A 55,953-nucleotide genomic window follows, 5' to 3' on the forward strand; every position below is an offset into this window, starting at 1 on the left:
CGGGTGGCCTGATCGTTGCTATCAGGCCACTCCAAATCTCGGCCCCTCGGTCGTGGTCTGTGCCACCAGCCTGTTTGTGCTCAGTCAGTTCAAGAAAGCCTGAATCTCGGGTGGCCTGATCGTTGCTGTCAGGCCACTCCCAATCTCGGCCCCCCGGTCGTGGTCTGTGCCACCAGCCTGTTTGTGCTCAGTCAGTTCAAGAAAGCCTGAATCTCGGGTGGCCTGATCGTTGCTATCAGGCCACTCCCAATCTCGGCCCCCCGGTCGTGGTCTGCGCCACCAGCCTGTTTGTGCTCAGTCAGTTCAAGAAAGCCTGAATCTCGGGTGGCCTGATCGTTGCTATCAGGCCACTCCCAATCTCGGCCCCTCGGTCGTGGTCTGTGCCACCAGCCTGTTTGTGCTCAGTCAGTTCAAGAAAGCCTGAATCTCGGGTGGCCTGATCGTTGCTATCAGGCCACTCCCAATCTCGGCCCCTCGGTCGTGGTCTGTGCCACCAGCCGGTTTGTGCTAAATCAGTTCAAGCGAGCATAGAAGGCACGAGGCCGGACAGCGACAATGACCACCGCCATTCCGTCCCATGGCAAAAACCTTCAACAAAACCTGCCTTAGCAGTCAATTACAGTAGTTTAATCTCAACAAAGCAGGACAAACCACCGCTCAAGGTTGACTCATGCTCTGCCGCGTCTCCATCATCAGCCATTGCCGCAACCGGCTGATGGCGGGCTCGTGAGCCCGCGCGCGCTTACAGGTGAAATAGAAGGCATCCCCTGTCACCAGCTGGTGCACCGGCAGCGCCACCAGCTGGGGATCGTCCGGCCGCAGCATGTAATCGTTCACGAACGCCACCCCCTGATCCCAGGCCGCCGCCTCCATCGCCAGCAGCACGTGGCTGAAGTGGTGCATGCGCGCCTCATCCGGGATGACCAGATCACCCGCCTTGGCCCAGCGCTGCCAATCCTCCCCTCGCGCCTTGTAGATGGACTGCACCGACAACAGCGGCAACTGCCAGATGGCCTGGGGCCACTTCCCTTCGACCTGTTGCAGCAGGCGCCGACTGCAGACCGGGAACAGCCGCTCCCGATAGATGAGATCGTGGCTGTAACCGCGCCCGTGAGGGGAGACGGTGATGAAGCAGTCCGCCACCCGATCGGACAGTTCAGGATCTTCCGCCACCATCTCCAGGCTGAGATCCAGCTCGGGGTAGAGCTGGCGCAGGCCCGCCAGGCGCGGGATCAGCCACTTGACCGCAAAGGAGCTGTAGACCGCGAGCCGCAGCCGCATCTCGCCGCCGCCGCGCAACTGCTCGCTGCTCTGGGCAATCTGGCCGAGCCCCGCCGAGATACCCTCGAAGTAGAGCTCCCCCTGCTGGGTCAGTGACAACAGCCGACCCTGGCGCAGCAGCAACCGCTCCCCGAGAAAATCCTCAAGCAGCCGGATCTGGTGGCTGACCGCGCTCTGGCTGACGTTCAGTTCCAGCGCCGCACGGGAGAAGCTGAGCAGACGGGCGACCGCCTCGAAGTATTGAACGGCGCGCAGGGGGGGCAGTTTCATTATCCAAAATTCTCATGGATGGTGATTTTTTATCATTTTACTGGATAACAAGAGGAGGGCTACCCTTCCCTCATCTGAAGCGGGAGGTGGTATGAATGCAGTCGGGATCGGCATCCTTTATCTGGTGCTTGGCAACATGGTGGCGGTCTTTTCCGATGCGCTGGTCAAGGTGCTGGATCCGAGCCAGCCGGTGTTCCAGTTCGTGTTCTTCCGCCAGCTCTCCGCCGCCCTCTTGCTGACCCCCTGGCTGCTCTGGTCCTGGCGTCGCCATCCGCCGGTAGCGCTCAAGTGGCACCTGCTGCGTGCCCACATCTGGGCCATCGGTGTCTGCCTGATGGTGGTCGCCCTCACCCGCCTGCCGCTCGCCACCGCCAACGCCCTGTTTTATGCGGCGCCGTTGCTGATGGTGCCGCTCGCGGTCTGGCTAGCGGGAGAGGCGCTGTCGCGTCAGAAGGTGTTGACGGCGCTGCTCGGCTTCATCGGGGTGCTGATCGTGTTGCGACCGACCGAGGTGAACTGGGCGGCCCTGGCCGCGCTCGGGGTCGCGCTTTCCATGGCGGTCAACAACCTGCTGATCAAGCGGATCCCGCTCAAGCAGCCCATCGCCCAGACCCTGTTCTTCACCAACGTGCTGAGCATGCCCATCATACTGGCGCTGGCCTGGTGGGAAGGGGGGGATTGGCAGTGGCAGATGTGGTGGCCCGCGTTCGGCTCCTCGGCGCTGATCATGGTCTACGCCGGACTCTGCGTGGTGGCCTATCGCAAGGCGGAGGCGAGCAAGATCGCCTCGGCGGAGTACACCGGCCTGTTGATGGCAGTCGCCATCGGGGTCTGGTTGTTCGACGAGCAACCGGGACTGCCGCTGCTGCTGGGGTGCCTGTGCATAGTGCTGCCCCTCGTCGTCATGGCCCGTGGCAAACCAAAACCGGTCGCCGAGCCCGCGACCTGAGTCCGGTAATGAGAGGGTCACCCCAGCAGTGGGGTGACCCTCTGTCTAAGGTGCGGGATGACATCCTGCTCGAACCAGGGATTCTTCTTGAGCCAGAAGGTGTTGCGCGGCGAGGGATGGGGCAGCGGCAACCAGGCGGGGCCATAGTCGGCCCAGTTTCTGACCGTCTCGGTGAGCGTGCCTTTAGCTGCTCGGCCCAGATAATGGTGCTGGGCATATTGGCCGATCAGCAGGGTCAGCTCGATATGGGGCAGCAGCATCAGCACCTTGTCGTGCCAGGTCGGCGCGCACTCGGGGCGCGGCGGCAGATCCCCCGACTTGCCCCGGCCCGGATAGCAAAGCCCCATCGGCATGATGGCGATGCGGGACTCGTCGTAGAAGGTCTCCTTGTCCACCCCGAGCCAGTGACGCAACCGATCGCCGGAAGGGTCGTCCCAGGGGATGCCGCTGGCATGGACCCGGGTGCCCGGCGCCTGACCGATGATCAGCAGGCGAGCACGCTCGCTGCCGCGGATCACCGGCCTGGGCCCCAGCGGCAGGTGGGCCTCGCATAACCGGCAGGCCCGGATCTGTTCAAACAAGCTATCGAGTCGGTTCATGGTGGCCATGGTAACAGAGTTTCCGGCAGGATCCCGCTTGTGGAACCGGCGGCAGATACTTATCATGCCGCCACATTTGTTTAATTTAATAAACGGAATGGGATGAAAAATTGGCTGGGCACCGGCAGTGCGGCCCTCTCCTTCGTGCTCTGGGGTCTGCTACCCCTCTACTACCAGTTCATGCCCGAGGTGAACATGTGGGAGCTGCTCTCCCACCGGGTGCTCTGGTCGGTCGTCCTGCTCGGCGGGATCTTCCTGCTACTCGGTGTATCCGTGCCTTGGGCGCGTCTGCGCGCCGAGCCGCACCAGCTCGGCCTCATCCTGCTGGCGGGCCCCGTCATGTCCATCAGCTGGTGCATGTTCACCTGGTGCCTGACCACGGGCCAGGTGCTGGCCACCAGCCTCGCCTTCTTCATGACGCCGCTGTTCAACATCGTGTTCGCCGTCCTCTTCCTGAAAGAACGGCTGACTCCGCAGAAACGCCTGGCGGTCGCCCTGGCGCTGACAGGGCTGGCCTACATGCTGTTCTCCTATGGCGAGCTGCCCTGGTTCTCCCTCATCATGGGGGCCAACTTCGCCTTCTACGGCCTCATCAAGAAGAAGGTGCGCTACGACGCCGGGGTCAGCCTCTACCTCGAGTCTCTGGTTCAGCTCCCAGTTGCATTGCTCGTCCTCGGCTATCTCAGCGTCCAGGGCACCAGCCTGTTTATGGCCGGAGACTGGAGCGATCGCCTGCTGCTGATGGGCAGCGCCCCCGCCACCCTGCTGCCGGTGGGTCTGTTCTGCTACGCGGTGGCACGCACCCGCATGAGCACCGTAGGGCTGCTGCAATATATCGAGCCCAGCCTCGCCTTCCTGCTCGCCATCTTCTGGTTCGGCGAGACGCCGGATCCGGTCAAATCGGTGGGCTTCGCCTTCGTCTGGGCCGGCCTGCTGGTAAGCCTGCTGCCCCTGCATCTGCTCAGGCGCCGCCGGCTCGAATGGCGCAAGACATGAGCATGGCCACCGTGGCCGATACGCCGCCTTCCCGCTGGTTTATCTATCTGGTGCGCACCGGGGCGAACTCGCTCTACGCGGGTATCAGCACGGATCCGGAGCGTCGTCTGCGTCAGCACCAGAGCGGCAAGGGGGCCCGTGCCCTGCGGGGCAAGGGGCCGCTGACCCTGGTGTGGCGGCAGCAGGTCGAAGACAAGAGCCATGCCCTTCGCCTCGAATATCGGCTCAAGCAGCAGAGCAAGGCCTTCAAGGAGCGACTGGTGCAAGACCCTTCCCTGTGGGATGAGTGGAGTCGACCTTGGCTGGCAGGCATCGAAGCCGAGGCCACCACCGACCCGACGCCATAAAAAAAGCCACCGCGAACGGTGGCCGGGGAAAAGCCAGGGAGGCTTAACGGTAGGTATTTGACTGCTTGCGCCTGTTGCTGATGAACCAGCACACCAGCAGCAGCCCCAACAACCAGGGCGCCAGCTTGATGATGAGGGCAACCATGCCGGCCAGGGCGCCAAACAGCACGAAGACCCCGCTCACCAGCAACATGGCCAGCACGGTAAAACCGGTCAGCGCCATGGTCACCAGCACTAGCATCAAGACGATAAATTCCAGCATGGTTTGCTCCTCACGCATCTCACTTGCCGGCGGAAAGACACGGGGTCAATCCAGCCAGCGCTTCAATTCACGACGGGGTGGCATGGCGAGCACCGCCAACAGATAGATGGCCAGGGCCAGGGGCGGCATCAGGATCAGGGCGAGCAAGGCCACCACCCGCACCGTCACCCTGGAGATACCCAACCCCTTGGCAAGGCCGGCGCAGACCCCGGTCAGCTTGCGATGGGCCAGGTCTTTCGGCCAGGGGGTCATGATTACACCTCGACCTTCTGACCCTTCAGTCGGGCCAGTTCGCGCTCGATTTCGTCATTGAGCTCCAGCTCGCGGAACTGCGCCTCCAGGGAGGGATTCTGCCCCAGAGTCGCCGCCTCCAGCTGGGCTTCCAGCTGATCCACCCGGCCCTGAAAGCCGTCGAAACGGGCCATCAGCTCGTGCATGCGCTGGTTGTCGACCTGGGCACGGGCCCGGATCCGGCTGTGGGCCGTCTGCTCGCGCAGGGTCAGCAGCTTCTGCTTCTCCCGCGCCTCGGTCAGCTTGGCGGCCAGCCGTTCGCTGTCGGCGGTCAGCTGGGCCAGCACCTCGGCCACCCGGGCCTTGTCCTGCTCCAGCTGCTCGCATTTCTTGACCTCCGTCAGCTTCTCGGTGAGGGCGGCACGTGCCAAGTCTTCACGGCCCTTCTGGATGGCGAGCTCGGCCTTGGCCGCCCACTCCAGGATCTGGTGGCGCAGCGCCTGTTGATGGCGCTCCAGTTGCTTCTGCTCGGCGATGACGCGGGCGGCCTGGGTTCTCATCTCGACCTGCACCTGCTCCATCTCCTCGATCATCAGCCGCAGCATCTTCTCCGGATCCTCACTCTTGTCGAGCAGGCTGTGCAGGTTGGCATTGATCACGTCGGTCAGGCGGCTAAATAGGCTCATGGTCTGGCTCCTCGTTGATGGGATGTCACTCTCTTCCCATACCATTACAAGAGCCGTGCCAAGATAATTTATCGTTGTGTTACAACTAGATGGGGATGTATGGCAGAAATTCAACAAGCATGAAGTGGTGAAAAAAACCAACAAGATGGTGATTCTCACCAATAAAAAAGGGAGCCGACGGCTCCCTCAATCATTCAGCGGATCCTGGCTCAGGCGGCCGGCCCATGACCCAGCTGGCTGTCCAGCTCGGCCAGCTTGGCCTCCATCTGGGTGCGGCAGTTGTCGGAGAGTTCGCGGATGCCGGCGGCACCGTGCTCCTTGCTGCACATAGGCGGCAGCATCTCCAGCAGCACCTCGCCGTTGTCCCAGCGGTTCAGGTCGACCTGACCGAAGTAGCTGGAGCAGACGATGGGCACCACGGGCACCTCGGCCTGCACTGCGGTATGGAAGGCGCCAGCCTTGAACGGCAGCAGGCCACGGCCCTGGGAACGGGTCCCTTCCGGGAACATCCAGATGGAGGTGCCATGGTGCTTGATGCGATCCACCACCTGGCCTATGGTGCCGATGGCGCGGGAACGGTTGGATCTGTCGATCAGCACGTTGCCGGAAAGCCAGAAGATCAGGCCGAAGAACGGCAGCCACAGCAGGCTCTTCTTGCCCACCGCCACCACGCCGGGGCGCACGGCGCCAGTCACGGTGAAGATGTCGAAGTTGCTCTGGTGATTGCAGACATAGACAGCTGGGCCGACCGACTTGACCTCGTCCGGGATGATCACCCTGACCTTGAGCCCGATCAGCGGGCAGACGGCATGGTACATGCGGGCAAACACATAGACGTTGTTGGGGTGGCGCGGGCGCACCAGACAGAGCAACAGACCAAACACGAACCAGAAGACGAGCAGCAGGGTTAGCAGCAGCACACGGGCAAGTTTGAGCATCGAACACCTCGGAATTTGACTCGGCGCAGTATACTGGTCCCCCTTTTAGCGAACAAGCGTTCGCCAAACAGAACCGACCATCCCCGGCACCACTTGGGGCACACTCAGCCTTCCCCCCGACTTGCCCCACCCGCCAATGGCCGTTAGGATGTGGCCATCTTGATGAACGGGGCGAGCATGATCCACCAACAACGCATGGCGAAACGACTCCTGCTGCTGGTCTGCCTGTTGCTGCTCAATTGTGCGGCCCAGCCGCTGGCCCGGCTGGCCATGCTCGATCAGGCCCTCAGCTGCCAGGCGCTCCCCCAGCCAGGGGCTGCCGACCATCAGGATAGCGCCAAGTCCAGCAGCCCGCAGCCGAGCAGTTGCCAGCTCAACGGCAAGTGGCTGAGCGCCGCCAGCCTGCTCTGCGTCGAGCAACTGTTCTTCGCGGTCGCACTGGTCATTGCCCTGTTGGCGCCACTCTGGCGCTATACGCCCCCCTTGCCTCCCCCGAGAGTCATCTCGCCGCCCGAGCGGCGTCTTCATCTCACCCTCTGCGTCTGGCGGGAATGAGTTCAGCGGTTTCTGTCATTTACCGTCATTCATTTTTTGCGAGACAACAAGATGTCAAATCTCTTCAAGGCAACCCTGCTACTGGGCTGCTTGCTGTGGCAATCCATCGGCTTGGCCAGCGACACGGGCTGGCTCACCAGCCCCCAGAACGATCACGCCAAGGTGCGGCTGCAGGCCGATCGCAGCGACCCCGATCAGACCCGGATCCTGCTCGACATAGCCCTGGAATCGGGCTGGAAAACCTACTGGCACAGCCCGGGTGAGGGGGGCATAGCACCCCAGATCTTGTGGGATAAACCCGTCGCAGATTTCCAGTGGCACTGGCCCGTGCCCCGCCACTTCGAGGTGGCCGGGCTCAGCACCCAGGGCTACCAACAGAGCGTCAGCTTTCCCCTCAGTCTGCGCCATCCGGCCGATGAGCCACTCAAGGGCACACTGCGCCTCTCCACCTGCAGCAACGTCTGCATCCTGACCGATTATCCCTTCACGCTCGATGCGGGTGGCGCCGTGGCGGCGGGCTTCGACTTCGCCTGGGCCAAGGCCATGAGCGCCCTGCCCCAGTCCCTGCCGGCCGACATCGACATCCAGCTCGGCTATCAACACAACCAGTTGCAGCTCTTGGCGGAACGGGCCGGCGGCTGGCAGGCCCCGGCCCTCTTCATCGATGGGCTGGAAGGGGCCGAGTTTGGCAAACCCGAGGTCGAGGTACAGGGCAATCGCCTGATCGCCCGGGTCCCCGTCAGCGACGGCTGGCAGGGGGATGCGCCGGATCTGCGCGGCAAGACCCTGGGCCTGCTGCTCACCAGCGGGGAACAGGCCTGGCAGACCGAGGCTAGCATAACGGCGGCCCTGGCCCTGCCCGAGCAGCACGAGTCGCTGCTCTGGCTGCTGGGGGCCGCGCTGCTCGGCGGTCTCATCCTCAATCTGATGCCCTGCGTGCTGCCGGTGCTGGCGCTCAAGCTCGGCTCGGTGCTGCAACAGCAAGACAGGCGACAGGCCGAGGTGCGCAAGCAGTTCCTCGCCGCCAGCGCCGGCATCCTCGCCTGCTTCTGGGTGCTGGCCGCCATGAGCAGCCTGCTGCGCGCCACCCAGGGCGCGGTCGGCTGGGGTATCCAGTTTCAGAGCGCCGGCTTCATCGGCTTCATGGTGCTGGTGACGGCGCTGTTTTGCGCCAACCTGCTGGGCTTATTCGAGATCCGCCTGCCGAGCAGTCTCAGCACCCGGCTCGCCACCAGCGGTGGCAATGGCCTGGGGGGCCACTTCCTGCAGGGCAGCTTTGCCACCCTGCTGGCGACCCCCTGCTCCGCCCCCTTCCTCGGCACCGCGGTTGCCTTCGCGCTGGTGGCGCCGCTCGGGGAGCTGTGGCTCATCTTCACCGCGCTTGGGCTTGGCATGAGCCTGCCCTGGCTGCTGGTGGCGGCCCTGCCGCGTCTGGCGCTCTTGCTGCCGAAACCGGGCCGCTGGATGGGGCGGCTGCGCATCCTGCTTGGCCTGATGATGCTGGGCTCCAGCCTCTGGCTGGTCAGTCTGCTCGGCAACCATCTGGGCACCCTCGCCACCCGCTGGCTGATGGCGGGCCTGCTGCTGGCGCTGCTGGTCGGCATCATCTGGCGTTATGGCATCCGCGGCTTCACGCTGGCGCTCTCCCTCTCGGCCCTGATCGGCGGCGCCCTGCTGTTGGGGGGGGCCTTCACCGTCCAGGGCTCGGCCAGCGTCGATCGGGTGACCTGGCAGCCCCTGTCCGAACAGGCTATCACTCAGGCATTGGCGCAGAACAAGCGGGTCTTCGTGGATGTCACCGCCGACTGGTGCGTGACCTGCAAGGCCAACAAATACAACGTCTTGCTGCGTGATGAGGTGCAAGAGGCCCTCTCGGCCCCAGACCTGGTGGCCCTGCGCGGCGACTGGAGCAGGCCGAGCGACGCCATCGCCGCCTTCCTGCGCAAGCGGGGGGCCGCCGCCGTGCCCTTCAACCAGATCTACGGTCCCGGTTTACCGCAGGGAGAGACCCTCTCCCCCCTGCTGGACAAGGCCGACCTGCTCATCGTCTTGAAACAGGCCGGCCTCGCGCCGGACAACAACAGCTTCCAAGGAGAACAACCATGAACCTGCGTACCCTGACCCTGATCGCCTCTTTCTCTGCCGCGCTGCTGGCCCCGGCCCTGCACGCCGCCCCCTTCACCCCGGAGCAGGAGGCGCGCATCAAGGAGCTCATTCGCGAGACGTTGGTACAGAATCCGAAGATCCTCGACGAGGCGGCCGAATCCTGGGAGAAGCAGAACACCGCCGCCCAGGAGGCCCAGCTCGGCAACTTCATCAAGGGCAATCAGGATGTGCTGTTCAACAGCGCCACCAGCCCGCGCCTCGGTGCCAAGAATCCCAAGCTGACCCTGGTGCTGTTTACCGACTACAACTGCCCCTACTGCAAGCAGTTCGATCCCCAGATAGCCAAGCTGCTCAAGGCTTATCCGAACGATCTGGGGCTGGTGATCAAGCTGCTGCCGTTCAAGGGCCAGACCTCCGCCAAGGCGGCCCAGTACAGTCTGACCCTGTGGCAACAGGATCCGGCCCGCTTCCTCCCCCTGCACGACAAGCTGATGAGCAAGCAGGGCATGCTGACCGAGACGGACATCAACAAGGCGTTGGCGGCCACCGACAACCTGACCCTCAAGCCCGATGCCAAGGCCACCGAGGAGCTGCGCAACAGCCTTCGCATCGGCACACTCCTGGGCGTGCAGGGCACACCGGCGACCCTGATCGGCAACCAGCTGGTGCCGGGCGCCCTCCCGTACGAAGAACTGGAACAGCTGGTGAAGACCGAGCTGGCCAAGCGGAGCTAAGCCATGGCGGAAGATGCGGTAGCAAAGGCGCCCCGCTGGCGACGCTGGGGCAAGGAGGCGCTCTGGCTGCTGTTGATGGCGCTGGTCGTCTCCACCCTGCTGGATCTGTGGCGCGGCCCGACCCTGCCGGACGGGGCCATGGAGGCCCCCTTCACCCTGCAAGATGGCACCCATACCAGCCTCGCCGCCCTGAGTCAGGGCAAGCCGCTGCTGGTCTACTACTGGGCCAGCTGGTGCGGGGTCTGCCGCTTCACCACCCCGATGGTGGAGCAACTGTGGCAGGAGGGTGAGAACGTGCTGACGGTGGCCCTGCGCTCCGGCAGCGACGCCCAACTGCAGCAGGGCATGAGCAAGAAGGGCTTGAGCTTTCCCACCCACAACGATGAGCAGGGCAACCTCGCCGCCCAATGGCAGGTGGGAGTGACCCCGACCTTCCTCATCATCGAGGATGGCAAGCTGGTGAGCAGCACCACCGGCTGGAGCAGCCGCTGGGGTCTGAAGCTGCGACTGTTGTGGGCCCGTTGGTAACGACGGCGAAAACCCGAAATGACCAGAGCCCGGTAGCGACACCGGGCTCTTTTTTATGGCATGGCACGCACAGCTCAGGCGCAACCTATTGAGTCGATTCCATCACCCGCTTGTCGAGATGGGCTTTGATGTCGGCCCGCTCCGTCTCGCCGATCACCCCGTCCCCGTTCTTGTCCAGGCGAGAGAAGATGATCTCCTGGCGCTCCATGAACTGCGCCTTGGTGGTGTTACCTTTCGGCTTCAGGCCCTTCATCCGCTCCGGCACGGGCTTGCCCGCCTGCTTCATCAAGGCTTCCATCTTGGTCAGGGCGGCCTCTTTCTCGGCAACCGAGAGCACGCCGTCCCCATTGTGATCCTGCAGGGCGAAGCGCTGCTCGGCGCGCGTCATGAACTGCGTCTTGGTGATGTCCCCCATCATGGGCGTGGCGGGCAACGAATCGACCGCGAAGGTGAAACCGCTGAAGAGCGCGAGGGAGAGAAGACAAGGTTTGAACATGGCGATGATTCCTTATGCTGACCCGGCCTTGCCGGCCCTGGTGATCTGGCGTGAGCCTGGTACCTGAGCCAGCACCCGCCCCTGCCGCCGGGGAGTGGGTGGAGAACAGGCCGCCACCTCGCCCCTACTGCCATTGTAGCCCCCCGGCCGGGAGCCAACCCCACCCCGATCCTGGCCATATCGCTTCCTATTCATGGCGGTGGCGCCTTGTTTCCGTTAAAATGACGGGTTTTTACCGTGCCTGGTTCCCCAAGCCCCATCAGGCGCCAGCATTGTGACTCTGATGATGCAGGATCTGTCATGAACAACTACTTTCGGGTGCTGGGCGTCAAGTCCAACGCCAGCGAAAACGACATCAAGAAAGCCTATCGACGGCTCTCGAACCAGTACCACCCCGACAAGCTGCACGGGGCGAGCGAAGAAGAGAAAGAGCAGGCCGCTGCCTTGCTGCATCAGGTGAAGAAGGCCTACGAGGTCCTCTCCGATCCCAAGGCACGCGCCGCTTTTATCAAAGATTTCAACAATATCATCGTGACCGATCCCGCTGCTGCCATGCAGGAGATGTGGGACCAATTCTACCCCTGAGGGTGCTATGCAAAAAAAATGGGATCAGGCGCGGCTCAAGGCGCTACAGAGTGATGCTGGCGAGAACATCGAATCCTACCGGGATCAGGACCAGCCCAAGGCGCTGGAGCAGTTCACCGGCAAGATGAAGGCCCTGCTGCTGGCGGATATCAGCATGCTGGAATTCATGCCCGAATACCTGCCGCTGGCGCTCTATGGCCGGGTGCAATTCCCCCCCAAGGCCAAGCTGGCCTGGGCCAAGTGGCTCGGCAGCAACGTGCAGCCCGACTGGGACGAGTTCAAGGTGTCGGTGGCGTTCAACAACGCAGACCTGCCCCTGGTCAAGGCGGTGCGGGCCCAGAGCGAGGAGCAGCTCATCGAAGCCTGCGCCGTGGTCTATCTGCTGGACAACCCCCTGCCTCGCGGCGGCCGCCATATGGATGACGACTACGAGCTGCGCGACGAGGATGAGGATGACGGGGAAGATGCCGACGCCGACTATCACGGTGGAGACGGTGAAGAAGACGATCAGGACATGTACGACGAAGTACGTTTCTAATTGGGGCCCGCAGTGGATAAGAGCATGAGCAACAGTCTGATAGAAATTACCGCCATCGAGATCAAAGAGCTGGCCGTGATCGAGCCGAAGCAGGCGAGCGAGAAGTTCGAGCTGATCGCCAAGACCATGTCCGACGAACAGTTGGCCGAAGTCATTGAAAACATTGATATCGTCACCCTGACCCAGATCAATGGCCAACACGACATCTCCTTCCCGTCCATCATCTCCGAGCTGATGACCCCGGAGCGGATCCGCGACATCGTCTGCCAGCAGCCCCTCTACTGGGAAGAGGCCATCAAGAACAACGCCGATGAGTTGCAGCAGCACACCTTCGACTTCCTCAACTACCTGATCCGCACCCAGGACAACGAAGCCAAGCAGCGCGAGATCCTGGAATGCATCGCCGAAGATCCGGCCGGCCTCTTCTACCTCGCCATCCCCTTCATCGAGTTCTATCGTGGCGATCGCTACGAGGACGACGAAGGCTATGGCGACGTGCTGCACGCCGAGGAGGAAGATCTCGAGGAGTCCCTGCGCTACAGCGAGCGCCAGCAGGCCGAGGGCACCCACGACTACTCCCTGGATGACCCCAGAAGCCTGCTGATGCTGATCCGCGAGCAGGCCCCCGAGGTGGAGAAAGCCATCAAGTCCCTGTTGCGGAGCGAAACCTCCTCCTGGGATGGCATCATCAACAAGTTCGCCGCCGAACTGGTGATGCAGGCCAAGGAGAAGAACAAGGTCGAGGAAGACGAGTACGGCGACGTCGACGACATGTTCAGCTTCCTGGATTGAGGTAGATAACCATGCAACTAGTCATCCGCGAGGCCAACGAGGGTCCCTTCCTCAGCCAGGTGCTGCGCTTCGGTCGTGACAACGAGCGCCTGAGCCCCCAGCAACTTGCCGCCATCAAGGGCAAGGCGGTGCTGATGAGCCTGAAGTTTGCCGACAAGTACTACAACAAGTACAAGATGCACCTGCTGGAACAGGCCGCCCACGACGTGATCGGGGTGGTGAGCCTGGGGCTGCAGGAGCTCTCCCAGCGGGATACCGCCAAGGCGCTGGCGCTGTTGCAGGCGCCGGAAGGCCCCATCAAGCCGTTCCAGAAGGGCTGGTCCATGCTCATCTCCGTCAGCCCCAAGCAGACCGGCAACAGCCTCTATGGGGACGTGGATGCACGGCTCCTGGACAAGATCTCGAGCCCACCGGACGTGGAGGAGTGGCAAGGCTGGCAGGAGTATGAAAAAGCGCTGGCCGAGCACAACAAGACCCGGCTGATGGGGCTGCTGGACAGCCACTTCTTCGCCTATGACAATGACCACCCCACCATGGAGGACAAGCTGGCGGAGGCCCTGCTCTATCGCCTGCTCTGCGGTGAAGGTGACGGGGCGGCGAAGATAAAGGTGAAACAGGATCTCAAACGCCGGCTTTCACGGGATATCGCGCTAAAAGATGAGTGGTACAGCAAAGATTATATCGCCGCTCAACTCGAACGCCTGCTCGCCGAGCTGCCCCTCGACATGGCCGCCGCCCTGCGTCAGGAGCTGAGCCCCGGCTTCGTGCCCAACCTGCTGCACAGCCTGAGCTTCGTCCGCCAGTACCAGCAGTTGCAGCGGGAGAACGCCTCGCCGGAGAAGCTCGACAACATGGAGATGCGCGCCGGCCTCAGGCACCCCCTGCTAGGCTGGCCGCTCTACCACGACTTCTGAGGCGCGCTTTAGCCGCCCAATCCGTCGTTATTCAACGCCCGGTTCGCCGGGCGTTGTCATATCCCCCTCCCGGAGGAAAAGAGAACACACCCGCATCGCCACACCATTGCGACCATTCCATATGCCCACAGCCATCCCGCACAGCACCGCCTCCCCCGCCCATCTGGCACACATAAGGGGCCGGGAATGACCGCAGGGGGTAACAAGCGCTGCCCATGACTGCGGCACCCGGCCGCGAGGCGAGGAGCAACGGCAGTGGCATCAGAAAGGCCCCCCTATAAGCGTTAGCGTACAGACAGGCGCGCGGAGCCGGGGGAAGATGGTCGCCATCACAGACAAGCGGCTAGCAAACCGCCCGTCTGGTATGTGGAGCAGCCGTTCGATATGCCGCCAGCTCTGCCGCCGAGCAACCACTATCCGGGCTTACGCGTTGGGGACCGGGTCGGGATCAGTCACAGCCTCATGGTTGATGGCTGAATACACCCTGACGTATTGATCAGTATCAAGAGGTAACCCCATGAAGAAGATCCATGGTTTAGCACGAGGCGCCGTCGCAATGGTCATGCTGTTTGGCTTGGCAGCTTGCTCCGGCATGTCGCAACAAGACAAGAGTACCGCCATCGGAGCCGGTATCGGCGCCGTCGGTGGCTCGGTTCTGACCGGAGGCAGTGCGGTTGGTACCGTGGGTGGGGCCGTCGTCGGTGGCGTAATTGGCCATGAAATCAAGAAATAGGCCTCCCCCTCTCCGTCATAATCCAACGCCCGGTTCGCCGGGCGTTGTGCTATACGCAGCAAGCCGGCCATGGCGGCAACTGCCCCATTATGCAGATATTTATGCATTTCCAGAGCGTGGTTGCATGGATGGCCCCTCCCTTTTGCACCTCGGCCATGGCGGGAATGACGTCACAAAAGTGACAGGGATCTCGCTACCCTGACCAACTTGGAGCCAAACAGCCATCAAGATGCCGAGGATGGCGCCGTTCTCACCAACCAAGGCGTGACCAAGCCGCCACAGCAAAAGAATAAAAAGTCAGAATAAATTGATAAACAGCAATTAATCGTTCGGGATTAAATTTAAGGTCTGGCAATTTGCCTAGGCTGGTCGCTAAATGTCGATCCAGCCTTGAAACCCGCAGGACGCACGACAGGCTAACCGGCAGCAGACCGGTACGCTCTCAGGATGAGTTGTGATTCTTTCCTCTCACAGGAGACAAGCCGTGAGCGCTTCGACCCCAGCTTCTCATCACGCCAGCGTCCCCCCGGGCTCGGGTGCCCTGTTCTTCATCCAGACCTTCGCCACCCTGGGTTTTGCCGTCCTCTACTCCACCCTGGTGCTCTACGCCACCAAGCGCCTCGGCTTCAGCGAATCCCAGGCCAACGCCATGATGGGGATCTTCGGCGCTTTCAACTACGGCCTGCACCTGTTTGGCGGCTACCTCGGCGGGCGCTACCTCAGCAACCGCAACCTGTTCGTCATGGGCATGGTGTTGCAGGTGATCGGCTGTTACCTGATCGCCGAGAGGGGGATCAGCGGCCTCTATTGGGGGCTCGCCATGTTCCTCACCGGCAGCGGCCTCAACGTCACCTGCCTCAACATGATGCTGACCCAGCGCTTCGCCCCCGACGATCACCGCCGCGAGAGCGCCTTCCTGTGGAACTACGCCGGCATGAACCTGGGCTTCTTCATCGGCTTCTCGGTGGCGGGCTACTTCCAGCTGACCGAGGATTACCGCACCCTGTTCCTGTTCGCCACCCTGGGCAACGTGCTGGCCATCATCGCCACCCTCTGCTTCTGGCCCATTCTGGCGGATATCAACACCCCGCTGCGCCACATCAAGGGACGCGGCTTCTACCTGCGCATGCTCGGCGGCCTCGCCATCCTGGCCCTGCTGGTGCCGGCCCTGCGCCTGCTGCTGACCCACGCCAGCTTCAGCGGCAGCTTCGTGCTGCTGCTGGGGGCCATGGTGCTGGTGCTGCTCTGCGTGATAACGGCGCGCCATCGGGATCCGGCCGAGCGCAGCCGCATGGTGGCCTACCTCATTCTGGCCCTCGGCTCCCTCATCTTCTGGTCCCTCTACCAGCTGGCGCCCATGGGGCTGATGCTGTTCTCCGAGCACAACATCAACCTCAATGTGTTCGGCTGGCAAGTCGCCCCCCAGTGGATCCAGAACATCAACACCCTGGTCATCGTCATCGGCGGCCCCCTGATGGCCCTGCTGTTCAAGCGCCTGCGCGAGCAGGGCTGGCGCATCGACATCCCCTCCCAGTTTGCCGCCTCCCTGTTCTGCATGGGGCTGGGGATGCTGGTGCTGCCGGTGGGCATCCATCTGGCGGGGGCGGACGGCCTGGTCGCCTTCAAGTGGATCGCCATCAGCTATGTGCTGCAGAGCCTGGGGGAGCTGCTCATCTCCCCCATCGGCTACGCCATGATCGGCAAATTGGCCCCCGCCAGATTGCAGGGGCTGATGATGGGCTGCTGGATGATGGTGACCGGCGTCGCCTCTGTGCTGGCGGGCTATGTCTCCGCCGCCATGCCGCAAAACAGTGGCAGCACCCCGATCGCCACCAATCCGGGCTACGGCTCGGTGTTCAATATGCTGGGCTGGGGTTCCCTCGCAGGTGGCCTGATCCTGTTGCTGCTGGTGCCCCGTCTGCGCCAGCTGATCGCCGCCAGATTTACCCCGTCGGCGACGCCCGTCACCGCCTGATCGCACTTTGGCTCGGTCATTGCAGCCAATCACGCAGAGGGCAATGCGCCCATGCTTGATGACAGTACAGGAGTGGCTTGCCCCCATGGCGGGTAGCAAATGTGCCCCGGCAGAAGCTGTCACTGCAAGCGCGGCCCATCCCATCCATCCTTATAACGCCCGGTCTGACCGGGCGTATTGCTATCCCGCCATATCGCCTGGCATGGGAAAAGGCGGGCTTGGACGGCGACACAGTTTTTCGGGAGGCGCATAGATGGAGCTGGACGACAAGAAACCCCTGGTGGGCGTGGCTCACGTGGTGCTGCAGACGGATCGCATGGCGGAGTCGGTCCACTTTATGCGGGCCCTCGGCATGAGGCTCCTCTTCGACGGGCCCGAGATCTCCGTTCTGGAGATGCGCGGCGGCACCCACCTGCTACTGATGCACAGCGATAAGGTCGTTGCGGGAGAGGCCCCCTTCGATCTGATGGTCGACGATCTGCACGACAGCCACCGGCGCCTGAGCGCCCTGGGGCTGGCGCCCTCCCCCATAGAGGCACGCCCCGCCATCGCGCACGAGCTCTTCACCCTGCGCGAGCCCGCCGGCCGGCTCATCACCATCTTCTCCAGCCATGCCTCCGGCAAGCCCATATAGAGGAGCCACAGACTGCATCCTCCTGTTTCATTGCCCTCTTCGCCCATAGAGGACTGAGCGCCGCCTCCCTCGTGCGGCATCCGCCCCGCCAGGACCCCTGCCGGCAGATCCACCCACAATGAGCTAACCCCTTGGTATAATTGGCCTACAGACTGTCAGGAATATAATGAATTCTTCCTACAGGCAGCAGGGGCCAGGCGTGAGCAGAAAACCCGACCGTATCACCGCGATGCAGCAGATCATCGATGCCGTGAAGCAAGAATTCCCGCTCTATCAACCGGATACCTTCAAATGCGGGCCGAACAACACCTGCATCGGCTGCCCCAAGAAGCTGATGGAGCTGGTGGATACGGATCTCTGCTACTGGCAATATCAGATCAATCGCGGCATCCCGCCCAGCTTCGACGAGCTCTATCGTTTCGGCAAGATGTGCAAGAACATCCGCCGGGCGCTGGTGAAGAATGGCCGGATCCCCGCCTGAAATTTTATAAACATCTGCCCTGTTGTGATTTCACAGATCGTTTCATCTACCAGGGCGAGGAATACCCGGATTGGGTAAGGCAGAGCCGATAATTTGCAATAAAATAGACGGGTCTCCGGTCCAGGATTAAGGGCCCCTCAAACGGATCAGGCCATTCCCACATCTCAGTTCAGGAGGAAACGTCATGACTCAGGAAAGGATCCAGACCCAGTATCGGCTCGCCGGCCCCTTTGCCACCCAGGCCGAGCTGGAACAGGCGATCGCTCAGGCCATCGCGGCCCACAAACAAGACTTCTTCCCCCTGCTGGAGCGGCTGGTGGATGAGGGCAATCCCGCGGTCAACCTCAGTCAGGAGCACCCGCCGCAGGTGCTGCGCATCGAACTCGCTCAAGACGGCACCCAGGGCCTGGCCCACCTCAGCTACGAATCCAACTTCTTCGAGTGCTGCCTGATCGTCAACGAATATGAGCAGCACCAGACCAGCCTGCCCTTTAGCCTGGAAGGGGATCAGCTGATTTTCGATATCGAGCTGCCCATCAAGTGGAATTTCAATAATTAAGGCTTCGGCGGTGCAATAAGCGCAGCGTATTGCACCGGCAACATAGGTGAAATCGATGGGGCGCCAGTCATGGTGCAGCGGCCGAATGAAATGACGGCCTGGAAGGCAGGTGCTCCGCAATAACAGCTTGATGATTGGCCGTTAAATAAAGAGGCCGACGTGGCCACTCAGGTGCCCCACTTGGTGTAGGGTTGTCTCCATGCCAACTGAATGAACTATCGGGGGTCAGCATGGGTGAGCAGCAATCAGCAGCAATGCCGGAATTGAACGACGGTGATTACTATGGCGTCGAGCGTAGAAGTGCCGGAGACTTCCCCTTTTATCGCCAATCCCCAAATGCCTTGTCTGGCCGCAGCTGGGTGCTGATCCTGCTGGGGGTGGTGCTGGGTTTTGCCGTGCTGACGGCGCACATAGGGTTTTATAAAACCACGGCGGGCGGCTTTGTCCCCGCCATCCTGTTTCCTCTCATCCCCCTGGCCGTGCTCGCCATGGTGGCGGGGAAGGCATGGCGATCGCTGTTTCGAACGCCGACGGGGCGGGATGTCCTCTTGATGCTGGCGATTTCCGGCGTCAACATCCTGGTCTCGGTCGCCGTTGCCTTGGTACTGCAGCACCTGTTCAAGATGAGTGAAAACCCGGTCAACGCCATGCTGGCAGAAGCCTCCAATACGGCGCGCATCCTCTTTTATGTAAAAACGGCGCCCCAGCTCTTCGGCGAGGAGGTGGTCTCCATACTGCCTTTTCTGGCCATCCTCTGGTTTTGTCACACCAAGCTCAGCCTGAGCCGCAAGTCCGCCATCATCACCGCCTGGCTCTGCACCGCCCTTATCTTCGGGGCCATGCACCTGCCCACTTATGACTGGAATTTTCTGCAATGTTTTCTGGTGATCGGCACGGCCCGCATAGTGCTGCTCAGTGGCTACATCATCACCAAAAATATCTGGGTATCGACCGGCGCGCACATCATCAATGACTGGCTGCTGTTTACCATCATGGTGCTGCTGCATGGTGGCCAGGCTGGCATATAAGAGCAGCGGGGCATGATCACAAGAAAGGAGCCCTGACGGCTCCTTTTTCCATTACCCCGTCCACAGAAAAGGCGAGACCCTTGCCTCGCCTTTGCCTGCGTCAGATGGGGATCAGGTGAGATAGTAACGCCACGACCTGCTCGGCTCTGCATAGCCGACCCGGATGCAGAAAGGGGCAAGTTCATGATTGGCCTGCTCCAGGCTGAGGGTCTGGTGGGCATCCTCCCGACACCACTGCACGAACTCGTCGCTGTTGAAGCTGTAGTGATCCCCGTGAAAGGCCCCGTGAGCCTCGATAAGCCCTATGGCTTTCTCCGTTTCCATATTTGACCTCCTGGCACTGTGCTGCTTCCTTTAAGCTTAGCGAGTGGGGGTGACTGGCGGGGCCTGAATGTCAGCGCCGTTGGCACTGTGGCGAAAGGTAAAAAGGGAGAGAAAGGGCTGCCAGTGGGGCTGGTGATAACAGGTACTCACGAATAACGGATTACGTTTCGCTAATCAAATCAACGGCCCTACATTTTTTAGAAATCACCTTTATAAATGCGTAAGCTCATTTAAACTGTCTCCACTCGCTAATTCAATCCCAAGAGCCAACTAGGAAGCCTCATGCAGAATGATATACTGATAAACAATTTGCAAAGCTTGTTTCAATTATTCACGGCAATTTACTTCATTGCAGAATGGGTTAGCGTAGAAAGAATTATAGAATACTATAGGAGAAGGCACTCCAACAAATTCAGATATCGACTTAAAGTTAAAAAGGGATATTCTAAAGATTTGAGTGACCTATTCTCTGGTTATGAGGAAGATGCTTGGTATCCTTTTTCAATTTCTCATCCAATGGGAAAGGTTAATTTTCTTAGAAAGGTTTGCTTGCTTTTTTCTACGGTATGCTTTGTTGGGCTAATATTGTCATCCATGAACACAGGCTGGATGCTTAGCCTGAATTGTTTTATCGCAATAGTGCTCGCTTTGTTAATCCCTTTCTATATTGCTTTATTTAAAGTGATTATCCCATTGGAACGAGACTACAGAAAAATCACATCGTCCATTGATAAGATATTGCATGAGGTTGAAGTCAAAATTGAGCAGTACATGTCAATCCATCCTGAGCCATCTTTGTGGTTCACTCTCGACACTAACAGCTCCGATGATAAAGCAACTCAATTTAAAAGACATATGGAGTCTAGAAGAATGTATTTTTCTGAACTAGAAAAACACATGAGAGAAAATTGAAATAATTTAAAAAAAATCTCATCAATTAAAATATAAGGGAGCGAATAATTCGCTCCCTTATATTTATTACCCTTCCAGATTTTCCCCCGCTGCTGGCTCGGCACCGGCGGCGGGTTCAATCTCGATACGATCGACCCGCTGCAAGCCTCTTGGCAGCTTGGCGCCGCGGCGGCCGCGCTCGCCACGGTAGTAGTCGAGATCCGAGGGCTTGAGGGTCAGCTTTCGCTTGCCGGCAAACAGGGTGACATATTGCCCCTGCGGGATAATGGCGGCCATCACCATAAACTCTTCCCGCGCCTTGACCCGCGCCGACGGAATGCTGATGAGCTTGTTGCCCTTGCCCTTGCCGAGCACCGGCAGTGTGCTGAGCGGGAACAGCAACATGCGCCCCTCGTTGGAGATGGCCATGCAGAGATCGGTCTCTGGCGAACCAATCTTCTGGGGTGCCATCACCAGGCCCCCTTCCGGCACCGTCAGCAGCGCCTTGCCGTTCTTGTTCTTGCCAATCAGGTCGTCATATTTGCAGACGAAGCCGTAACCGGCGTCACTGGCGATGAGGTAAGGCTCGCCCTCATTTCCCATCACCAGATGGCGCACCTCTTCCCCCGCCCCCAGGGCGAAGCGGCCGGTGAGCGGCTCCCCCTGACTGCGGGCGGAAGGCAGGGTGTGCGCCTCCAGGGAATAGGTGCGGCCCAGGCTAGAGAGGAAGACCGCCTGCTGGTTGCTGCGCCCGCAGGCGTGGGCCAGATAGCCATCCCCCGCCTTGTAAGAGAGGCCTTCCACGTCCACGTCATGGCCCTTGGCGGCGCGCACCCAGCCCGCGCCCGACAGGATGACGGTCACCGGCTCGCTCGGGGTCAGCTCCTTCTCGGTCAGGGCCACGGCGGTGGCACGCTCCACCAGCGGGGTGCGGCGATCGTCGCCGTACTTCTCGGCATCCGCCAGCAGCTCTTTCTTGAGCAGGGTATTGAGGCGGCGCTCCGAACCCAGAATGAGTTCGAGTTTGTCCCGCTCCTCGGCCAATTCGTTTTGCTCGGCGCGCAGCTTGAACTCTTCCAGCTTGGCCAGGTGGCGCAGTTTGAGCTCGAGGATGGCCTCGGCCTGAGTCTCGCTGATGTTGAAGCGCTCCACCATCACCTTGCCCGGCTCATCCTCGGTGCGGATGATCTCGATCACCTCGTCGATGTTGAGGTAGGCCACCAGCAAGCCTTCGAGGATGTGCAGGCGGGACAGCACCTTGTCGAGGCGATACTGCAGGCGGCGACGCACCGTCTCACGGCGGAAGACGATCCACTCGGACAGGATCATCTTGAGGGTCTTCACCTGGGGGCGGTTGTCCAGCCCCAGGATGTTGAGGTTGACGCGATAGTTCTTCTCCAGATCCGTGGTGGCGAACAGGTGGGCCATCAGCCCCTCCATATCCACCCGGTTGGAGCGGGGAATGATCACCAGACGGGTCGGATTTTCATGGTCCGACTCATCCCGCAGATCACTGACCATGGGCAGCTTCTTGGCCACCATCTGGGCGGCGATCTGCTCCATGATCTTGGCGCCCGAGGCCTGATGGGGCAGCGCCGTGATGACGATGTCGCCATCCTCCTCGCTCCACACCGCCCGCTGCTTGATGGAGCCCTTGCCGGTCTCGTAGATTTTGCGGATGTCGTCGCGCGGGGTGATGATCTCGGCGCTGGTCGGGTAGTCCGGCCCCTGGATGTGCTGCATTAACGCATCCAGACCGGCGTTTGGATTGTCCAGCAGCTCGGCGCAAGCATAAGCCACTTCCCGCGCGTTGTGGGGCGGGATATCCGTCGCCATGCCCACGGCGATGCCGGTGATGCCGTTGAGCAGTATGTGCGGCAGGCGGGCGGGCAGCACCACCGGCTCCTTCATGGTGCCGTCGAAGTTCGGGGTCCACTCCACTGTGCCCTGGCCGAGCTCGGAGAGCAGCAGCTCGGAGAAGCGCGACAGCCGCGCCTCGGTGTAACGCATGGCGGCGAAGGACTTGGGATCGTCCGGCGCCCCCCAGTTGCCCTGACCGTCCACCAGCGGGTAGCGGTAGGAGAAGGGCTGGGCCATCAGCACCATGGCCTCGTAACAGGCGCTGTCGCCGTGGGGGTGGTACTTACCCAGCACGTCACCCACTGTACGGGCGGACTTCTTGTGCTTGGAGAGCGCCGACAGACCCAGCTCGCTCATGGCGTAGATGATGCGCCGCTGCACGGGTTTGAGGCCATCGCCTATGTGCGGCAGGGCCCGGTCCATGATGACGTACATGGAGTAGTTCAAGTAAGCCTGTTCGGTGAAGGTGCGCATTGGCTGGCGCTCTACCCCATCCAGACTGAGCTCGATAGCATCACTCATGTGATAGTTCTCTTTCGGTTCGGGGGCCGCCACAGGGCGACTCCGGCTAAATGCTTGCTGGCCCGTACAGGGCCAGCCGACGGCTTAGATGATGGCGAGGTTGCCCTTCTCTTCCAGCCACTCGCGGCGATCCGGGGCACGCTTCTTGGCCAGCAGCATGTCCATCAGTTGCAGGGTCTCGTCCCCCTCCTCCAGCTCGCCCATGGTGAGCTGCACCAGGCGGCGGGTATTGGGATCCATGGTGGTTTCCCGCAGCTGTTTCGGGTTCATCTCGCCCAGCCCCTTGAATCGGGTCACCATCACCTTGCCCTTCTTCTTCTCGGCCTCGACCCGCTGCAGCACGCCGTTCTTCTCGTCCTCGTCGAGGGCATAGAAGACCTCCTTGCCGATGTCGATCCGGTAGAGCGGCGGCATGGCCACATAGACATGGCCCTTGTTGACCAGGGTACGGAAGTGCTTCACGAACAGGGCGCACAGCAGGGTGGCGATATGCAGACCGTCCGAGTCCGCATCCGCGAGTATGCACACCTTGCCATAGCGCAGGCCGGAGAGATCCTCCGAGTCCGGATCCAGGCCTATGGCCACAGAGATGTCGTGCACTTCCTGGGAGGCGAGCACCTGACCGGCTTCGACCTCCCAGGTGTTCAGGATCTTGCCGCGCAGGGGCATGATGGCCTGGAATTCACGGTCCCGCGCCTGCTTGGCGCTGCCGCCCGCGGAGTCACCCTCCACCAGGAACAGCTCCCCCTGCATGGGGTCGGCGCAGTTGCAGTCGGTGAGCTTGCCGGGCAGGGCCGGGCCCTGGGTAATCTTCTTGCGCACCACAGTCTTGGCGGCGCGCATCCGGCGCTGGGCGCTGCTGATGCAGATCTCGGCGATCTGCTCCGCCAGCTCGGTGTTGCTGTTTAAGTAAAGGCTGAAGGCATCCTTCACCACCCCCGACACGAAGGCCGAGCTCTGGCGGGACGACAGCCGCTCCTTGGTCTGACCGGCGAACTGGGGATCCTGCATCTTGACCGAGAGGATGTAGGCGCAGCGATCCCAGATGTCTTCCGGAGTCAGCTTGACCCCGCGCGGCAACAGGTTACGGAACTCGCAGAACTCGCGCATGGCGTCCAGCAGGCCCTGGCGCAGGCCGTTGACATGGGTGCCACCGAGCGCAGTGGGGATCAGGTTCACATAGGATTCGGCGAGGCACTCGCCCCCCTCCGGCAACCAGCACAGGGCCCAGTCCACCGCCGATTGATCCGTGCTGAAGGCGCCGACGAAGGGCTGCTCCGGCAGGCAGGTGAACTGCTTGACCGCATCAACGAGGTAATCCTTGAGGCCATCTTCGTAGCACCACTCCAGCTTGATGCCGGTGTTCTTGTCGAGGAACTTGATGGTGAGGCCGGGACAGAGCACGGCCTTGGCCTTGAGCAGGTGTTCCAGCTTGCTGACCGAGAAACGGGGCGAGTCGAAGTAGCGCGCCTCTGGCCAGAAGCGCACCCGGGTGCCGGTGTTGCGGCGGCCGCAGGTGCCGCTGATGGTCAGCTCCTGCACTTTGTCGCCGCGCTCGAAGGCGATGTCATAGACCTGGCCGTCGCGACGCACCGTCACCTCGACCCGATCGGAGAGCGCGTTCACCACAGAGATGCCCACCCCGTGCAGACCGCCGGAGAACTGGTAGTTCTTGTTGGAGAACTTGCCACCCGCGTGCAGCTTGCAGAGGATCAGTTCGACCCCCGAGACCCCCTCCTCCGGGTGAATGTCGACCGGCATGCCACGGCCGTCATCGATCACCTCGAGGGACTGGTCTTCATACAGCGTCACCTCCAGGGTGCGGGCATGGCCCGCCAGCGCCTCGTCGACGCTGTTGTCGATGACCTCCTGGCCGAGGTGATTGGGCCTGGTGGTGTCGGTGTACATGCCGGGGCGGCGACGCACCGGTTCGAGGCCATTGAGGACCTCAATGGCATCCGCATTGTATTGAGTGGACATGGAGGGCCTTGCGAATTGACGTTTGGGGGGAATCTTAACCCTTGGGAGGGATTGCGACAAATACGGCGGCCACAAAGGGTGATCCAGAGGGGATGGCAGGGCGCGCTCCGGGTTCAGGGGGCGTCGGATGTCTCCGGCAGGGCCTGCAACAGCTGGGAGAGGGCGCTTTCGAGTCGCCATACCTGGCCCGCCAGCTCCCGCGCGGCCGGCTCCCGGTGCAGGGCCAGCCCCTGCTCGATGCGCCTGAGTTCGGCCAGGGTGAGGCCGAGGGAGTCGTGTTGCACGCCCCCCTCGGTGAGGATCCCCTTCAGGCAGCGGAGGCAGCCGTCCCGCACCAGATAGAGCGCCGGATCCTTGCCTCGCCACTGGCGCAGCTGCCAGGCGATGTGGCTGCAGTTGAGCAGCACCACGCCCCAGCGCAACACCCAGAGCCGGGCCAGCTGATCCTTACCCTGACTGAGCTGGCTGACCGCGTGGTAGACCCTGGACTCGAATTCGTGCTCGCTCTGGCGTGGGGAGGGCATCAGCTGATCCATGAAGTCCCGCCGCAGGCGGCGGATCAGGCGGCGGCTCTTGCGCCTGTCCGAGCTGGGCCTGAGGATCTGGAATCCCAGCCCGGCCACCATCACCCCCAGCATCTGGCCGAGGCTGCCGTTGATGTAGTCCTGGTAGTCGTAGCTCGGCGGGTTGGTGATGGCGAGGAAGGAGCCGAGCAGCACGATGAGCTGCCCCCACAGGGCCGCCGATGCCGGTCGCTGCTGCTTGAGCAACTGCATGGTCAGCAGGGTCGGCAACAGCAGGATGAGAAAGGGCCAGAGCGCCTCCAGGCGGATCATCAGGCCGAACTTGACCAGGAAGCAGCCGAGGCTGAGCAACACTATGGCCTGCAACATGGTGGTCACGCTCTTGAGCGGCGCGGGCACCGCCGAGTAGAGCACGCAGCTGATGGAGAGCAGAGTCAGCGCCGAGCTGCCCGAGCCCCACTGGGTCTGGAACCAGAAGATGCAGCCAAGCAGCACGCACAGCGCGGTGCGCCCGCCATTGTAGGCCGCCTCATAGCTGTCGGTGTGCATGGCGAGGGATCTCAGCCTGGGGGGTGCCGGCCAGCGCATCGGGAGATCCTCCTGTTGCGCCCCCGCCAACCGATCCAGCCAGCGCTGGGCCTCCAGATAGCACCAGCAGAACTGGCGCAGCCGCTGCCAGAAGGTGCGGGCGCGGTAATCCCCCGAGCGGGCCAGCGGTGCCAGCAGGCGGGCGATGCGCAGCTTGTCGCAGCCGGGGTCGGCGAGGGCCTTGGGCAGCGCCGCGAGCAGCTCGTCCAGTTCCGGCGGGGGAGACTCCCAGTTGTGCAGCAGGCGGCGTACCCCGGAGATGAGACCGATCATGCGCAGCTGGCGATGGAGCAGGTAGTTGAACAGCCGGTTGTGGCGCCTGAACCTGTGGTGGCTCCACATCGCCTGGATGCGCAACACGTTCATGGTGAGGATCTGGCTGATGAGACCCTGGTGGGCGTGGCGGACCTCGACGCCGGCCTGCTGCTGCCAGAGCAGCTGGGCGTGCTCCAGCAGGCGGCTCTGGGTCGTGCGCAACGAGCCGAGCAGGGTCTCCCCGTCCCCCGCGCTCGGCAGCAGCATCATCATGAAGGCGCCGCAGAGAATGCCGGTGATCACCTCGCTGACCCGGGCCTGGGCGATGTCGAAGATGTGCTGGGGATCGTCCACGTTGACGCAGCCGAAGGCGATGATGGCCGCCGTGTAGCCCGCCAGGGCGAAGGCGTAGGAGACGTTGTTCTGGTAGTGGTTGGAGGCGTAGGTACAAAACCCGAGCCAGAGCGCGATGAGGACGCTGAACAGCCAGGGATCGCTGAGCCCCAGCCCCGCTATCACCACCGCAGCCAGGGCGCCGGTGAGGCTGCCCAGCACCCGCCCCAGGCTCTTGCTGATGACGCCGCCAACGGTGGGAAAGCTCACCACGGCGGCGGAGGTCATGGCCCAATAGGGGGAGTCCAGTTGTAGTACGAAGGCCAGCCAGAGGGACAGGCACATGGCCAGCGCGTTGCGCAAGGCGTAGCGCCACTGGCCTGTGCTGGCCTGCCCCCAGGGGGTGCGGCGCCAGAGCGACACCCTCATCTCACTCCCCCAGGGTGATGGTGCAAGTCGTGCCCGCGATCAGGGCGAGCTCGGGCGGCACCTCCAACAGGCGGATCCGCACCGGCACGCGCTGGGCCAGCCGGACCCAGGGCACGTTCGGTTTGACGTCCAGCAACAGGCTGTCGCTACCCTCCAGGCTCTGATCGTGAATGGCGCGCCCCAGGCTCTCCACCTCCCCCTTGAGCACCTGATCCGTGCTGTAGAGCATCACCTCAGCCGGTCTCCCCACCTGGATATGCCTGAGCTTGGTCTCCTCGAAATAACCCTGCACATAGAAGGAGTGGATATCCACCAAGGCCACCAGCGGCACCCCGGCGCTGGCGTAGTTGCCGACCCTGGCCTGCAGGTTGGTGATATAGCCATCCCCCGCCGCCTTGATCGTCGTCTTGGTGAGCGACCACTTGGCCTGCTCCAGATTGGCCTCGGCCACCTGATAGGCCGCCTTCATGGCCTGGGCGTTGAGGCGCGCCTCGTCGACGGCCTCGGCGGAGATGACGGTGCGGGAGAGACTCTGACGCCGGTTCGCCTCGTGCTCGGCCTTGTCCAGATCCGATTTGGCCTTGGCCAGGGTGGCGGTGGCGTTGTCCAGGGCGATCCGGTAGGGCTCGGGATCCAGAGTGAACAGCACCTCCCCCGTCTTCACCAGCTGGTTGTCCCGCACCGGAATGGCCACTATCTTGCCCGAGACCTCGGGGGTGATGCTGATCAACTCGGCCCGCACCTTGCCATCCCGGGTCCAGGGCCCCTGCATGTAGTAGTTCCACAGCCACCAGGCCGCCGCCAGCGCCAGGGCGCACACCAGCAGGGTGGAGAGATATTTGAGGGTCGCGAGGAAGGATTTAACCATGAACCAGAATCCATAAGATGCCATCAAGGATGGGCGTGAGGGGTGATTTAACCATGCATCAAGATCCATAAGGCGCCGCTGACGGCGAGGATGAAGAGGGAGAGATCCATCAGCAAGGGGTGCCACACCTCCCCGCCGTAGAGCCAGTCACGCAGCAGATGGTGCACCGGCAACCAGCCCAGCAGACCGAGTAACACGGCCTTGAACAGCGGCGGAAAGTAGAGCGAGGCACCCAGGATCAGATCGGGCAGCACTGAAGGGGTCGGCAATGGCGTGCTCCCTATGGTAGAGGAAGACAAAGGATCGGCGATGGCCTGCCAGGGAGCAGGCTTGCCAAGGTTAACACAGCCATTGGGCGTGCCACAGAAGCAGATGGCACCCGTTCGCTCAGGACGACCGGTCCGCCGGGTGGTTTATCCCGTCCCGCAGCGGCACCTCGCCGAGTTCGAACGGGTTGACCCCCTCGAGGCAGGCCAGGTTGTAGCCATACTCGGCCGGGTTGGAGCGGCGTTGGTGATGGGTGTAGATGCCGCAGACACCGCAGAAGTAATGCTTGGCGGTACGGGTGTTGAACTGGTAACAGCGCAGCACTTCCTCTCCCTGCAGGATGCGGATGCCGGAGAGCGGCACCGAGGCGACTATGGCCCCCCGCCGCCGGCAGAGGGAGCAGTCGCAGCGGCGGGGATCCACCACACCATCCGGCAGACTGAGCTCCAGCACCAGTGCGCCGCAATGACAGCTGGCTCTGTGTTTCGCCTGAATGGGGGTATTGCCGATGCGCTTGATCATGTGGCCTCCTGCCGCCGGGCTCAGCGTCCCGGGTGTGTCAGTCAAACAGGGTATGACGCAGCCCCTGCCGCACATGGTCGTGAAGGCTGCGCAATTGGGACTCCACCACCCGGTGGCGGGAGAGCGGAGGCAGGGCGTCGATGGGGAAATAGGCCGCGCCTAGGGTCTCGTCAGTCTCGGTGAGCAACGCTCCGCCCGTCACCTCGCACAGGAAGAAGGCCTTGTGGGCATGGGGCAGTTGCGGGGGATGGGGGTGTTTGAGCTTGTCGAACAGGGCCAGCAGTTGCACGGCGCGGCACTCAAGGCCCGTCTCTTCAACCAGCTCGCGCACCACTGCGTCCGCTGGTGAGTCGCCTATGTCGCACCAGCCCCCAGGCAGGGTCCAGCAGCCGTCGCTGCACTCCTGCACCAGCAGCAGCTGACCCGCGTCATTGAGGATCAGCGCCCGCACATCCAGCTTGGGGGTGGGGTAACCGCTATCGAGCGCTATCCAGTCGGCGATGGCCTTGGGATCCAGCTCGCTCTGGCTGGCGATGAGGGTCACCGTCGCCTCCCGCAGGGCTTGAAAGCGGCCGATATCGAAGGGGTCTTTGGAATAGGTGAGCCCGGCCTGGGCCGTGGCCAGCACCTGTTCCAGAAAGGCAGCCAACGGCGGTTGCATGGCTAGATCCCGAGGAAGCGAACTATCTGGGCGGGATAGCGCTCGAAGCCCTCGAAGGCGTGGTTGCCACCGCACTCCAGGGACAGGCGGGCGAAATGGTATTCGTCCAGCGCCTTGCGATAATCCAGCACCTCGTCCTCCTGCTGTTGCAAGATCCAGAGCCGCTCGGGGGCGCTCACCTGCACCGCCAGCGCCCGCAGCTCGTCCATGTGGGTCGGCAGCAGCTCGTAGCGCTCGTCGGTATAGGGATTGCACTGGGGACCGAGGTAATCACGCAACAGCTCGTGAGGGCGCACCGCCGGGTTGATCAGGGCCGCGCGGCAGCCGTACAACTCGCTGACCCTGGTCGCCATAAAGCCGCCGAGGGAGCTGCCCACGGCACCTAGCCTGAGGCGGCCATCATGGCGAGCCCTGGCCTCGGCAATGACGCCTTCGATGGCCTCCCAGGCCGCCGCCGGGGTATTGGGCTGGGCCGGGATAAGCACTTCGATGTCGGGCCTGTGCTCGGCCACCCAGGCAGCCATCTGCTGCGCCTTGGCCGAGCCGGGCGATGAGTTGAAACCGTGCAGATACAGCAGAACCGGGGTCATGGTGGCGGACTCCTCAATACCCGGTGGCGTTGGGGTCGGGCACGAACTGCCCCACCGGCAACCGCCACACCTGGCTGGCAATGCGGCCATCCGGATGCAGGGTGAGATAGCGCCAACCCGGGCCGGACTCGTCCAGCGCGAAACCGTCGGACAGCGGCTTGAACTGGATGCAGGTAGAGGGGCTGGCGATGAGCCTCACCCCCTGGTGCACCTCGTCAAACTCCTGGTGCACATGGCCGAACAAGATGGTCTTCTGCTGCGGGTGACGGGCCAACACGGCAAAGAGGTCGTCGGCATTCTTGAGGTTGTGCTGATCCAGCCAAGCGCAGCCCACCGGCACCGCCTGATGGTGCAGGGCGATCAGGGCGTGCCGTTCGGGATGCTGGCGCAGGGCACTGTCCAGTGCCGCCAGCTGGTGATCGCCGAGCAGGCCGTGGGGTTTGCCGCGCACCTGGGTATCGAGCAGGATCACCTGCCAGTGATCTCCCACCAGTTGCTTGGCTTCGCTGATCCCGGCCGCATGCAAGTATTCGGTCATCAGCGGGGCGTCATCGTGGTTGCCGGGCAGCCAGTAGATGGGGCGCGCCAGGGTCGCCATCATGGAGGCGAAACGCTGATAGGATTCCGGGCTGTGATCCTGGGAGAGATCCCCGGTCGCCAGGATCAGGTCGAACGGGTGCTCGTTCGCCTGCACCTGCTCCAGCACGGCGGCCAGACTCTCGGCGGTGCGCACGGCCAGCAGCCGTCCCTCGGCACTGGCGAAGAGATGGGTGTCGGTAATCTGTAACAGGCGCACACTGCCGTCCTGCGCCTGGGGTAGCTCTGTTTCCAAAATCACGCTTCTTTTTATGAGTTCGACTAGAGGATGTTAATCGGGCTGGTGCCGTGTTTGAGACAAAATTTTAGCCAGTCGGCCAGAAACAGATTTACCTGCTCTTTTTCATCCCTGTGGTGCATTTTTTTATTGGGATAATCATAACGTGGTTGCAACATCGAAATCTGTTGCGCGGCACACACTTCCGCCATCCGCACATCGTGATACAAACGAATCTCGATTCGAGCCTGCAAGTAGCTCGGCAACTCGGGATTGTGCTGGGCCAGGATCACCTGACTGGTGAAGCGGCTCTCCTCGCTGACGCTGAGCCCAAACTGCAGGCCGTTACCGACCTGATAGCGGCGCTCGGCCCCCACTGTGCCCCCCGGTGGCAGCAGCTTCATCAAGGCCATATAGTTGACCTCGCAGGTCCGCTGCAGGGACTTCAGGTCCGGAACATGGCGCTTGGCGGATAATACGGACATGTCAGACCTCCATCAGCCAACGATCATGCCAACTGACCTCGCAGGTCCGCTGCAGGGACTTCAAATCCGGGACATGGCGCTTGGCGGATGATACGGACATGTTAACGATCCGCCAGCCAGCGGGCCCGCAGATCCGCATGATTGAGCGCCAGCCACTGCAAGGCGATGACGGAGGCGGCGTTGTCGATGCGACCCTCTTTCAGCCAGGCATAGGCCTGCTCGCGGCTCACCACGTGCACCCGGATATCTTCACCCTCTTCCGCCAGACCGTGGATCCCCCCGGCCTTGCTGGCATCGACCTCGCCGACAAAGACTTCGATCCGCTCGGTGCTGCCGCCCGGGCTCACCATATAGCTGATGGCATGCTCGCAACGACCCACCTCGAGGCCGGCCTCTTCCACCGCTTCGCGGCGCACCACGGCTTCGGCGGTCTCCCCCTCGTCTATGATGCCGGCCACCAGCTCCAGCAGCCAGGGGGTGGGGCTGGTCTCCATGGCGCCGATCCTGAACTGCTCCACCAGCACTATCTGATCGCGCACCGGATCATAGGGCAGCAAGGCACCGGCGTGACCCCGTTCGAACAGCTCGCGGACGATGGGCTCATTCCAGCCACCGGCAAATAACCTGTGCTGCAGACGGTAAACATTGATCTTGAAAAAACCGTTGTATCCAGATGATTTATCGATGATTTTCACATCGTCACCGGAATAGTGGCTGGTTTGAGGCAAGGCTTGCTGTGACATACGACGCTCCTGCCGGCTTGACTTGGCTAGGTTTGACCATAATATTCGGGAACATGAATGAACATTCATTCACTCGTTCTCGCCGACGATGAGGGATGGATTTTAGCAGCCACAGGACATTTGGCTAGGCGCGTTGCCGAGAAAAACGCCCCTGTTCCTTGACGTTCCCGTTACTGGAAAAGAGACAGTTCGCATTAAATTCTGCTTATAGTAGAGTGGTTAAGCTGAAATCAAGCTCGGTCGGTGACAATCCCCCCTCTTCAGCCAGCGGACAGCTTTGGGTTGATAAATAAGGTTAAAACAATCATATGAAAAGAACACTCTTGTCAGTCATGGTGATGCTGGGTGTGAGCTCCGGTGCTCATGCCGAAAACCTGCTCGAGATTTACCAACAGGCCCAGATCAAGGACACCCAGCTGCTGGAGTCCAAGGCGAGACGGGATCAAGCCTTCGAGAAGATCAACGAATCACGCGCCGCCCTGCTGCCACAGATCAACCTGGGTGCCGGCCTGAACTATCTGCAGAACAAAAACGACACCATGACCAACAGCGGTGCCACCGGCTCCGTCACCCTGGATCAGTCCGTCTACCGCCGCAGCAACTGGGTCAACCTGGACCTGACCGAGAAGAGTGCCACCCAATCTGACGTTGGCTACAACCTCGAGATCCAGAACCTGATGCTGCGCACCGCCCAGGCCTATTTCGACGTGCTCAAGGCGATGGATACCCTGGAGTTCGTGCGGGCCAACAAGGTCGCCGTCGAGCGTCAGCTGGAACAGACCCAGCAGCGGTTCGAAGTGGGCCTGACCGCCATCACCGACGTGCATGAAGCCGAGGCCGAGCGTGATCAGGCGCTGGCAGACGAGATCAATGCCGAGAACACCCTGGACAACAGCTACGAGAGCCTGCGTGAGTTGACCGGTATCGATCACCGCCAGCTGGACGTGCTCAACACCGCCCGCTTCGCCCCGCAGAAGACGCCGTTCAACTCCGACAAGTGGCTGGAGCTGGCCCTGGACAAGAACCTGGAGCTGCACAGCGCCCGTATCGGCAAGGACATCGCCAAGGAGCAGATCGATCTCGCCAAGACCGGCCATGAACCGACCCTGGATCTCGGCGCCGGCCTCACCGCCGGCTACAACGACTACAAGGACGAGATCCGCAACCCGGACAGCAACAGCAATCAGGGCAACATAGGGCTGAACTTCAACCTGCCTATCTACACCGGTGGCGCCACCACCTCCCAGGTCAAGCAGGCACAGTTCAACTACGTGGCCGCCAGCGAGCAGCTGGAGCGCAGCTTCCGCTCGGTGCAGAGCACGGTGCGTTCTTCCTACAACAACGTCAATGCCAGCATCGGCTCGGTACGCGCCTACAGCCAGTCCGTCATCTCTGCCGACAGCGCCCTGAAGGCGACCGAGGCCGGTTACGAGGTCGGCACCCGTACCATAGTCGACGTGCTGGACTCGACCCGCAAGCTGTACGAAGCCAAGCAGAAGCTCTCCGAAGCGCGCTACAACTACATCCTCAGCATCCTCGCCCTCAAGCAGGCCGCAGGCACGCTGGAGCAGAAGGATCTGGAAGACGTGAACCAGGGGCTGGTGCCCGCCGCCCAGGTAACGACCAAGTCCTGAGCCTGACTCACGACATGCAAAAGGCGACCCGAGGGTCGCCTTTTTGTTGTCCGCGGGTGCGCGGCGATAACCGCCGTGCACAGCCCGGCCTTGGCCGGGTTTTCGCTACCGGAGCTTAACCGCGCTCGCGGATGGTCTTGATGATGTCGCTGGTGGAGCAGCCATCCTCGAAGTTCAGCACCCGCACCTCACCGCCGTTGGCGGTCACCTCGGCGTAACCGGCGATCTCTTCGGGCTTGTAATCGCCGCCCTTGACCAGCAGGTCTGGCAGGATCTCGGCGATCAGCCGTTGGGGAGTATCCTCGGCGAACGGCACCACCCAGTCCACGGCGCCCAGCGCCGCCAGCACCGTCATGCGGCGCTCGGTCGGGTTGACCGGACGACCCGGTCCCTTCAGGCGACGCACGGAATCATCGGTGTTGACCGCCACGATCAGGCGATCCCCCAGCTTGCCGGCGTTGGCCAGATAGGAGACATGACCGGCGTGCAGGATGTCGAAGCAGCCGTTGGTCATCACCACCTTCTCGCCCCGCAGGCGAGCCGCCCGCACGGCGACCTTGAGCTGGGCCTCGGACATGACGCCAAAGCCGGTCTCCTGCTCGGTGTAGAGCGCGTTGGCGAGTTCCACCGGGCTGACGGTGGAAGTCCCCAGCTTGCCGACGACGATGCCGGCGGCGGTGTTGGCCAGGGCGCAGGCCTCGTCCAGACTCATGCCGGCGGCCAGGGAGGTGGCCAGGGTGGAGATGACGGTGTCACCGGCACCTGTCACGTCATAGACCTCGTGGGCCTGGGCCGGCAGGTGCAGCTCGGGCTGGCCCCGGCGGATCAGGGTCATGCCATTCTCGGAGCGGGTCACCAGCAGGGCGTCCAGCTCGAAGCGCTCGACCAGCTCCAGCCCCTTGGCGACCAGCTCGTCCTCGCTCTTCACCTTGCCCACCACGGCCTCGAACTCGGACATGTTGGGGGTCAGCAGGGTGGCACCACGATACTTCTCGAACTCGGTCCCCTTGGGATCCACCAGCACGGGAATGCCGGCGGCGCGGGCGCGCTTGATCATGCCCGGTACGTCGTTGAGGGCACCCTTGCCATAGTCGGAAAGGATCATCACGTCGGCCTGGGGCAGGGCCTGCTCGACCTTGCCCATCAGCAGGCTGGCGTCGACGTCGTGAAAGGCCTCTTCGAAGTCGAGGCGCAGCAGTTGCTGGTTGCGCGACAGCACCCGCAGCTTGGTGATGGTCGGGTAGTCGGTCAGGCGCACGAAATCACAGGCAACCTTGACCCCCGCCATCTGGCCAGCCAGCGCATCGGCGGCTTCATCCTGACCGGTCAGCCCCAGCAGCACGGCGTGGGCGCCGAGTGCGGCGGAGTTGAGGGCCACGTTGGCGGCGCCACCCGGGCGCTCCTCGATGTGTTCAACCTTGACCACGGGCACCGGGGCCTCGGGGGAGATCCGGCCGGTGGGGCCATGCCAATAGCGATCCAACATGACATCGCCAACGACCAGAACGCGGGCTTTTTCAAATTCGGGCAGGGTGATCTTCATCTGTATCGGCTCTCAAAACCTGAAAAATTCAGTCCCGGATTTTATCACACTCTTTTATAGGGTGTAGAAAAAGCAAATCTGTCGTTTCCAGTGGGAAACCCATAGTGACAGTTCCTGCCATGCCAATCAGACGCCGGCGACCCCTCTGACCAGATGAGGCAATTCGCACCCGCCCCCCCTTTTCGGATAGAATCCTCAAATTGCGCGTCAAGTTATCCGAACGGGACATCCGTCTGCCTTTGTCTTTCCCCGTTCGGCTTGGCACCCTGCTGATTTGCGATTGAGAACAAGAGACTCTTCATGGCCCAAGAACATGCTCCCCGCCTCGAACCCCGTCTGTTCCATCCCCGTTACTGGGGCAGCTGGCTCGGGCTCAGCCTGCTCTGGCTGCTGGTGCTGCTGCCCTGGCGCAGCCAGATGTGGCTGGGGCGCCAGCTCGGCACCCTGGCCCGCAAGCTGTTGAAATCCCGCGTCAAGATAGCCCGCCGCAATCTGGAGCTGGCCCTGCCCGAGCTCAGTCGCGACCAGCGTGAGACCCTGCTGGTACAGAACTTCGAGAGCGTGGGCTGCGCCATCTTCGAGGTGGGCATGGCCTGGTTCTGGCCGGACTGGCGGGTGCGTCGCCTGATGAAGGTGGAAGGGGAAGAGCATGTCATCGCGGCCGCCGAACAGGGTCAGGGCATGCTGCTGCTCTCCTGCCACTTCCTCACGCTGGAACTCAATGCACGCTGCTTCGGGCTGGTGCGGCCCGGGGTCGGCGTCTACCGCCCCAACACCAATCCGGTGCTGGAGTATGCCCAGTACCATGGTCGCTGCGCCTCCAACAAATACCTGGTGGACCGCATGGATGTGAAGGGGATGATCAAGGCGCTGCGCAACGGCGACGCGCTCTGGTACGCGCCGGATCACGACTACGGTTCCCACGCCAGCGTGTTCGTGCCCTACTTCGCGGTGGAGCAGGCGGCCACCATCACCGGCACCGCCACCCTGGCCCGGGTCAAGAACACCGTCACCCTGCCCTGCTACAACATCCGCACCCAGGAGGGTTATACCCTGCACATAGGGGCGCCGCTGGACGGCTACCCGAGCGGCGATGATATGGCCGATGCCAGCCGTGCCAACCGGGAGATCGAATCCGCGGTGCGCCGTGCCCCCGAGCAGTACATGTGGCTGCACCGCCGCTTCAAGACCCGCCCCAACCCGGACGATGCGGGTTTCTACTAAGGCCCCTCCCCAACGAAAAAGCCCTCGCATGACGAGGGCTTTTTTTATCTGCCTAGCGCCGTGTTTATTGGCGGATCAGGCGGTAGATGGCGTAGCCGGGGTGCTTGGCGTCATCCATCGGCAGGGTGGACTGGTAGGCCAGATCCGCCCCCGCCAAGGCCTTGGCCTCGGCACTCGGTGAGGAGTAGAGCCGCACGTCCACGCCAGCGGGCAGCGCCTTCATGTGCCAGTTGTTGTTGGCCGCCGGGCTGAAGCCGCCCGGATTGTCGGCGGACTGGGACTTCAGGTACTGGGCGATGATCTCCCGCGTCTCGAAGGGATCTTCGTGGACTATGTTTCTGCCATCTATGCCCGGGAAGTGACCGCCGCCGCTGGCGCGGTAGTTGTTGGTCACCACGTAGAACTTCTGGGCCGGATCCACCGGCTGGCCGTTGAAGGTCAGGCCGCTGATGCGCTGGCCGTCGCTCACCTTGGCGCCTTCCTTGCTGTAACGGGCCGGCTGGGTGATGTCCACCTCGTAGTTCACCCCGTCGATCACGTCGAAGTTGTAGGTGGGGAAGTTCTCGTTCACCAGCCACTGCACCCCGGTCTGACCCGCGTCTATCTTGTTGAACTGGCCCGCGCTCATCTCCAGCCACTCCTTGACGGTGGCACCGTTCACCTCGACCACCTGCAGGGTGTTCGGGTAGATGTAGAGGTCGGAGACGTTGCGCAGGGAGATGTCGCCCTGGGCCACATAGGTGAAGTCATTGATGCCGTTGCGACCACCGCGGAAAGGGGCTGCCACCGACAAGATGGGGTAGGACTCCTTGAGCAGACCGTCTTGTTGCAACTGCTCGGCGTGCTTGCGCTGGGCATCGCTCACCAGCTGGACGGAGGGATCGTCCTGCACCAGGGCGAAGAAGCTGTGGATGGGGGAAGTGATCTTGCCGAGCGGCTCATCCAGCCATTGGTTGGTGGCGTCGTGATCCGCCTGCACCAGATCCACGACCTGCTGATCCACGGCGCTGCCTTCGCTTGAGTCGATCTTGCGCAGGCTGGCCTGGCTCTGCTTCACCTGCCACTTGCCATCCACCTGCTCCAGCTTGAGATCGATGATGCCGAGGTGGTTGCCCCAGTAGCCGGGCATCACGGTCGGAATACCGCTCAGGGTGCCGGCCTGGTTGTCCACCTCCGGCAGATCCGGGAAGTCGCCGGGGAAGTTCTTGTGGGCATGTCCCAGCATCAGGGCGTCGACTCCCTTCACCTTGGCCAGATGCCAGGCGGAGTTCTCCATCATGGCCTCGTAGCTGTTGGCATTGATGCCGGTGTGGGCGACCACTATCACCAGATCGGCGCCCTTGGCGCGCAGCTCGGGCACGTAGTGATTGGCGGTCTCGACCATGTCAGCCACCACCACTTTGCCTTCCAGGTGGCGTTTGTCCCACTGCAGCACCTGGGGCGGCGTCAGCCCCAGGATGCCGACCTTGACGGTCTGGGACTGGCCCTTGTCATCCGTCACCTGACGATCCAGCAGCAGGTAGGGGGTGAACTTGTTGCCGCTCCAGTCTACTTGCCCCTTCGCATCACGCTTGAAGGCGCCGGCCTCGAACACGTTGGCGTTCACATAGGGGAACTTGGCCCCCGCCAGCACCTTGCCGAGGTAATCCAGGCCGTAGTTGAACTCGTGGTTGCCGAGGTTGCCGGCGTCATAGCCGAGCTCGTTCATGGCCTTGAACACGGGGTGAGCCTGTTTCTCGAGGTAGCCGGCACCAGACTGCTCGAAGATGTAGTCCGCCAGCGGCGTGCCCTGGATCAGGTCGCCGTTGTCGAGCAGCAGGTTGTTGGGGTTTTCGGCGCGGGCCGCCCGGATCAGCAGGGCGGTGCGGGAGAGGCCAAACTTGCGGTCCTCCTTGTTCTGGTAGTAGTCATAGCCCAGCACGTTGGAGTGGATATCAGAGGTCTGGATCAGGCGCAGGGAGACGGTCCCCGGCTGCGCCTTGCTGTCGTTGTCACTGCTGCAGGCAGACAACAGCACTATGGTTGCAATAGCACCTAGCTTCATAGTTTTATTCACTGTCTTTTCCCTATTATTATGAGTAACGCTGTACCAGCGACGGGAATTTAACAGACGAATATGTCAGCAGATGGCACCGACATTAATTTTTATGAAGCGCGGCACATAAATAGTCTTATGAGACCATGAGCGCCCCCCTCGCCAGCTGCAATGCCAACCCCAGCATGACAATACCGACAACCATATCAATGGCTTGCTGCACCCTGCCCCGGGCAAGCCAGGGAGACAACGCCGCCGCCCCGAACGCCAGACTGTAGAACCACACCACGGACGCCAGCATGGCCCCCGCCGCGAAGGCCGGCCGCAGCGACTCGGCAAACTGGCTGCCGAAGGAGCCCAGCAGCATCAAGGTATCCAGGTAGACATGGGGGTTGAGCAGGGTCACCCCGAGCGTCATGGCCAGCACGCTCTTGACCCCCATCAGCCGGGGGGAATCCGCCAGCTTGGCCCCCTGCCCGCGCCAGGCGCTGCGCAGGGAACGAATGCCAAACCAGCCGAGAAACAGCACGCCCCCCCAGGTCAGCAACGCCAGTCCGACGGGGCTGGCCGCCAGCAGATTGGCCCCGCCGAATACCCCAATGCCGATCAGCACGAGATCGCACAGGCAGCAGAGCGTGGCCGCCAGCAGGTGGTGGTTGCGATGGATGCCCCGACTCAGCACGAAAGCATTCTGGGCGCCGATGGGGATGATCATGGCGAGGCCGAGGGTAAAGCCTTGCAGTGTGGTCGCGAGCATGGAAAAAACGTCCCTGTGTCGATGATGGACGGCACTATAAGGGAGGCAAAGCAATCAGAGAAATTCATTAATTTTCTGATGCATTCAAAAATCTGATGATGAGAGCCCTGACGCTCTTTATGGCGGGCTGTCAATTGCAGGATCTGACAATTGTGAGGCCCTCCTCCCGCCCCGAGAATCGGTAGAGTGATTACGTCAACGCGGGCAGGAGTGGCCCGAGGATGAGCCAGCCGACTGAGCGACCATGACGCGGCCACCCAGAGAACGCGGCGGCGGCATGGAAAGGTGGAAGCTGACCACGGCTGGTCACCGCGGGTCGTCGCTCAGCCGGCGAGGATCATTGCCACAGCTTGGGGAAATTGGTGACCACCACCTGCTCCAGATTCGGGATCAGAATGCCGCTGCTCACCCCCTTGGCGACGGCCTGATAGCGGTTCATGGAGCCCGTCTTGCGGGTCACCTGATTGAGGTGGTAGTTCACGGTGCGCTCCGTGATCCCGAGGATGCAGGCGATCTCGCTCGAGGTCTTCCCCTCGCTGGCCCAGAACAGGCACTCGGTCTCCCGATCGGTCAGGGCCTCTTGCGGATCGTCTTCCCGCAGGCTGAGCCGCACGATCCGGATCGCCGCCTCGAAGATGTAGTTGGACATCCAGGAGAGGATGGGCGAGGACGCCAGCAGCAGATCGCTCGAGGCCCGCTCGGCGGTGATAAACGACAGTATGCCGTTCTCCCCCGCCGCCCCGTGCAGCGGGAAGGAGATGCCGTTGCGCAGCCCGAACTCCGCCGCCAGCCCCATCACGTCCATGCTGCCCTCTTGCAGGAAGCGCGCCTTTTCGTCCAGTTGATTCCAGTAGATGGGCAGGGTCTGCCGGCGGGCGAGCTGGATGATGGGATCGCAGGCCAGCATGTTGTTCACCGTGTAGGCCTGCACCCAGGAATCCGGGCACTGATTGAACAACACCACCTTGGGCCTTTGCATCGACATGGGCAGGATGAGCGCAAAACGGTAGTAGTCGTAGCCCATCCCCAGAGTGAAACGGCCGATCAACTCGGCCAGCCGGTCCCCATCGGTCACCAGCGTGAAATGTTCCAGATACTCAAGCAGTTGGTCGCGTGTCATAGGCTAGCCCCCCTGGCCAAGGCCTTGGATTATAGCGCCGAACCATGAAATGGAGAGACATGAATGCTTGTTTTCAAAGGAAAATTGAAAGAACACCCCAAATGGGAAGTCGAAAACGAGCTTTATCGTTTTCGCAAGCGCGTCTTCTCCGATCGGCTCGGCTGGGATGTGGAATCTCATCGGGGTCTGGAGCGGGACAGCTTCGACAAGCCGGATACCCACTGGGTATTGGTTGAGGATGAGCAGGGCCTGTGCGGCTGTATCCGGCTGCTCAGTTGCGCTCAGGACTACATGCTGCCCAGCATTTTCCCCAGCGCCCTCGCGGGCGAACTGGCGCCGCGCAGCGCCGACGTCTGGGAGCTGACCCGCCTCGCCATCGACGCCGACCGGGCCCCCAGGCTCGACAACGGCATCAGCGAGTTGACCTGCGTCATCTTCCGCGAGGTCTATGCCTTCGCCAGGGAGCAGGGGATCCGGGAGCTGGTCGCCGTGGTCAGCCTGCCGGTGGAGCGGATCTTCCGCCGCCTTGGCCTGCCCATCGAGCGGCTCGGCCACCGCCAGGCGGTGGATCTGGGGGCCGTGCGCGGGGTCGGCATCCGCTTCCTGCTGGACGAGCGCTTCGAGCGCGCCATCAACCGGCCCCTGCGCGAGTGCTATGCGCCTGCCGGCGAGGCGCTCGCCACTCTCTAACTCTGGCCCCATAGGCCGGTACAGTGAGCGCTGACCTCTGGCACTCACCCCATACATCGGCCGGCGGGCGATACTCTCCGGCTTCACCCCCATAAAAAAATCCCGGGACGCTGCCCGGGACCAAAACTCTCGCTATGGCCCGTTTCCACCCCATGCAAAAACGGACCGAATGAGTATCCAATGAATCTCATTTCATGGCTACTGTCACTTATCACAGTGACCGACCCCTCACCCCGGCAGCCAGCACCGCCCCTGTGCCCTGCCCGGCCTTGTTGCCAGCCCCTGGATTCAGTAGCATATTTTCTTGAATCACCGGATTGATAAGGAATACTGATGAAAGCTCTGGACTACAAGCTGCTGCTCGCGCTGGATGCGGTGATGCAGGAGCAAAACTTCGAGCGGGCCGCCCAGCGTCTGCACCTCACCCAGTCCGCCATCTCCCAGCGCATCAAGCAGCTGGAGCAGCAATTTGCCGAGCCGCTGATCATTCGCAGCCAGCCGCTACGGGCCACCGAGCTCGGCCAGAAGCTACTGGCCCACTATCGCCAGGTGCGCCAGCTCGAGCTGGAATTGGCCGGCGAACTCTCCCCCGAGGCGCCACAGCTGCCGGTGCGGGTCAGCATCGCCATCAACGCCGACAGCCTGGCGACCTGGTTCCTGCCCGCCCTGGCCCCCCTGCTGGAGCAACACCCCATCGAGCTGAACCTGCTGGTAGATGACGAGAGCCGCACCCTCGACAAGGTGCGCGAGGGGCAGGCGTTCGGCGCCATCAGCCTCCAGCCCCAGCCGCTGGCCGGCTGCTGCGTCGACGAGCTCGGCGAGATGCACTACCTGCTCACCGCCAGCCCCGCCTTCGTCGCCCGCCACTTTCCCCAGGGGCTCAATGCGGCGGCGCTGGCCAAGGCGCCGGCGGTGGCCTTCGATCAGCGGGACGACATGCATGTGAGCTTCATGGCCCGCCACTTCGGGCTGGAGCCCGGTGGCTATCCCTGCCACACGGTGCGCTCGTCCGAGGCCTTCGTCGCCATGGCCGAGCAGGGGCTGGCCTATTGCCTCATCCCCGAGCTGCAGATCCGCCAGCAGCTGGCCCAGGGGCTACTGCTCGATCTCTGCCCGGACAATCACCTGGTCGAGCGCCTCTACTGGCACCGCTGGGTGCTGGAGCGGGGGCTGCACAAGCAGATCTCCTCGCGCCTGATCCAGCAAGGGCGCCGGGCATTGCAACCCCGCTGAGGGGGCCATTCACCTTGGCTTTGGAGGGGTAAAAACGTATAGTGCTGGGCGATTCTTCATCAGGTCTCCACTCAGGTTCCTCACTTATGTTCCAAGACAATCCCCTGCTGGCCCAGCTCAAGCAACAAATCCGCGAGAACATCCCCAAGAAAGAGGGTGTGATCCGCGCCTCCGATCGGGGCTTCGGCTTCCTGGAGGTCGATGAGAAGACCAGCTATTTCGTGCCGCCTCCCTACATGAAGAAGGTGATGCACGGTGACCGGGTGAGCGCCCTGATCCGTACCGAGAAAGAGAAGGAAGTGGCCGAGCCGGATGCCCTGCTGGAGCAGGCCGTGGTCCGCTTCGTCGGCCGCGTGAAGATGTTCCGCGACCGCCTCAACGTGGTGCCGGATCACCCCCTCATCAAGGACGCCATCAAGGCCCGCGCCAAGAAGGGTCTGGACGAGAAGTCTTTCAAGGAAGGGGACTGGGTGGTGGCGACCCTCAAGCGTCACGCCCTGGTGGACGGCAACTTCTCCGCCGAGATCACCCAGCTCATTGCCGACAAGGACGACCACAACGTGCCCTGGTGGGTGGTGCTGGCACGCCACAACCTGGCCCAGATCGAGCCGGCGGACCTGCCCGAGTGGAACGTCATCGAAGAGGAAGAGCTGCCCCGTCGCGATCTGACCCAGGTGCCTTTCTTCACCATCGACGGCGCCAAGACCAAGGACATGGATGATGCCCTGTCCATCCGCAAGCTGGACAACGGCTGGGAGCTGCTGGTCGCCATCGCCGATCCGACCGCCTACGTGGCCGAAGGCAGCGAGCTGGACAAGGAAGCCGCCCAGCGCGCCTTCACCGTCTACATGCCGGGCCGCAACGTGCCGATGATCCCGCGCACCCTCTCCGACGAGCTCTGCTCCCTGAAAGAGGGCGAGGAGCGCAACACCCTGTGCGCACGTCTGCTGATCGCCGAGGATGGCCTGCTGCTGGAAGAGACCGAATTCTTCGCCGCCCGCATCGTCTCCCATGCCCGCCTCAACTATGACGAGGTCTCCGACTGGGCCGAGCACGGCAAGGCGCTGGACATAGATGCTGGCGTCCTGGCCCAGCTGCCACTGATGAAAGCCATGACGGAGGCGCGCATCAAGTGGCGCACCGAGCATGCCCTGGTGTTCCCGGACCGCCCCGATTACGACTTCGAGCTGGGTGAGAACGGCGCCGTGCTGGCGATCCACGTGGAGCCGCGCCGCATCGCCAACCGGATGATCGAGGAGTCGATGATCGCCGCCAACATCTGCGCCGGCCGCGTGCTCGGCAAGCAGGTCGGCTACGGCATCTTCAACGTCCACACCGGCTTCGACGAGGAGTCCCTCGACGGCGCCATCGAGCTGCTCAAGAGTGCCGAGGCCCCGTTCGAGAAGGAAGAGATCGCGAGTCTCTCAGGCTTCTGCGCCCTGCGCCGCTGGATCGACAGCCAGGATACCCGTTGGCTGGACGGCAAGATCCGCCGCTTCCAGAGCTATGCGCTGATGTCCGCCGAGCCGGGTGCCCACTACGGTCTGGGGCTGGATGCCTATGCGACCTGGACTTCCCCTATCCGCAAATACGGCGACATGGTCAACCATCGCCTGCTCAAGGCCGTCATCGCCGGCAAGACCCCGGGCGAGCGCCCGAACCAGGAACTGACCGAGCACCTGACCGAGTGCCGCCGCCTGCACCGCAGGGTCGAGCGCGACATCGGCGACTGGCTCTATGTCCGCTACCTGATGGCCGATGCGGGCACCGACAAGGTATTCAACGCCGAGATCATCGACGTGATGCGTGCCGGCCTCAAGCTGCGTCTGCAGGAGAATGGCGCCGTGGTGTTCATGCCCGCTCGCCACATCTTGGACAACAAGGACAGGCTGGAGTGCAACTGGGACAACGGCCGCGTCTATCTGGACAAGACCGAGGTGGTCTATGAGCTGGGCCAGATCATCGAGGTCAAGCTAAGCGAGGCGGTGGAAGAGACCCGCTCCCTCATCGCCAAGCCGGCGGTGGCACTGGTGCCGGGCCCGGCGCCGGAAGCTCCGGTCGCCGAGAGCACAGAGGCGCCGGTTGAGACACCAGCTGAGACACCAGCTGAGGCTGAACCCAAGGCAGAGTAAGTCGCAGACACTCGCTCGATGCAAAAGCCCGCCACCCGGCGGGCTTTTTTACGCCCGGCTCACGACACCGACGGCACCCTATCGGTGAATAGCACCCGCTTGGCGAGCGGGATCTGGGCGTGGCGGACGGCAGGCAGGCAGGCAGGCAGGCAGGCAGGCAGGCATAGAGATTGTCATGGCCGTGATGTGGGGGTTGAAAACTGAAAGTGGGTTACAAAACCTAATCATTCATTAGTCAACAGAGGCAAACCAGGATCGATCCATCGTCATCCCCACCGGGTTCCAACACCTACGAACCGCCCCGTTTGAGTACAAATAACAAGATTGTGACGAGAATCACATTGACACTCTGTTTGCGCAAACAACAAATGGTGACGTCCGTCACACAAACAAGGCCAATCCGACGGCAATGATCGAGATGTAACCAGAATACAGCTCATGACTGTGATCTTGATCACTGGAAAGGGAGGGGGGATGTCGGGGTAATTGAGAGGCAGATCACAAGATGCCCCGTTTTCAGCCTAATTCGATCGCGAGCTGGTAGATTGAAGTTGCTTAGACGACTGGGATGGGGGTTCGGCAAAACCCGTCATTCCCACTACCACTCTTAATCAACAGGCTTAAAACGGGGTCCCGACATGTTATCACCGGATACCAAGGTCAAGATACAGAATTTTGGACGCTTCCTGTCCAATATGGTCATGCCCAACATAGGCGCATTCATCGCCTGGGGCTTCATCACCGCCCTCTTCATCCCCACCGGCTGGCTGCCAAGCGAGACGCTGGCCAAGCTGGTCGGCCCCATGATCACCTATCTGCTGCCGCTGCTCATTGGCTACACCGGCGGCAAACTGATCGGCGGTGAGCGGGGTGCCGTGGTCGGTGCCATCACCACCATGGGTGTGATCGTCGGTACCGACATTCCCATGTTCATGGGCGCCATGATGGTCGGCCCCCTCGGCGGCTGGGCCATCAAGCGCTTCGACAAGCTGATGGAAGGCCGGGTCAAGAGCGGCTTCGAGATGCTGGTCAACAACTTCTCCGCCGGCATCATCGGCATGCTGCTGGCCATCCTCGCTTTCTTCGTGATCGGCCCCTTCGTCAAGGTGCTCTCCGGCGTGCTGGCAGCGGGCGTGGGCTTCCTGGTGGATAACAGTCTGCTGCCGCTCACCTCGATCTTCGTCGAGCCGGCCAAGATCCTGTTCCTCAACAACGCCATCAACCACGGCATCTTCTCGCCGCTGGGCATCCAGCAGGCCACCGAACAGGGCCGCTCCATCTTCTTCCTGATCGAAGCGAACCCGGGTCCGGGTCTGGGCGTGCTGCTGGCCTACATGGTGTTCGGCCGTGGCGCCGCCAAGCAGTCCGCCGCCGGTGCCTCCATCATTCACTTCTTCGGTGGCATCCACGAGATCTACTTCCCCTACGTGCTGATGAACCCGCGCCTCATCCTGGCGGTGATCGCCGGTGGCATGACCGGGGTCTTCACCCTGACCCTGTTCAACGCGGGTCTGGTCTCCCCTGCCTCGCCGGGTTCCATCTTCGCCGTGCTGCTGATGACACCGAAAGCCTCCCTGATCGGGGTCATGCTCTCCATCATCTGCTCGACCCTGGTCTCCTTCCTGGTCGCCGCCGTCTTCGTCCGAGCCCAACAGCCGGAAGCCGACGAGGCCGATGCCCTGGGTGAAGCCACTCGCAAGATGAAGGCCATGAAGGGTGCCAAGCCCGAAGTCATTGCCGCCAAGAAGCCGGGTGCAGAGCTGACTGCGGTGCGCAATATCGTGGTCGCCTGCGATGCGGGCATGGGCTCCAGCGCCATGGGTGCCGGCATGCTGCGCAAGCGGGTACAGGCCGCCGGTCTCGACATCAGCGTGACCAACCGTGCCATCAACAACCTGGACGATCAGGTGGATCTGGTCATCACCCACAAGGATCTGACCGACCGAGCCCGTCGCCACGCGCCGCTCGCCCAGCATATCTCCCTCTCCAACTTCCTCGACAACGCCCTCTATCAGGAGCTGGTGCAGAACCTGAGCCAGGCCAGAGCCGCCAACGACGACATCGCCAATCCGCAGCTACTGGTGGCGGCCAACGACGACAGCTACGAGCCGCAGACCGGTGAAGTCTTCACCCTGAGCCTGCAGGACGTGCACCTTGGCCTCAAGGCCGACAGCAAGGAGGCCGCCATCCTGGCCGCCGGCAAGCTGCTGGCCGAGCGTGGCTATGTAGCGCCGGACTACGTCAACGCCATGCTGGAGCGCGAGCGGCTGGTCTCCACCTACCTCGGTGAGTCCATCGCCGTGCCCCACGGCACCATAGCCGCCAAGGAGCATGTGAAGCGCACCGGTATCGTCATCTGCCAATACCCGGCCGGGGTCGCCTTCGGTGAAGGTGCCGACGAGGTGGCAAGGCTGGTGATCGGCATCGCCGCCCGCAACGACGAACACATTCAGGTAATAACCAAACTGACCAATGCACTGGATGAACCCGGTCTCATCGACCGCTTGGCCAGCACCCAGGATCCCCAGGAGTTCCTGGATCTGCTGGGCGCCGAACAGGCCGCTTAAGTCTTCATCATCTTTGGTTATAGAGGTTAATATCATGAAAACATTGCATTTTGGTGCCGGCAACATAGGCCGTGGCTTCATCGGTAAACTGCTGGCGGACGCCAGCCACCAGGTCACCTTTGCCGACGTCAACGAGACCCTGATCGATCAGCTCAACCACCGTCAGGAGTACAAGGTGCATGTGGTGGGGGCGGATCAGAAGCTGGACGTGGTGCGCAACGTGGCCGCCGTCAGCTCCGCCGGTCACGAGGTGATCGCCCGCATCATCACCGCCGATCTGGTGACCACGGCGGTGGGCCCCAACATCCTGGATAAGATAGCCAACACCCTGGCCAAGGGACTGCAGGCCCGCTTCGATGCCGGCAACCTGACCCCGCTCAACGTCATCGCCTGCGAGAACATGGTGCGCGGCACCAGCCATCTCAAGCAGGAGGTACTCAAGTACCTGCCGGTCGCGTATCATGCCACCCTCGAATCTTGCGTCGGCTTCGTCGACTCGGCGGTGGATCGCATAGTGCCGCCCGCCGCGGCCAACGACGATCCGCTGGAGGTGACGGTGGAGAGCTTCAGCGAGTGGATAGTCGACCAGACCCAGTTCAAGGGGGAGTTGCCCCGGGTGGCGGGCATGGAGCCCACCGACAACCTGATGGCCTTCGTCGAGCGCAAGCTGTTCACCCTCAACACCGGCCACATCGTCACCGCCTACCTCGGCAAGTTGCGGGGCTACCAGACGGTGCGGGAGGCGATCGAGGATCCGCTGATCCGCAGCAAGGTGCGCCGTGCCATGGAGGAGAGCGGGGCCGTGCTGGTGAAGCGCTACGGCTTCGATCCGCGGCTGCATGCCGCCTACATCGAGAAGATCCTCGCCCGTTTCGCCAACCCCTATCTGGTGGACGAGATCGACCGGGTAGGCCGTCAGCCGCTGCGCAAGCTGGCGGCGGGAGACAGGCTGGTGAAGCCCCTGCTCGGCACCCTGGAGTACGGCCTGCCCAGCGACCATCTGCAGGAAGGCATAGCGGCGGCGCTGCACTACCACAATGCCGACGATCCCCAGGCGGTGGAGCTGCAGGCCCTGCTGGCCGAACTGGGCCCGGCCGCCGCGCTGGCCCGGGTGACCGGCCTCGCGGCAGACAGCGATATCGTTGCCGCCATCGTCGCCCGCTACCAGACTCTGTAATGACCTGCAGGTGGCACATCGACCCGCAAGGCCGGTGTGCCCCTTAGTTAAAAACCGGGAGAGAGCCTGGCTCTCTCCCTGTCAGCCGGACCCAAAACACCTATGACCACACACCAGGAAGATGAAGTACTGGAACGACTCAACGAGCAGGATGGCCCCCGTGGCTTCTTCCTCGAGGTCGTGACCATCCTGGAAGAGGCGGTCGACTCCCTGATGCGGCGAGCCTTTCGCCAGGAGGAGTATGCCGTCAAATACGCCATCGAACCCCTGCTCAACCAGAGCGGCCCCCTCGGCCAGCTGGAGGTGCGCCTCAAGCTCATCTTCGCCCTCGGCCTCATCTCCCTCGAGCGTTATCAGGATCTGGAAGCCTACCTGAAGATCCGCGATTTTCTGGTGCGCGACCCCAAGGATTACCGCTTCAGCGACAAGCCGATCCGCGATCTGCTGGCTCGCCTGCACGGCCTCAACCAGGGCGGCATGATGCCGCAAGATCCTCCCGCCAACGAGGAGGACTGGCCCTTCTACCAGATGCAGCTCAACCGGCTCGATCAGGTGGTGCGCTCGGCCCTGGTGCTGGCGGTGGCCGACTGCGTCGCCGAGCTTCACAAAGAGAGCCCCATCTAGGCGAGCTCACCCGGCAAGGCCCCTCCGGCATATCAGGGGGCGCCGCCCCGCCACCGCGAGCGGGTGTCAATTTGCCCCCCTTCCCCGCTACACTACTCCCAACCCCCTCACCTGCCCGAGGTTGGCATGATCGCACTCTCCCTGGCGGGGATCGCCCTGATCTCCCTGTTGGCACAATGGCTGGCCTGGTTCCTGCGGGTGCCCGCCATCCTGTTTCTGCTGCTAAGCGGCCTCTTGCTCGGCCCGATGACGGGTCTGCTCGATCCGGATCAGCTGCTGGGTGAGCTGCTGTTCCCGCTGGTATCCCTGTCGGTCGCCATCATCTTGTTCGAAGGGGCACTGACCCTGCACCTGGCCGAGCTCAAGGGGATCGGCAAGGTGGTGCGCAACCTCTGCTCCGTGGGCATGCTGACCAGCTTCGCGATCATCGGCGCCGCCAGCTATTGGCTGCTGGGGCTGGACTGGCGCGTCGCCATGGTGCTCGGTGCCGTGCTGGTGGTGACAGGGCCGACCGTGGTCGCCCCCATGCTCAACGTGATCCGACCGGTGCGGGAGGTGGACAAGATCCTGCGCTGGGAGGGGATAGTCATCGATCCCATCGGCGCCCTGTTTGCGGTGCTGGTGTTCGAGGCGGTGCGCCTCGGCAGCCAGGGGGACCTGATCGACCATACTCTGCTGGCGCTGGCCAAGACGGTGGGGGTCGGCACCCTGATCGGCGTCGCGGCGGGCTGGCTCACCACCCTGCTGATCCGCAAGGATTGGCTGCCGGTCAGCCTGCACAAGTTCGGAGTGCTGGCCCTGGTGCTGGTCAGCTTCACCCTGTCGGACTGGCTCAGCCACGAGTCCGGCCTGTTGGCGGTGACGGTGTTCGGCATCTGGCTCGCCAATCAGGAGGGGCTGGATCTGGAGGAGGTGCTGGAGTTCAAGGAGGATCTCGCCGTCATTCTCATATCCTCCCTGTTCATCCTGCTGGCAGCGCGCCTCGATCTGGCCCAGCTCTGGCAGCTCGGCCCCATGGTGCTGGTGCTGCTGGGGGTGGTGCAATTCGTGGCACGTCCGCTCTGCATCCTGGTCTCGACCCTGGGCTCGGGTCTCCCCTGGCGGGCCCGCGCCCTGCTCAGCTGGATAGCGCCGCGTGGCATAGTCGCCGCGGCGGTGAGTGCCTCCTTTGCCATCAGCCTGCACAAGGCGGGCATCCCGGATGCCGACAAGCTGGTGCCCCTGGTGTTTGCCGTCATCATCTCCACCGTGGTGCTGCAGAGCCTGACCTCGGTCCCGCTGGCCCGCCTGCTCGGCATGCGCCAGCCCAGTCCCAATACCTGGCTACTGATCGGCGCCAACTCGGTGGCACGCGCCATCGGCAAGGCGCTGTCGGATCAGGGCGTCCCCGTCTATCTGTCCGACCCGGCCTGGGAACACTGCAAGCTGGCGCGCATGAGCAACCTGCCCTGTTACTTCGGCAACCCGCAGTCGGAACACGCCGAACGCCATCTGCCTCTCACCAGCATCAGCACTGTGCTGGCCCTCTCCCCCAACCGGCACAACAACGCCCTCGGCGTGCTGCACTTCGCCCACCTCTATGGGGAGGAGAGGGTCCACTCCCTGCGCTCTAGCGAACAGCACGGCAAGGCGAACCGGGAGAGCGCCACCTTCCGCGCCCGCCAGAACCTGTTCGGGCCCGAGATGAACTTCGCCCGTCTGAGCGGCCTGCTGAGCCGGGGCGGCCAGATCAAGGCGACCCGGCTGAGCGACGCCTTTGACTGGGCCCAGTACCAGGAGGCAAATCCGGGAGCTATCCCCTTGTTCGTGCTGGATGCCAGGGCGAAGCCCCATGTCGTCACCGGCCCTATCCAGCCGCAGGCAGGCGAGTTGCTGATCGCCCTGCAGCCACCACGGGAGCCGCCGGCGCCCTGATACTCTCTGCCGCCGCCTGAGCGACGAGAGGCTCGGCACTCAGCTCCTCGGGGGCGTGCCGTCCTGGCTGGCGACGACTAGACTTGAGGGTGCGCCATGGGTCATAGGAGGATGTCATGACGGTCAGCGAATTGCGCACTCTGAATCAGCAAGGCCGCTTCAAGGAGGCCGAGATCCTGCACGACATCGCCTTCCCGGGCTGGCTCGTGGAGTTTCGTGGCCAGGATGGTCGCCTGTACGAGATGACGGACACCCTGGGTTGTCCGGTGAGATTCGCCTCGGAAGAGGATGCACGCGAGCATATCCACCGGGTGGCCGACTGCCCTATTCAGGTCGAGCATCTCTACCGCTTCTACGAGCGCTGAGATGCTATCAAGTTATAAAAAAGGCTCCGTTAGGAGCCTTTTTTATTCAGGTTGCGTCGGCTCCACTCCCTTGCCTTCCAGCCGTCTGACCGGTTTTTGCAGGATCAGGTTGGCCGGATAAGTGACCAGATCGCCGTTGTCATCTCGCACCCGAACATAGAACAGGCCTATCTCGGTGATGACACCGGTGACCGAATCATCCTTGTCGAGGATCCGGATCCTGTCGCCAATCTTGTAGGGGAAGGCGAAGAAGATGGTGATGCTGGCGGTGATGTTGGAGAGGATCGACCACTGCGCCACCATGGCGACGCCGAGCACGGCGAAGAAGGAGGAGGCGAGCACCACCAGCCGGGAGAAGTCGAGCCCCCAGACCCCGGCCAGGATAAGCAGGGTGGCGCAGCCGAGCAGGAAGTGGAACACGTGCTCCACGTAGAGCACCCGGTTCTCGCTCACCTGCCTGGACTGGGCCAGTGCCAACAGACTCTTGTGAATGAGACTGCGGATCAGGGTGTGGCCCAGCAACAGCAGCAGGGTCCAGCCAAAAGATTCCCATGTTGTCATGCGTGTTCCTTACCACCAGCGCCGATATTTTAGCCAGATGGCCAGCCCGGTCGCCAATGTCAGCAGGGAGCCGCAGAAGACCCAGAAGGCGGTCGGGCTCTCGGCCCCCGGTATGCCCCCCAGGTTGATGCCAAAGAGCCCGGTCAGGAAGCTGGCAGGCAGGAACAGCAGCGCCATCACCGACATCTGGTAGGCGCGTCTATTGGTCGCCTCCGCCATCAGGTTGTTGATCTCGTCGGCCAGCACGGCGGTGCGGGCGACCCCGGCATCCAGATCGTCCAGCCAGCGCCGCAAGCGATCGGCGATGTCCAGCAGGCGGCGCCTGTCATCCTCATCCAGCCAGCTGATCTTCTCGTTGGCGAGGCGAGCGACCAGATCCCGCTGGGGAGAGAGGTAGCGGCGGATCATGATGAGTTGCTTGCGGATCAGCGCCAGCCGGCCATTGGCGGGCAGATCCCGCAGCAACACCATCTCCTCCAGCTCCAGGATCTGGTCGTGCAGCACCTCGACAAATTCCCCCGCCCTGTCGGTCAGGGCGTCACAGATCTCCACCAGCCAGTCGGCGGGAGAGTCGGCACCCCCACCCAATTTCAGCTGCTCGAAGACGTCCGTCTCTGACAACAGCGGACGGCGGCGGCTGCTGATGATGAGGTCCGGCGTGATATAGATGCGCAGCGCCACCATCTCTTCGGGTTTGTGATCCTTGTTATGATTGATGCCGCGCAGGATCAGCAGCACGGTTTCCCCCATCCGCACCAGCTTGGGCCTGTTGCTCTTGCCGAGCAGGGACTCGCGTACCGCCTCGTTGATCAGCGGTGTCTGCAGCAGCCAGCGAGCCGCCTCCGGATTGCCGTAGTCCAGGTGCAACCAGCTGGGTTGCGGCCCCGGGATCTCGCTCCCCGCCGCCAGCGGCTGCATGCCCCCCTTGCCATCCAGGGTCAGGCCATAAATCACGTCACTGGGCACCCGATCCATCCATTCATCCTTCTCGCTTCGGTTCATCGAGCCAGCTTACACGAAAGCCGGGCCCGACTCAGCCTCATGGCCGCGCCCCTGCGTCAGCCGTGCTAAGATACGGCCCTCGTTTCAGACACAGGAAGCCATGCCATGCCCATCTGGGTTGATGCCGATGCCTGCCCGCTCCCGGTCAAGGAGATCCTCTACCGCGCCGCCCACCGTGCCCAGGTAGTCACTACCCTGGTGGCCAATCAGGGGCTCAGGGTACCTCCCTCCCCCTTCATCAAGACCCAGCAGGTAGAGAAAGGATTCGATGTGGCGGATCATGTCATCGCCCAGCAGGTCACACCGGGGGATCTGGTGATAACGGGGGACATTCCGCTCGCCTCCTGGGTGATCGACGCCGGTGGCGAGGCGCTCAATCCCCGCGGCGAGATCTACACCCGCGAGACCATACAGGCGCGGCTCGGCATGCGTAATTTCATGGAAGAGCTGCGTTCGGCCGGGGTCCAGACCGGCGGGCCGGCCCCCTTCAACGCCGCCGACAAGCAGCGCTTCGCCAACGCATTGGACAAGTGGTTGCAGAAGGGAAAGCTGAGCTGACATAACGAACCCTGCCCAGCAAAAATCTGACGCATTGAGATACTTTTTTCAGCACACCACCACAGGGCAAGCCAAGGATCCCCGGCTTGCTTCTCGGCACCGTCGCCCTGACATCGCCAGCCTTCTCATTCGCCTCCCCCACCGCCACCCAGGCACCAACTGCCGGTCCGGCGATGCCATCTCTCATCCCTTCGCCGACCTCATGGAGGCCGTCTTGTGGCTGAAATGTCAAAAAAACATACTTTTAATTATATCAGTAGCAATTGAAATACCTCATAACCTCGCCTAGACATATTAACAAACGCAAGTGATAGAAATATCACCTGATGTTTTCCTACCGACCAGCGCTTTAAAAGGACACATATGCTCTGTGGTTTTTCAGACAAGAATCAAAGGCAATTTAAGCGGTAATTATTCAATACCCTATGGATGAACCCATATCTGGCTTCGCAGAGAGATGTTGTTCTTGTGCAGCCTGCCCCTCAGCAAAATACATATGAAAGTCATCCTCAATGAGCACGGATATCTAAGGGGAATACCCATGAATAGAACAATGAATATATTTCTCTCACTGTTTCTGACTCTCTTCTTATTCGGCTGCGGAGGCGGCGGAGGAGGCGGGAGCAAACCGACCACCCCCACAGATCCTGCGGCCAAGACGCTGACCAGGATCGATATATCGGCCGATACGGCAGGCACCAAGGCGCGAGCCGAAGCCAACCCCAGCACCCCCCTCGGCATCAGCACCCAGTACTCGGCCATCGCGACCTACAGCGACAGCAGTACGGCCGACATCACGGACCTGGCCACCTGGAGCAGCTCGAATAGCAATGTTGCTACCGTGGATAACAAGGGACTGGTCAAGACGCTCAAGACCAGCCAAACGGCGATCACGGCAAGCTATCAAGGGATCACCAGCAATAAATCCGAGCTGACCGTCACCGATGCCATTGCCACCAAGATCACCGTCATCCCGCCCACCACGAAATTAGCCAAAGGCTTGTCACTGCAGTTGCAGGCCATCGCCACCTTCTCCGATGACAGCACCAGGGATGTATCCACTCAGGCAAGCTGGTTGAGTAGCAATCCGGCGGTACTGAGCGTCAATGCACAGGGTAAAATGACCGCCGTCAATCTCGGCAATGCCACCGTCAGTGCGACTCTGCAGGGCATCACCGGTCAGACGAGTGTCTCTGCGGTCAATCTGGCCATCAGCCAGATACAGATCACCCCGGCGACAGTGCAACTGGCCATCGGCACCAAGACCAAGCTGACCGCCATTGCCACCTTTGCCGACAAGACGGTGCAGGATGTCTCCTCCCAGGTGGCTTGGTTGAGCAGCAATAGCGCAGTCGCCACCGTAGACAGCACAGGGCTCATCACCGGCGTGGCCGCAGGCTCGACCACACTCTCCGCCAATCTGCTCGGCGTGACTGCCAGTACCAGCGTGACGGTCAACAACACCAGCGTCAGTGCCTTGCAAGTCATTCCCGCGGCAAGCACCATTGCCCTGGGAACCAAGACCCAGCTGCAGGCTCTCGCCACTTTCCAAAATGGCTCCGTTCAGGATGTGTCGGATCAGGTGCAGTGGAGCAGCAGTGACACCACCCTGGTGGATATCAACAGTGCGGGATTGGTCACGGGCCAAGGAATTGGTCAGGCGACCGTCACCGCCACGCTGGGATCCGTCAGCCGCAGCGCGACTGTCACCGTCACCAATGCCGTGGCCACCTCCATCCAGATCACCCCAGCAACCAGTTCGCTGCCCAAGGGGACCACACAACAATTCCAGGCCATCGCAACCTTCAGCGACAGCTCATCGCAAGATGTCAGCAGCCAGGTTTATTGGGATAGCTCGAACATCAACGTCGCCACCATAGACCTGAACGGTGAAGTCACCGCCGTGACTGAAGGGAATAGCATCATTTCAGCCCAATTCCAGAATGTCAGCAGCAATCCGGTCACGCTGGAAGTCACAGGTGCGGCCATTACTGCAGGGGGGCTGACTATCACGGTGCCACCGCTGACACTGGCAGCAGGCCAGAGCAGCCAGCTGGCTGCCATTGGAACCTATAGCGATGGCACCACCAAGGATGTCACTGCCGATGTTCACTGGAGCAGCAGCAACCCGGCCATCGCGACCGTCAGCCTTGCGGGCCAGGTCACCGCTGTGGCTCCCGGCAGCGCCACCATCATAGGTACTCTGGATGGGCAGAGTGCAACCATCCCTGTCACCGTCACCAATGCAACCCTCAATGCCGGTGGCCTCACCATCACTGTGCCCCCACTGACACTGGCCGCCGGTCTGAGCAGCCAGCTGACCGCGAGCGGAACCTACAGCGATGGCACCAGTACGGATGTCACCGCCAGCGTCCAGTGGAGCAGCAGTGATCCAGCCATCGCGACAGTCAGCCTGACCGGTCTGGTCACCGCCGTAGCACCAGGTACCGCCACCATTACTGGCACTCTGGATGGTCAGACCGCGACCCTGTCCGTCACAGTCACCAACGCGACCCTCAATGCCGGTGGGCTTGCCATCAGCACGCCTCCACTGAGCCTGGCTGCCGGCCAAAGCAGTCAGCTTGCGGCCAATGGTACCTATAGCGATGGTACGACCATCAATGTCACCGCCAATGTTCAGTGGAGCAGCGATAACCCTGCGGTAGCCACTGTCAGTCAGGCCGGTCTGATCACCGCCGTTAACCCCGGCATAGCGACCATCACCGGTACCCTGGATGGCCAGACGGCGACCCTGTCAGTCACGGTCAGCAATGCCGTTCTCAATGTGGGTGGATTGACCATCACCACACCACCGTTGACGCTGGCTGCCGGCCTGACCGGTCAACTTGCCGCCACCGGTAGTTACAGCGATGGCAGCAGCGTGAATATTACCTCCGCAGTGAGTTGGACCAGCAGCAACCCGGCCGTTGCTACCGTTGGCCTT

At 62.2% G+C, this 55,953-nt stretch carries 55 protein-coding genes (1 of these 55 only partly in view); 30 read left to right on the forward strand and 25 right to left on the reverse strand.

Annotated elements, in window-relative coordinates; translation table 11 throughout:
* Positions 1 to 657 precede the first annotated feature (657 nt).
* On the reverse strand, positions 658 to 1,551 hold the full coding sequence (locus MM194_RS17550) for a LysR substrate-binding domain-containing protein (protein ID WP_241344276.1): 894 nt from the start codon (positions 1,549 to 1,551) through the stop codon (positions 658 to 660).
* A 91-nt stretch (positions 1,552 to 1,642) separates the two neighbouring features.
* On the opposite strand from MM194_RS17550, the gene MM194_RS17555 reads away from it, so the two are divergent.
* Complete coding sequence (locus MM194_RS17555; RefSeq protein WP_241344277.1) at positions 1,643 to 2,500, forward strand: DMT family transporter; 858 nt, start codon at positions 1,643 to 1,645, stop codon at positions 2,498 to 2,500.
* Positions 2,501 to 2,517: 17 nt separating this feature from the next.
* On the opposite strand, the gene MM194_RS17560 is transcribed toward MM194_RS17555, so the two are convergent.
* A complete protein-coding gene (locus tag MM194_RS17560; protein WP_241344306.1) occupies positions 2,518 to 3,099 on the reverse strand; it encodes a uracil-DNA glycosylase family protein in 582 nt (193 codons plus the stop codon).
* A gap of 102 nt (positions 3,100 to 3,201) precedes the next feature.
* On the opposite strand from MM194_RS17560, the gene rarD reads away from it, so the two are divergent.
* Complete coding sequence (rarD, locus tag MM194_RS17565) at positions 3,202 to 4,095, forward strand: EamA family transporter RarD (protein ID WP_241344278.1); 894 nt, start codon at positions 3,202 to 3,204, stop codon at positions 4,093 to 4,095.
* Positions 4,092 to 4,442: a GIY-YIG nuclease family protein gene (locus MM194_RS17570; RefSeq protein WP_033131726.1), complete on the forward strand. Its 351-nt coding sequence runs from the start codon at positions 4,092 to 4,094 to the stop codon at positions 4,440 to 4,442. The genes rarD and MM194_RS17570 overlap by 4 nt, the downstream gene beginning before the upstream one ends.
* Positions 4,443 to 4,485: 43 nt before the next feature.
* On the opposite strand, the gene pspG is transcribed toward MM194_RS17570, so the two are convergent.
* The 4 genes from pspG to MM194_RS17590 all read right to left on the reverse strand — a co-directional run bounded on the left by pspG (position 4,486) and on the right by MM194_RS17590 (position 6,559).
* Positions 4,486 to 4,704, reverse strand: a complete 219-nt coding sequence (pspG, locus tag MM194_RS17575; RefSeq protein WP_033131734.1) for an envelope stress response protein PspG — start codon at positions 4,702 to 4,704, stop codon at positions 4,486 to 4,488.
* A gap of 45 nt (positions 4,705 to 4,749) precedes the next feature.
* Positions 4,750 to 4,956: a PspC domain-containing protein gene (locus MM194_RS17580; RefSeq protein ID WP_033131727.1), complete on the reverse strand. Its 207-nt coding sequence runs from the start codon at positions 4,954 to 4,956 to the stop codon at positions 4,750 to 4,752.
* A gap of 2 nt (positions 4,957 to 4,958) precedes the next feature.
* Complete coding sequence (pspA, locus tag MM194_RS17585) at positions 4,959 to 5,621, reverse strand: phage shock protein PspA (protein ID WP_241344279.1); 663 nt, start codon at positions 5,619 to 5,621, stop codon at positions 4,959 to 4,961.
* Between the two features lie 209 nt (positions 5,622 to 5,830).
* The gene (locus tag MM194_RS17590; RefSeq protein ID WP_033131729.1) at positions 5,831 to 6,559 is read right to left on the reverse strand and encodes a 1-acylglycerol-3-phosphate O-acyltransferase; all 729 of its coding nucleotides are present in this window, start codon (positions 6,557 to 6,559) and stop codon (positions 5,831 to 5,833) included.
* A 177-nt stretch (positions 6,560 to 6,736) separates the two neighbouring features.
* Here MM194_RS17590 and MM194_RS17595 point away from each other — a divergent pair, with 177 nt between their 5' ends.
* From MM194_RS17595 to MM194_RS17610, 4 genes are read left to right on the forward strand one after another with little or no spacing between them, the layout of a single operon-like run.
* On the forward strand, positions 6,737 to 7,114 hold the full coding sequence (locus tag MM194_RS17595; protein ID WP_241344280.1) for a hypothetical protein: 378 nt from the start codon (positions 6,737 to 6,739) through the stop codon (positions 7,112 to 7,114).
* A 51-nt stretch (positions 7,115 to 7,165) separates the two neighbouring features.
* A complete protein-coding gene (locus MM194_RS17600; protein ID WP_241344281.1) occupies positions 7,166 to 9,220 on the forward strand; it encodes a protein-disulfide reductase DsbD domain-containing protein in 2,055 nt (684 codons plus the stop codon).
* The gene (locus MM194_RS17605; protein ID WP_241344282.1) at positions 9,217 to 9,954 is read left to right on the forward strand and encodes a DsbA family protein; all 738 of its coding nucleotides are present in this window, start codon (positions 9,217 to 9,219) and stop codon (positions 9,952 to 9,954) included. The genes MM194_RS17600 and MM194_RS17605 overlap by 4 nt, the downstream gene beginning before the upstream one ends.
* A 3-nt stretch (positions 9,955 to 9,957) precedes the next feature.
* On the forward strand, positions 9,958 to 10,482 hold the full coding sequence (locus tag MM194_RS17610) for a protein disulfide oxidoreductase (RefSeq protein ID WP_241344283.1): 525 nt from the start codon (positions 9,958 to 9,960) through the stop codon (positions 10,480 to 10,482).
* Between the two features lie 85 nt (positions 10,483 to 10,567).
* On the opposite strand, the gene MM194_RS17615 is transcribed toward MM194_RS17610, so the two are convergent.
* Positions 10,568 to 10,978 carry an EF-hand domain-containing protein gene (locus MM194_RS17615; protein WP_033131798.1) on the reverse strand — a complete coding sequence of 137 codons (411 nt, stop codon included), beginning with the start codon at positions 10,976 to 10,978 and terminating at the stop codon, positions 10,568 to 10,570.
* A gap of 300 nt (positions 10,979 to 11,278) precedes the next feature.
* On the opposite strand from MM194_RS17615, the gene MM194_RS17620 reads away from it, so the two are divergent.
* From MM194_RS17620 to MM194_RS17665, 10 genes are all read left to right on the forward strand, one after another.
* A complete protein-coding gene (locus MM194_RS17620) occupies positions 11,279 to 11,563 on the forward strand; it encodes a DnaJ domain-containing protein (protein ID WP_241344284.1) in 285 nt (94 codons plus the stop codon).
* A gap of 7 nt (positions 11,564 to 11,570) precedes the next feature.
* Positions 11,571 to 12,101 (forward strand): hypothetical protein, encoded by a 531-nt coding sequence (locus tag MM194_RS17625; RefSeq protein WP_042643077.1) that lies wholly within the window; start codon positions 11,571 to 11,573, stop codon positions 12,099 to 12,101.
* 24 nt (positions 12,102 to 12,125) lie between these two features.
* Complete coding sequence (locus MM194_RS17630; RefSeq protein ID WP_241344285.1) at positions 12,126 to 12,893, forward strand: hypothetical protein; 768 nt, start codon at positions 12,126 to 12,128, stop codon at positions 12,891 to 12,893.
* Positions 12,894 to 12,904: 11 nt separating this feature from the next.
* On the forward strand, positions 12,905 to 13,807 hold the full coding sequence (locus MM194_RS17635) for a hypothetical protein (RefSeq protein WP_241344286.1): 903 nt from the start codon (positions 12,905 to 12,907) through the stop codon (positions 13,805 to 13,807).
* A gap of 517 nt (positions 13,808 to 14,324) precedes the next feature.
* Positions 14,325 to 14,540, forward strand: a complete 216-nt coding sequence (locus tag MM194_RS17640; protein WP_033131793.1) for a glycine zipper 2TM domain-containing protein — start codon at positions 14,325 to 14,327, stop codon at positions 14,538 to 14,540.
* 484 nt (positions 14,541 to 15,024) lie between these two features.
* The gene (locus MM194_RS17645; RefSeq protein ID WP_033131792.1) at positions 15,025 to 16,515 is read left to right on the forward strand and encodes an oligopeptide:H+ symporter; all 1,491 of its coding nucleotides are present in this window, start codon (positions 15,025 to 15,027) and stop codon (positions 16,513 to 16,515) included.
* Positions 16,516 to 16,768: 253 nt separating this feature from the next.
* Positions 16,769 to 17,149, forward strand: coding sequence for a VOC family protein (locus tag MM194_RS17650; protein WP_033131791.1), 381 nt, complete (start codon positions 16,769 to 16,771; stop codon positions 17,147 to 17,149).
* 229 nt (positions 17,150 to 17,378) lie between these two features.
* On the forward strand, positions 17,379 to 17,630 hold the full coding sequence (locus MM194_RS17655) for a hypothetical protein (RefSeq protein WP_033131790.1): 252 nt from the start codon (positions 17,379 to 17,381) through the stop codon (positions 17,628 to 17,630).
* Positions 17,631 to 17,814: 184 nt separating this feature from the next.
* Positions 17,815 to 18,189, forward strand: coding sequence for a hypothetical protein (locus tag MM194_RS17660; protein ID WP_033131789.1), 375 nt, complete (start codon positions 17,815 to 17,817; stop codon positions 18,187 to 18,189).
* 254 nt (positions 18,190 to 18,443) lie between these two features.
* Positions 18,444 to 19,217, forward strand: a complete 774-nt coding sequence (locus MM194_RS17665) for a CPBP family intramembrane glutamic endopeptidase (protein WP_033131788.1) — start codon at positions 18,444 to 18,446, stop codon at positions 19,215 to 19,217.
* Between the two features lie 111 nt (positions 19,218 to 19,328).
* On the opposite strand, the gene MM194_RS17670 is transcribed toward MM194_RS17665, so the two are convergent.
* Entirely contained in the window at positions 19,329 to 19,541 is a 213-nt protein-coding gene (locus MM194_RS17670) for a hypothetical protein (protein ID WP_033131787.1), read from the reverse strand.
* Positions 19,542 to 19,823: 282 nt separating this feature from the next.
* Here MM194_RS17670 and MM194_RS17675 point away from each other — a divergent pair, with 282 nt between their 5' ends.
* Entirely contained in the window at positions 19,824 to 20,453 is a 630-nt protein-coding gene (locus tag MM194_RS17675; RefSeq protein WP_152599348.1) for a hypothetical protein, read from the forward strand.
* Positions 20,454 to 20,519: 66 nt separating this feature from the next.
* Here MM194_RS17675 and parC read toward each other — a convergent pair whose 3' ends face one another.
* The 11 genes from parC to nudF all read right to left on the reverse strand — a co-directional run bounded on the left by parC (position 20,520) and on the right by nudF (position 31,873).
* The gene (gene parC, locus MM194_RS17680) at positions 20,520 to 22,814 is read right to left on the reverse strand and encodes a DNA topoisomerase IV subunit A (RefSeq protein WP_241344287.1); all 2,295 of its coding nucleotides are present in this window, start codon (positions 22,812 to 22,814) and stop codon (positions 20,520 to 20,522) included.
* 84 nt (positions 22,815 to 22,898) lie between these two features.
* Positions 22,899 to 24,794 (reverse strand): DNA topoisomerase IV subunit B, encoded by a 1,896-nt coding sequence (gene parE / locus MM194_RS17685; RefSeq protein WP_241344288.1) that lies wholly within the window; start codon positions 24,792 to 24,794, stop codon positions 22,899 to 22,901.
* A gap of 113 nt (positions 24,795 to 24,907) precedes the next feature.
* The gene (locus MM194_RS17690; protein ID WP_241344289.1) at positions 24,908 to 26,923 is read right to left on the reverse strand and encodes an FUSC family protein; all 2,016 of its coding nucleotides are present in this window, start codon (positions 26,921 to 26,923) and stop codon (positions 24,908 to 24,910) included.
* 1 nt (position 26,924) lies between these two features.
* On the reverse strand, positions 26,925 to 27,791 hold the full coding sequence (locus tag MM194_RS17695; RefSeq protein WP_241344290.1) for an HlyD family secretion protein: 867 nt from the start codon (positions 27,789 to 27,791) through the stop codon (positions 26,925 to 26,927).
* A 47-nt stretch (positions 27,792 to 27,838) separates the two neighbouring features.
* The gene (locus MM194_RS17700; protein ID WP_241344291.1) at positions 27,839 to 28,060 is read right to left on the reverse strand and encodes a DUF1656 domain-containing protein; all 222 of its coding nucleotides are present in this window, start codon (positions 28,058 to 28,060) and stop codon (positions 27,839 to 27,841) included.
* 118 nt (positions 28,061 to 28,178) lie between these two features.
* Positions 28,179 to 28,580, reverse strand: a complete 402-nt coding sequence (locus MM194_RS17705) for a GFA family protein (RefSeq protein ID WP_241344292.1) — start codon at positions 28,578 to 28,580, stop codon at positions 28,179 to 28,181.
* Between the two features lie 37 nt (positions 28,581 to 28,617).
* Positions 28,618 to 29,241: an NUDIX hydrolase gene (locus tag MM194_RS17710; RefSeq protein WP_241344293.1), complete on the reverse strand. Its 624-nt coding sequence runs from the start codon at positions 29,239 to 29,241 to the stop codon at positions 28,618 to 28,620.
* A gap of 2 nt (positions 29,242 to 29,243) precedes the next feature.
* Positions 29,244 to 29,831 (reverse strand): YqiA/YcfP family alpha/beta fold hydrolase, encoded by a 588-nt coding sequence (locus tag MM194_RS17715; protein WP_241344294.1) that lies wholly within the window; start codon positions 29,829 to 29,831, stop codon positions 29,244 to 29,246.
* Between the two features lie 13 nt (positions 29,832 to 29,844).
* Positions 29,845 to 30,663 (reverse strand): 3',5'-cyclic-AMP phosphodiesterase, encoded by an 819-nt coding sequence (gene cpdA, locus MM194_RS17720; protein WP_033131778.1) that lies wholly within the window; start codon positions 30,661 to 30,663, stop codon positions 29,845 to 29,847.
* Between the two features lie 26 nt (positions 30,664 to 30,689).
* Complete coding sequence (locus MM194_RS17725) at positions 30,690 to 31,130, reverse strand: DUF1249 domain-containing protein (RefSeq protein WP_033131777.1); 441 nt, start codon at positions 31,128 to 31,130, stop codon at positions 30,690 to 30,692.
* 101 nt (positions 31,131 to 31,231) lie between these two features.
* On the reverse strand, positions 31,232 to 31,873 hold the full coding sequence (gene nudF, locus MM194_RS17730; RefSeq protein WP_241344295.1) for an ADP-ribose diphosphatase: 642 nt from the start codon (positions 31,871 to 31,873) through the stop codon (positions 31,232 to 31,234).
* 308 nt (positions 31,874 to 32,181) lie between these two features.
* On the opposite strand from nudF, the gene tolC reads away from it, so the two are divergent.
* Complete coding sequence (gene tolC / locus MM194_RS17735; RefSeq protein WP_033131775.1) at positions 32,182 to 33,507, forward strand: outer membrane channel protein TolC; 1,326 nt, start codon at positions 32,182 to 32,184, stop codon at positions 33,505 to 33,507.
* A 115-nt stretch (positions 33,508 to 33,622) separates the two neighbouring features.
* Here tolC and hldE read toward each other — a convergent pair whose 3' ends face one another.
* Positions 33,623 to 35,050: a bifunctional D-glycero-beta-D-manno-heptose-7-phosphate kinase/D-glycero-beta-D-manno-heptose 1-phosphate adenylyltransferase HldE gene (gene hldE / locus MM194_RS17740; protein WP_033131774.1), complete on the reverse strand. Its 1,428-nt coding sequence runs from the start codon at positions 35,048 to 35,050 to the stop codon at positions 33,623 to 33,625.
* A 300-nt stretch (positions 35,051 to 35,350) separates the two neighbouring features.
* Between hldE and lpxL the strand changes: the two genes are divergently transcribed.
* The gene (gene lpxL, locus MM194_RS17745) at positions 35,351 to 36,274 is read left to right on the forward strand and encodes an LpxL/LpxP family Kdo(2)-lipid IV(A) lauroyl/palmitoleoyl acyltransferase (protein WP_241344296.1); all 924 of its coding nucleotides are present in this window, start codon (positions 35,351 to 35,353) and stop codon (positions 36,272 to 36,274) included.
* A 64-nt stretch (positions 36,275 to 36,338) separates the two neighbouring features.
* Here lpxL and MM194_RS17750 read toward each other — a convergent pair whose 3' ends face one another.
* From MM194_RS17750 to MM194_RS17760, 3 genes are all read right to left on the reverse strand, one after another.
* Positions 36,339 to 38,318, reverse strand: a complete 1,980-nt coding sequence (locus MM194_RS17750) for a bifunctional 2',3'-cyclic-nucleotide 2'-phosphodiesterase/3'-nucleotidase (RefSeq protein ID WP_241344297.1) — start codon at positions 38,316 to 38,318, stop codon at positions 36,339 to 36,341.
* A 127-nt stretch (positions 38,319 to 38,445) separates the two neighbouring features.
* Positions 38,446 to 39,066: an L-lysine exporter gene (lysE, locus tag MM194_RS17755; protein ID WP_241344298.1), complete on the reverse strand. Its 621-nt coding sequence runs from the start codon at positions 39,064 to 39,066 to the stop codon at positions 38,446 to 38,448.
* Positions 39,067 to 39,403: 337 nt separating this feature from the next.
* Entirely contained in the window at positions 39,404 to 40,186 is a 783-nt protein-coding gene (locus MM194_RS17760) for a LuxR family transcriptional regulator (protein WP_033131770.1), read from the reverse strand.
* Between the two features lie 63 nt (positions 40,187 to 40,249).
* Between MM194_RS17760 and MM194_RS17765 the strand changes: the two genes are divergently transcribed.
* From MM194_RS17765 to MM194_RS17800, 8 genes are all read left to right on the forward strand, one after another.
* Positions 40,250 to 40,876, forward strand: a complete 627-nt coding sequence (locus MM194_RS17765) for an acyl-homoserine-lactone synthase (RefSeq protein WP_241344299.1) — start codon at positions 40,250 to 40,252, stop codon at positions 40,874 to 40,876.
* 333 nt (positions 40,877 to 41,209) lie between these two features.
* Positions 41,210 to 42,109 (forward strand): LysR family transcriptional regulator ArgP, encoded by a 900-nt coding sequence (locus MM194_RS17770; RefSeq protein WP_241344300.1) that lies wholly within the window; start codon positions 41,210 to 41,212, stop codon positions 42,107 to 42,109.
* 86 nt (positions 42,110 to 42,195) lie between these two features.
* Entirely contained in the window at positions 42,196 to 44,241 is a 2,046-nt protein-coding gene (locus MM194_RS17775) for an exoribonuclease II (RefSeq protein WP_241344301.1), read from the forward strand.
* A gap of 638 nt (positions 44,242 to 44,879) precedes the next feature.
* Entirely contained in the window at positions 44,880 to 46,808 is a 1,929-nt protein-coding gene (locus MM194_RS17780) for a PTS mannitol transporter subunit IICBA (protein WP_241344302.1), read from the forward strand.
* A gap of 34 nt (positions 46,809 to 46,842) precedes the next feature.
* The gene (locus tag MM194_RS17785; protein ID WP_241344303.1) at positions 46,843 to 47,985 is read left to right on the forward strand and encodes a mannitol-1-phosphate 5-dehydrogenase; all 1,143 of its coding nucleotides are present in this window, start codon (positions 46,843 to 46,845) and stop codon (positions 47,983 to 47,985) included.
* Positions 47,986 to 48,087: 102 nt separating this feature from the next.
* A complete protein-coding gene (locus MM194_RS17790) occupies positions 48,088 to 48,609 on the forward strand; it encodes an MltR family transcriptional regulator (protein ID WP_033131764.1) in 522 nt (173 codons plus the stop codon).
* A 126-nt stretch (positions 48,610 to 48,735) separates the two neighbouring features.
* Positions 48,736 to 50,523 (forward strand): sodium:proton antiporter, encoded by a 1,788-nt coding sequence (locus MM194_RS17795; protein WP_241344304.1) that lies wholly within the window; start codon positions 48,736 to 48,738, stop codon positions 50,521 to 50,523.
* Between the two features lie 116 nt (positions 50,524 to 50,639).
* Positions 50,640 to 50,888 (forward strand): hypothetical protein, encoded by a 249-nt coding sequence (locus tag MM194_RS17800; protein ID WP_033131762.1) that lies wholly within the window; start codon positions 50,640 to 50,642, stop codon positions 50,886 to 50,888.
* Positions 50,889 to 50,930: 42 nt separating this feature from the next.
* Here the strand turns inward: MM194_RS17800 and MM194_RS17805 are convergent, their stop codons facing one another.
* Positions 50,931 to 51,449: a mechanosensitive ion channel domain-containing protein gene (locus tag MM194_RS17805; RefSeq protein ID WP_033131761.1), complete on the reverse strand. Its 519-nt coding sequence runs from the start codon at positions 51,447 to 51,449 to the stop codon at positions 50,931 to 50,933.
* A gap of 9 nt (positions 51,450 to 51,458) precedes the next feature.
* Positions 51,459 to 52,451 (reverse strand): zinc transporter ZntB, encoded by a 993-nt coding sequence (zntB, locus tag MM194_RS17810; protein ID WP_033131760.1) that lies wholly within the window; start codon positions 52,449 to 52,451, stop codon positions 51,459 to 51,461.
* Between the two features lie 105 nt (positions 52,452 to 52,556).
* Here zntB and MM194_RS17815 point away from each other — a divergent pair, with 105 nt between their 5' ends.
* Both MM194_RS17815 and MM194_RS17820 read left to right on the forward strand, forming a co-directional pair.
* Positions 52,557 to 53,009, forward strand: a complete 453-nt coding sequence (locus MM194_RS17815; protein WP_033131759.1) for a YaiI/YqxD family protein — start codon at positions 52,557 to 52,559, stop codon at positions 53,007 to 53,009.
* A gap of 553 nt (positions 53,010 to 53,562) precedes the next feature.
* Positions 53,563 to 55,953: part of an Ig-like domain-containing protein coding region (locus tag MM194_RS17820; RefSeq protein ID WP_241344305.1), annotated on the forward strand (this coding region is incomplete at its 3' end). The annotated region continues 379 nt past the right edge of the window; the window shows 2,391 of its 2,770 annotated nt.

Origin of the sequence: Aeromonas sp. MR16 (assembly GCF_022549315.1) — a bacterium.
GTDB classification, from domain to species: Bacteria; Pseudomonadota; Gammaproteobacteria; order Enterobacterales; family Aeromonadaceae; genus Aeromonas; species Aeromonas aquatica.

Excerpts from the sequence above, each read along its gene's own strand:
- MM194_RS17665 (WP_033131788.1), top strand. The coding sequence starts at position 18,444 with ATGCCGGAATTGAACGACGGTGATTACTATGGCGTCGAGCGTAGAAGT.
- MM194_RS17805 (WP_033131761.1), bottom strand. The coding sequence starts at position 51,449 with ATGACAACATGGGAATCTTTTGGCTGGACCCTGCTGCTGTTGCTGGGC.
- MM194_RS17655 (WP_033131790.1), top strand. The coding sequence starts at position 17,379 with ATGCAGCAGATCATCGATGCCGTGAAGCAAGAATTCCCGCTCTATCAA.
- MM194_RS17725 (WP_033131777.1), bottom strand. The coding sequence starts at position 31,130 with ATGTCCGTATTATCCGCCAAGCGCCATGTTCCGGACCTGAAGTCCCTG.
- MM194_RS17695 (WP_241344290.1), bottom strand. The coding sequence starts at position 27,791 with ATGGTTAAATCCTTCCTCGCGACCCTCAAATATCTCTCCACCCTGCTG.
- MM194_RS17640 (WP_033131793.1), top strand. The coding sequence starts at position 14,325 with ATGAAGAAGATCCATGGTTTAGCACGAGGCGCCGTCGCAATGGTCATG.
- MM194_RS17615 (WP_033131798.1), bottom strand. The coding sequence starts at position 10,978 with ATGTTCAAACCTTGTCTTCTCTCCCTCGCGCTCTTCAGCGGTTTCACC.
- MM194_RS17605 (WP_241344282.1), top strand. The coding sequence starts at position 9,217 with ATGAACCTGCGTACCCTGACCCTGATCGCCTCTTTCTCTGCCGCGCTG.
- MM194_RS17560 (WP_241344306.1), bottom strand. The coding sequence starts at position 3,099 with ATGAACCGACTCGATAGCTTGTTTGAACAGATCCGGGCCTGCCGGTTA.
- MM194_RS17590 (WP_033131729.1), bottom strand. The coding sequence starts at position 6,559 with ATGCTCAAACTTGCCCGTGTGCTGCTGCTAACCCTGCTGCTCGTCTTC.
- MM194_RS17790 (WP_033131764.1), top strand. The coding sequence starts at position 48,088 with ATGACCACACACCAGGAAGATGAAGTACTGGAACGACTCAACGAGCAG.
- MM194_RS17595 (WP_241344280.1), top strand. The coding sequence starts at position 6,737 with ATGATCCACCAACAACGCATGGCGAAACGACTCCTGCTGCTGGTCTGC.
- MM194_RS17580 (WP_033131727.1), bottom strand. The coding sequence starts at position 4,956 with ATGACCCCCTGGCCGAAAGACCTGGCCCATCGCAAGCTGACCGGGGTC.
- MM194_RS17650 (WP_033131791.1), top strand. The coding sequence starts at position 16,769 with ATGGAGCTGGACGACAAGAAACCCCTGGTGGGCGTGGCTCACGTGGTG.
- MM194_RS17760 (WP_033131770.1), bottom strand. The coding sequence starts at position 40,186 with ATGACACGCGACCAACTGCTTGAGTATCTGGAACATTTCACGCTGGTG.
- MM194_RS17660 (WP_033131789.1), top strand. The coding sequence starts at position 17,815 with ATGACTCAGGAAAGGATCCAGACCCAGTATCGGCTCGCCGGCCCCTTT.
- MM194_RS17610 (WP_241344283.1), top strand. The coding sequence starts at position 9,958 with ATGGCGGAAGATGCGGTAGCAAAGGCGCCCCGCTGGCGACGCTGGGGC.
- MM194_RS17815 (WP_033131759.1), top strand. The coding sequence starts at position 52,557 with ATGCCCATCTGGGTTGATGCCGATGCCTGCCCGCTCCCGGTCAAGGAG.
- MM194_RS17780 (WP_241344302.1), top strand. The coding sequence starts at position 44,880 with ATGTTATCACCGGATACCAAGGTCAAGATACAGAATTTTGGACGCTTC.
- MM194_RS17550 (WP_241344276.1), bottom strand. The coding sequence starts at position 1,551 with ATGAAACTGCCCCCCCTGCGCGCCGTTCAATACTTCGAGGCGGTCGCC.
- MM194_RS17675 (WP_152599348.1), top strand. The coding sequence starts at position 19,824 with ATGCAGAATGATATACTGATAAACAATTTGCAAAGCTTGTTTCAATTA.
- MM194_RS17630 (WP_241344285.1), top strand. The coding sequence starts at position 12,126 with ATGAGCAACAGTCTGATAGAAATTACCGCCATCGAGATCAAAGAGCTG.
- parC (WP_241344287.1), bottom strand. The coding sequence starts at position 22,814 with ATGAGTGATGCTATCGAGCTCAGTCTGGATGGGGTAGAGCGCCAGCCA.
- MM194_RS17750 (WP_241344297.1), bottom strand. The coding sequence starts at position 38,318 with ATGAAGCTAGGTGCTATTGCAACCATAGTGCTGTTGTCTGCCTGCAGC.
- MM194_RS17635 (WP_241344286.1), top strand. The coding sequence starts at position 12,905 with ATGCAACTAGTCATCCGCGAGGCCAACGAGGGTCCCTTCCTCAGCCAG.
- MM194_RS17710 (WP_241344293.1), bottom strand. The coding sequence starts at position 29,241 with ATGCAACCGCCGTTGGCTGCCTTTCTGGAACAGGTGCTGGCCACGGCC.
- MM194_RS17625 (WP_042643077.1), top strand. The coding sequence starts at position 11,571 with ATGCAAAAAAAATGGGATCAGGCGCGGCTCAAGGCGCTACAGAGTGAT.
- parE (WP_241344288.1), bottom strand. The coding sequence starts at position 24,794 with ATGTCCACTCAATACAATGCGGATGCCATTGAGGTCCTCAATGGCCTC.
- pspA (WP_241344279.1), bottom strand. The coding sequence starts at position 5,621 with ATGAGCCTATTTAGCCGCCTGACCGACGTGATCAATGCCAACCTGCAC.
- MM194_RS17555 (WP_241344277.1), top strand. The coding sequence starts at position 1,643 with ATGAATGCAGTCGGGATCGGCATCCTTTATCTGGTGCTTGGCAACATG.
- MM194_RS17795 (WP_241344304.1), top strand. The coding sequence starts at position 48,736 with ATGATCGCACTCTCCCTGGCGGGGATCGCCCTGATCTCCCTGTTGGCA.
- MM194_RS17570 (WP_033131726.1), top strand. The coding sequence starts at position 4,092 with ATGAGCATGGCCACCGTGGCCGATACGCCGCCTTCCCGCTGGTTTATC.
- nudF (WP_241344295.1), bottom strand. The coding sequence starts at position 31,873 with ATGTCACAGCAAGCCTTGCCTCAAACCAGCCACTATTCCGGTGACGAT.
- zntB (WP_033131760.1), bottom strand. The coding sequence starts at position 52,451 with ATGAACCGAAGCGAGAAGGATGAATGGATGGATCGGGTGCCCAGTGAC.
- tolC (WP_033131775.1), top strand. The coding sequence starts at position 32,182 with ATGAAAAGAACACTCTTGTCAGTCATGGTGATGCTGGGTGTGAGCTCC.
- MM194_RS17765 (WP_241344299.1), top strand. The coding sequence starts at position 40,250 with ATGCTTGTTTTCAAAGGAAAATTGAAAGAACACCCCAAATGGGAAGTC.
- MM194_RS17770 (WP_241344300.1), top strand. The coding sequence starts at position 41,210 with ATGAAAGCTCTGGACTACAAGCTGCTGCTCGCGCTGGATGCGGTGATG.
- MM194_RS17620 (WP_241344284.1), top strand. The coding sequence starts at position 11,279 with ATGAACAACTACTTTCGGGTGCTGGGCGTCAAGTCCAACGCCAGCGAA.
- MM194_RS17785 (WP_241344303.1), top strand. The coding sequence starts at position 46,843 with ATGAAAACATTGCATTTTGGTGCCGGCAACATAGGCCGTGGCTTCATC.
- lysE (WP_241344298.1), bottom strand. The coding sequence starts at position 39,066 with ATGCTCGCGACCACACTGCAAGGCTTTACCCTCGGCCTCGCCATGATC.
- MM194_RS17715 (WP_241344294.1), bottom strand. The coding sequence starts at position 29,831 with ATGACCCCGGTTCTGCTGTATCTGCACGGTTTCAACTCATCGCCCGGC.
- pspG (WP_033131734.1), bottom strand. The coding sequence starts at position 4,704 with ATGCTGGAATTTATCGTCTTGATGCTAGTGCTGGTGACCATGGCGCTG.
- MM194_RS17705 (WP_241344292.1), bottom strand. The coding sequence starts at position 28,580 with ATGATCAAGCGCATCGGCAATACCCCCATTCAGGCGAAACACAGAGCC.
- MM194_RS17670 (WP_033131787.1), bottom strand. The coding sequence starts at position 19,541 with ATGGAAACGGAGAAAGCCATAGGGCTTATCGAGGCTCACGGGGCCTTT.
- lpxL (WP_241344296.1), top strand. The coding sequence starts at position 35,351 with ATGGCCCAAGAACATGCTCCCCGCCTCGAACCCCGTCTGTTCCATCCC.
- MM194_RS17775 (WP_241344301.1), top strand. The coding sequence starts at position 42,196 with ATGTTCCAAGACAATCCCCTGCTGGCCCAGCTCAAGCAACAAATCCGC.
- MM194_RS17800 (WP_033131762.1), top strand. The coding sequence starts at position 50,640 with ATGACGGTCAGCGAATTGCGCACTCTGAATCAGCAAGGCCGCTTCAAG.
- MM194_RS17600 (WP_241344281.1), top strand. The coding sequence starts at position 7,166 with ATGTCAAATCTCTTCAAGGCAACCCTGCTACTGGGCTGCTTGCTGTGG.
- rarD (WP_241344278.1), top strand. The coding sequence starts at position 3,202 with ATGAAAAATTGGCTGGGCACCGGCAGTGCGGCCCTCTCCTTCGTGCTC.
- hldE (WP_033131774.1), bottom strand. The coding sequence starts at position 35,050 with ATGAAGATCACCCTGCCCGAATTTGAAAAAGCCCGCGTTCTGGTCGTT.
- MM194_RS17690 (WP_241344289.1), bottom strand. The coding sequence starts at position 26,923 with ATGAGGGTGTCGCTCTGGCGCCGCACCCCCTGGGGGCAGGCCAGCACA.